This is a genomic window from Arthrobacter koreensis (genome assembly GCF_035792275.1).
Classification (GTDB): domain Bacteria; phylum Actinomycetota; class Actinomycetes; order Actinomycetales; family Micrococcaceae; genus Arthrobacter_B; species Arthrobacter_B koreensis_A.
This window is the reverse complement of sequence record NZ_JAMWKK010000010.1, coordinates 110,796-152,719: the sequence shown is the minus strand read 5'-3', so window position 1 is coordinate 152,719 and position 41,924 is coordinate 110,796. Positions and strand designations below refer to the sequence as shown.

The following is a 41,924-nucleotide window of genomic DNA, read 5'->3' as shown; positions in this document are numbered from 1 at the left end:
GTGGCCCAGAAGCTCAACGGACGCCCACGTAAAACGCTCGACTGGGACAGCCCAGCCGAGCGTTTACGTGATCTACTTCTAAGCACCTAACAACCCAAGGTGTTGCAACCACCCCCAGAATCCGCCCTCTCTAACCAGCCCTAACTGTCATCTCGATGCGTCCTCGTAGTCCTCGTAGGTGTCCTCATCGTCGTCCTCGTCGTGTTCCGCGGCCGGGATCTCGGTGAGGACCATGGTGCCGCCCCGGTAGGCAACCCGCCATTCAAACCGCTGCTTCCAGCTCCCGCGGGAGACGAGCCGTTCCCGTCCGGCACCGCTGTACGGTGCGTACCATTCCAGCTGCCAGCCCGCCCGCACCCTGGACAGGGCAGCTTCCACATCCCCAAACGCCTCGTGCTGGGCAGCCTCCCGCCGCCGGCGCAAGTATGACTCCGGGATCCACAGCAGGAATCCGAGCAGCAGGCAGCCCACCAGGAGCCAGGCCACGGCGTCGCCCGCCCGCGGGGGAAGCATCTCCGCGAAGGGCAGCAGGAGCAGCAGCGGCAGCAGCAGGCCCCAGCTGGCAAGCATGAGCCACTGCACGGCTGCACAGCGCCGCCGCACCCGGGCCACCTTCGCGACCGCCGGGGTGGATACCTCGACGGATCGAAGGGTACCGTCAGCCACGGTTGCCGCCGAGTGTGGTCTCGCGCAGGATCAGGCGCGTGGACAGCGGCTGGTGCTCGGCCGGTTTCCCGGACATCACCTGTGCGGTCAGCTGTTCCACGGCCTGCGCGGCGATGAGCTCCGGGTCCAGGTCGATGGCGGTGATGGCCGGCACGGCCGACCTGGACTGTTCGGAGTCCGCGCCCGCGACCAGCTGGACATCCTGCGGAACCCGGATGCCCCGGGCGGTCAGCTCATCCAGCATTCCGCGCGCGTGGCGTCCGGTGAGGCAGTAGATCGCATCCGGCAGCTCCCCGTCCTGCAGCAGTTCCGCGACGGCGTCGCGCCCGCCTTCGGTCCCATCCGCTTCCGGCCGGGAAACAACCCTGGCCGGCATTCCGTACCCTTCGGCCCACCTGCGGTAAGCAGCCATGGAGTCCAGGTTCCACGCGTTGCGGTCGCAGCCGGTCACGAGCGCTATCCGTGCCGCACCCTTGCTCCGCAGCAGGCGCAGGACCATTTCGGTCTCGTCCTCATCCCGGGACCCCACCCAGTCGTTGAACGCGGGACGGTCCGGAACCCGGCCAATGGTCACAAACGGCAGCGATGCCTGCTGCAGCAGGTCCACCACCGGATCACCGTCGAGCGGGTCCGCAATGATGTAGCCGTCCAGCGCCAGGGCAAGCGGCTGCCGCGGCAGTTTGGAGAGGTCCCGCAGCAGCATCAGGCTGAGGTTCCGTTCCAGGCACTCCACCGCCACCGCACCGATCAGCCGGGTGAAGTAGTCGACGCCGGTGGGCCGGTAGGTGCCCAGCGCATCCAGCGGCCGCAGCATCAGCCCCACCACCCCGAGCGGGCTGCTGCGCAGTCCGCGGGCGAGCGGGTCGGGCTGGTACCCCAGGCGGTCCGCAGTCTCCATAATCCGCTGGCGGGTGGCGGCTGAGAGCGTGCCCTTGCCGTTCAAGGCATGGGAGACAGCCGTGATGGACACCCCGGCGGCCTTGGCTACATCACGGATCGTGGTTTTTGACTGCAATATTTCTCCGTTCGTTCAGCTCCCGGTAACGGTTACGTAACGGTAGAGCCTGATCGGCATATAAAACGTTTTATACACCTATATCTGGAAAGGAGCGGGCATGAATCGCCCGGCTAGGTCCTCTTTTTGGAAGGGTGCGTATGAAAAAGGCTGTACTCCCCACAGCACTGGCAGTGTCAGCGCTGCTGGCCATTACCTCCTGCAGCAGCGGTTCGGCCGGCGGTGATTCCGCAGCAGACGGCCAGGACCGCCTGGCGGAACTTGCCGTGACCACCGACGCAGCAACCGGCGAGCTTGAATCGGCAAGCTGGAACCTCCCGTTCGGTGAACCGGCGTCCCTGGATCCCATCCTGGCGTTCAACTACCCGGAGAACACGGTGGTCGCGAACATCTGCGAAGGCCTCATGATGATCCAGCCGGACTTCACCGTGACCCCCAACCTGGCCGAGTCCTTTGAGACCGAAGACGGCCAGACCTACGTGTACAAGCTGCGCGAGGGCGTGACCTTCTGGGACGGCAGCCCCATGACCGCACAGGACGTGGCATACAGCCTGAACCGCCACCTGGATCCGGAAGAGGGCAGCTACTGGGCCTCCGACGCCGTCAGCGGCAACGTTGAATCCATCGAGGCAACCTCAGAGTCCGAGGTCACCGTCACGCTCAAGAACCCGGACTGGACCTACAACTCCTACATGGCCACCCCGATGGGCGTCGTGGTGAGCGAAGAGCACCGCAAGGCTGCCGGGGAAGCCTACGGCACACCGCAGGGCGGCGTACTGTGCACCGGCCCGTTCTCCGTCGAGGAATGGCAGAGCGGCCAGAGCATCACGCTGGCCAAGAACGAGAACTACTGGAACACCGAGCGCACCCCCAAGGTGGACAGCCTGGAAATCCAGTTCATCGTGGACCCCGCAGCCATCACCAACGCCCTGGTCTCCGGTGCAATCGACGGTTCCTACGACGTTCCGCTGAGCGCCGTGTCCCAGCTTGAAGCAGCCGGCAACGGCGAACTGATCCTGGGCAAGTCCCTGCAGATGCTCGCCATCATCGCCACCGGCGACGGCCCGCTGGCCGATCCGGCCGTCCGCAAGGCCCTCTGGACCGCCACCGACCAGGAAGCCCTGGCCGCCACCGTCTACGAAGGCACCGCACGCCCGTCTGTCTCCGTGGTTCCCGACGGCGGCTGGTCCTTCGCCGATGACGTCTTCTCAGCAGCCCGCGCCGAGCTGCCCGGCGCTGAGGCAGATGTGGAGAAGGCCAAGGAAATCCTGGCCGACGCCACCGCTGACCTGTCCGAGCCGATCACCATCGTCTACCCCACTGAGCGTTCGTTCTACGCGGACATGATCTCCGAGCTCAGCCGGGCCGGCCAGGAAATCGGCCTGGACGTGCAGCCCGAAGGCGTCCCGAGCGCCCAGTTCGGTGCTTTCTTCTCCGACCCGGAGGCGCGTGCCGGCCACGGCGCGTTCGTGACCACCAATTACATGGACGTCCCGGACCCGCTGGTGTTCATGCGCACCATCGTCCAGGAGGGCGGTTCGCAGAACTTCTCCGGCTACTCCAACCCGGAAATCGAAGAGCTGATCACCAAGGCCGAAGCCACTTCCTCGGAGACCGAGCGCGCCGAACTGACCGCGGAAATCGAGGCCCTGGCGATGGCTGACATGCCGTGGCTGCCGGTCCTGGACCCGTCCGTGCGGCTGTTCATGAGCGACCGCGTCACCGGTGTTCCGGCGTCGTTCGCCTACCTCTACTACCCGTGGGCCGCTGACCTCGGCGCGGCAGGCTAAGCGGGCACCATGAAATACATCGCCAAACGGCTTCTTGCCTTGGCCGGCATCCTGCTGGCTTCGAGCTTCGCAGTCTTTGGCGGCCTGTACCTTGCACCAGGAAGCCCCGAACAGTTCCTGGTGCAGGGACGGACCGTCAGTGCCGAAGTGCTTGCGTCCATCCGCGAGCAGTACAACCTCGACGATCCGTTCCTAACCCGGTACGTGTCCTGGGTGGGTAACGCCCTGCAGGGTGACTTCGGACAGTCGCTGGCCAACCGGCAGGAAGTTGCCGACCTGCTGGCCAGCCGGCTGCCCACCACCCTCTTGCTTACCGGCCTGGCCGCGGTCCTGATCATCGTCCTGGGCGTCGGCCTGGGCACGGTGGCCGGGCTGCGGCCGGGCGCCCTGGACAACATCATCCTGTTCGCCTCCAACCTCGGCTTCGCCGTCCCCACCTTCTTTGCCGGCCTGCTGCTGATGAGCCTGTTCAGCGTCCAGCTGGGCTGGTTCCCGGTCTTCGGGTCCGGCAGCGGGGAGGGCATAGCCTCACGGCTCACGCACCTCACGCTCCCGGCCCTGGCCCTGGCCCTGCCGTCGATTGCCGTCGTTGCCCGGATCACCCGGACCGCGGTGCGTGAGGAGCGCCAGTCGGAGCACGCGCAGACTGCCCGCTCCCGCGGCGTCCCCGAACGCGTCCTCATTGCCCGCCACGTCATCCGCAACGCCCTGCTGCCCGTCACGACCGTTTCCGGCGTTCACATCGCAGGCCTGCTGGCCGGTGCGTTCGTCGTTGAATCCGTCTTCACGCTCGACGGCATCGGCGCCCTGCTGGTGACTTCCATCCAACAGAAGGACTTTGCCGTGGTTCAGGCTGTGGCCCTCATCATGGTGGTGGCGTTCGGCGTCATCAACCTGCTGGTCGACCTGCTCTACGCCGTCATCGATCCCCGCGTCCGCGTAGGCGGTGCGGCATGAGCGCTCCCGCACTGAAACCTGCACGACGGCGGCGCACCGGCGGCACATTCAGCGGTCCGCTGGCGAAAATCTGCCTCGGCTGGCTGGCCTTCGTGCTGCTGCTCGCCGTCGTCGGCCCGCTGGTCAGCCCGTTCGATCCTGCCCAGGGCAACATCGTTGACCGCTACCTCTCCCCCGGCGCCGAGCACTGGCTCGGAACCGACCAGGCCGGACGGGACCTCTTCACCCGCCTCGCCGTGGGCGCCCGGTCCACCATCCTGGCAGCGCTGGCCGTAGCCGGGCTGACGGTGCTGATCGGCGGCACCCTGGCCCTGGTGGCTGTCTGGTTCGGCGGCCGGGTGGACGGTGTGATCACCCGGTTCCTGGATTTCCTTTTTGCCTTCCCGAACCTGCTGCTCGCCGTGCTGGCAGTGGCCGTGTTCGGGGCGGGGGTGGAAACCGCCATCGTGGCCCTCGCCATCGGGTTCTCCCCGTATACCGCCCGCGTGATCCGGTCGGTGGCACTGCGCGAACGGAACCTGCCCTACGTGAAATCCGCCGAACTGCAGGGCATCTCCGGGCTGGTCATCACCTTCCGCCACCTGCTGCCTAACGTGAAGCAGCAGATCCTCACCGGCGCCAGCATCAACTTCGGCTACGCGATGATCGACCTCGCAGCCCTGTCCTACCTCGGTTTCGGTGTGCAGCCTCCGGACGCCGACTGGGGCCTGATGATCTCCTCCGGCCAGGCGTCGCTGCTCGCGGGCTATCCGCAGGAAAGCATCTACGCCGGCGTTTGTATTGTCCTGACCGTCGCCGCCCTGGGCTACCTGGGCGAGCAGCTCGGCGGCCGCCGCGCCGCAGGGAGGGCATGATGCTCACACTCGAAAACGTCGGCCTGGCCATCGGCTCCGGCCCGGACGCCAAGACCCTGCTCGATGACATCAACCTGCAGGTGGGCCCGGGTGAATCCCTGGGCCTGGTAGGCGAATCAGGGTCCGGCAAGTCCATGACCCTGCGCAGCATCCTGCGCACCCTGCCCGAGGGCAGCACCTCCACCGGAACCGTCCGCTACCGGGACAAGGACATCGCAGCGCTCTCCCGCGAGGACCTGCGCCGCTTCCGGGCGGCGGAGGTCTCGATGATTTCGCAGAACCCGATGGCTGCGCTGAACCCCGTCCTGCGGGTCGAGCGTTTCCTCATCGAGGGCATCCAGGCGGCCAGGCCGCGGACCTCCACGGCAGAAGCGCGGAAAACCGCGCTCTCCCTGCTTGCCGACGTCGGCATCCACGATCCGGAACGCTGCCTGCGTTCGTATCCGCACCAGCTCTCCGGCGGCATGCTCCAGCGCGTAGTCATTGCCGGGTCCGTGGCCCGGGGCAGTTCGCTGCTGCTCGCCGATGAACCGACGACGGCGCTGGATGTCACCACCCAGTCCGACGTCGTCGCGATCCTGAACGAGGCCCGCACCGACGCCGGAATGGCGATGATCTTCGTGACCCATGACCTCGACCTCGCGGCCGCTGCCTGCCAGCGGATCGCGGTGATGAAGAAAGGACGCATTGTGGAAGCCGGTCCGGCCCAGACGGTGCTGGGTTCGCCGCAGCACGAGTACACGCAGATGCTGGTCGCCTCCAAGCCCAGCCTCACGCACCGCGCCTCCGCGACCGCGCCCGTCTCCGGGTCCGCGTCCGTCTCCGGGTCCGCGTCCGGGGAGGAAACCGAATGAGCACCATGGTTACTGCCGAGAACCTGAACCGGACCTTCACCAGCGGTTCCGGACGCTCAAAGCGCTCCGTCCAGGCCGTGAAGGACGTCAGCTTCAGCATTGAACAAGGAACCTGCCTCGCGGTAGTGGGCGAATCCGGCTCGGGAAAGACCACCGTTGCACGCATGCTGGTGGGCCTGGAGTCCGCGGACAGCGGTTCCATCGCGGTGGACGGACGTGAAGTCACCGCAGGCTCGGGCAGACGGATCCGGCGGCAGCGGTCCAAGGACATCCAGATGGTGTTCCAGGACCCGCAGGGCAGCCTGAACCGCCGGCTGCCTGTCTTGACCGCGGTGACGGAGATCCTGCAGGCCCACACCACGCTCGACGCGGCCGGCCGGCGGAAGCGCTGCCTGGAACTCTTTGCCGAGGTGGGGCTGGAAGCCGGGCACGCGTCGTCGTACCCTGACCAGCTCTCCGGCGGGCAGAAGCAGCGCGTGGCGATTGCCCGTGCGCTTGCCGCTGAACCATCCGTCATTGTTTTGGACGAGGCCGTCTCCGCACTGGATGTCACCGTCCAGGCCCAGATCCTCGCCCTGCTGGAACGGCTGCGCGTCGAGAAGCAGCTGACCTACCTCTTCATCACCCATGACCTGGCAGTGGCCCGTCAGGTCGCAGACACTGTCATGGTGATGCAGCTGGGTTCGGTCGTCGAACACGGAACCGCCCGTGAAGTGCTCGATGCGCCCCAGCACCCGTACACCCGCCAGCTAATGGAAAGCGCGCCCCGTCCCGGGTGGGTGCCGCGCCGCCGCGACACAACCGGAGCTGTTTCATGAGCGGTTTTCCGCACCCTTCCCCCGCACTGATCACGATTGCCGCAGAGAGCGCCCGCGAACGCGGGGTCCAGCGCGGGCAGGCCTCACGGGTTGCCCTTGGCTCCGCCTGGCAGGTGTATGCGGACCTCTTTGCTGCCGGCGGCATCGGCGCCGAGCGGGTGGAACGCGAGGCTCTCGCTTCCCTGGAGGCGGTCCGCGGCTGGCTGCCGGACCTCGCGGCCGAAATCCAGGGCACTGCTGACGGTGCGGGTCTGCCCGTCTGGCAGGTTGCCGCCCTCAACGCCCGTACGGAGATCCTCTCGCTGGCCGCCGGACGGCTGCCGGGCGAGTGTTCAACCGTTATCAGCACGCTTCCCGGCCGGGTGTTCTCCGCCCAGACCTGGGACTGGCATGAGGAGCTTGCCGGCGCCTGGCACCTGCAGACGGTTACCCACTCCGGCGGCCGGTTCACCGGGATGACCGAATACGGAATCCTGGGAAAGATCGGCGTCAACAGTTTTGGCGTGGGAGTGCACCTGAACGTCCTGGGCCACCGCGAGGACGCGCCGGGTGCCGTTCCGGTGCATGTCGCCGCGGCCGCTGTGCTGTATCTGGCCAGGACCCTGGAGGAAGCGGTCGACCTGCTCACCGCAGCTCCCGTGACGACGTCCAGCTGCATTTCCGTGGTGACTCCCCGGGGTGCGCGGATGGTGGAGCTCAGCCCTGCCGGCGCCCAGGTGATCGGCGGCTCCGGCGACTACCTGCTGCACACCAACCACTTCCTCGCGCCCGTGCCTGCCGCCGGGGAGAAGTCGGAGCTCTACCAGCCGGATTCAGGGCAGCGGATGGAGCTGCTGCAGCGGCGGAGCGGGGCGCAGTTTGACCCAGTTTCCTCCGCTGATCTGGTTCCCTACCTGTGTTCGCGCCCCGGAGACGGCGCGGAGCTGTGCTGTGTCCCGGCATCCGGTGCACGGTTCGGCGACCGGTGGCGCACGCTCGCCACGGCACTGATCAACCCGGACGCGGCGCAATTGGAGGTTTCGCCGGGGGCGCCCACCGAAACGGCGCCGGCCACCTGGCAGGTGCTCTCGGCCCGGCTCTAGCCGGCGGACCCCCGGTATTTAGCCGGGAGCCGAACCGGAGGGATGGGTGCCCCGCATTGTCGGTGCGGTGGTGAACAATGGGTGCATGACGTCGGCAGGCTCGGTGCTCCAGAAGTTCACCCCCGCCACCCGGGACTGGTTCACGGGGGCATTCACGGAACCGACTGCTGCCCAGGTTGGTGCCTGGGATGCCATTTCCGAGGGGTCCAACGCCCTGGTTATCGCACCCACGGGGTCCGGCAAGACGCTGGCTGCCTTCCTCTGGTCGCTGGACCGGTTTATTGCCGACGCCGCTGCCTCCCCCGCGCCGGATCCTGAACCCGCGCAGGCGTCGGGGCGAGGGCGGTCGCGCGTGCCCAAGCGCAAGACGAAAGTCCTCTACATCTCGCCGCTAAAGGCACTGGGCGTGGATGTGGAGCGGAACCTGCGGGCTCCGCTGATCGGCATCACGCAGACGGCCAAGCGGCTGGGCCTTCCCGCGCCGTCGATCACCGTGGGCGTGCGCTCCGGAGACACTCCGCAGAATGAACGCCGGGCTCTGCTGACCCGGCCGCCGGACATCCTGATCACCACGCCGGAATCGCTGTTCCTGATGCTTACGTCCCAGGCACGGGAAACGCTGTCCGAGGTGGATACCGTCATTGTGGACGAGGTCCATGCCGTGGCCGGCACCAAGCGCGGCGCCCATCTGGCCGTTTCCCTCGCCCGGCTGGACGCCATGCTGGACAAACCGGTGCAGCGCATCGGGCTCTCCGCAACCGTGGAGCCGCAGGAGACAGTGGCCCGGTTCCTCGGCGGCAACGCTCCGGTGCGGATCGTCTCTCCCAAGTCCCGGAAGAACTGGAACCTGACCGTCACCGTCCCTGTGGAGGACATGACAGACCTCGGGCAGGCTCCCGCAGAGGACACGGTGGAGGGAGGGTTCGCTCCGCAGGCCAGCATCTGGCCGCATGTGGAGGAGAAGATCGCGGACCTGATCGAGGCCAACCGCTCCACGATTGTCTTTGCCAATTCCCGTCGCCTGGCCGAACGGCTCACTGCCCGACTGAATGAGATCCACGCCTACCGGCTCGAAGCGGCCCAGGCTGCGGAGGCTGCCACCGGAACGGACGGCGGCCCCTTGCCTGCCGTTCCTGCCGGCCGCGCCCCGGCACAGCTGATGGCGCAGGCGGGAGTGTCCATCCCTGCCCGGCAGGAGGACACCGCCGACGACGACGCCCCGGTCCTGGCCCGCGCCCACCACGGTTCAGTGTCCAAGGACCAGCGGGCCATGATCGAAGATGACCTGAAGTCCGGGCGGCTGCGGTGTGTAGTGGCGACGAGCTCGCTGGAACTGGGCATCGATATGGGTGCCGTGGACCTGGTGGTGCAGGTCGAATCGCCGCCGTCCGTGGCCAGCGGTCTGCAGCGGGTTGGCCGCGCGGGGCACCAGGTCGGGGAGATCTCCCAGGGCGTGATGTTCCCCAAGCACCGCGGCGACCTGCTGAACTCCGCCGTCACGGTGGAACGGATGCTTGCCGGGCAGATCGAACCGCTGTTTATCCCGGCGAATCCGCTGGACATCCTGGCGCAGCAGACCGTCGCGGCTGCAGCGCTGGGGAGCATCGATGTGGAGGAATGGTTCGACGTCGTGCGCAGTTCCGCGCCGTTCGCCGGGCTCCCGCGGTCCGCTTTTGATGCCACTCTTGACCTGCTTTCCGGCCGCTACCCCTCCGACGAGTTTGCCGAGCTGCGGCCGCGCATCATCTGGGACCGGAACGAGAACACGATTACGGGGCGCCCCGGTGCGCAGCGCCTGGCCGTGACCTCCGGCGGCACTATTCCGGACCGGGGCCTGTTCGGGGTGTACCTCGTGGGCGATTCGGAGGGCAAGAACAGCCGCCGGGTCGGTGAACTCGACGAGGAGATGGTCTACGAGTCCCGGGTGGGGGACATTTTCGCCCTCGGCGCCACCAGCTGGCGGATCGAGGACATCACCCACGACCGGGTCCTGGTCTCCCCCGCCTTCGGTCAGCCGGGAAAGCTCCCCTTCTGGCGCGGTGATTCCCAGGGCCGGCCGGTTGAACTGGGCCGGGCGCTCGGCAAATTCGTCCGCGAAATGGCCGGCACGGGCGAGACGGAAGCGCAGGAGCGGCTCGCCGCCGCCGGGCTGGACGAGTGGGCCTCCGGGAACCTGATGGCGTACCTGCGTGAGCAGCAGCAGGCCACCGAGGTGGTGCCGAGCGACAAAACCCTGGTGATCGAGCGGTTCCATGACGAGCTGGGCGACTGGCGAGTGGTCCTCCACAGCCCGTTCGGCATGCCGGTCCACGCTCCGTGGGCGCTGGCGGTGGGGGCCCGGCTGCAGCAGCGCTACGGTCTGGACGGTTCCGCGATGGCGTCCGACGACGGGATTGTGCTGCGGGTGCCGCTCATGGAGGACGAGCCGCCCGGAGCTGAACTGTTCCTGTTCGAACCGGACGAGCTCGAATCGATCGTCACCGCAGAGGTTGGCGGTTCGGCGTTGTTCGCTTCGCGTTTCCGCGAGTGTGCCGCCCGCGCACTGCTGCTGCCGCGGCAGAACCCCGCCAAGCGCACCCCGCTCTGGCAGCAGCGCCAGCGTTCGGCCCAGCTCCTGGACGTGGCCCGCAAGTTCCCCACCTTCCCCATCGTGCTGGAAACCGTTCGTGAATGCCTGCAGGACGTCTACGACCTTCCGGCGCTGAAGGACCTCGCCGCCGCCGTCGAGCGCCGCGAAATACGGCTGGTGGAAACCACCACGCCGCAGCCCTCGCCGTTCGCCCGGTCCCTTCTTTTTGGCTACGTGGGTGCGTTCCTCTACGAGGGCGACTCCCCGCTCGCCGAGCGCCGTGCCGCCGCGTTGTCCCTGGATCCGACCCTGCTCAATGAGCTGCTGGGCCGGGCCGAACTGCGCGAACTGCTGGACGCGCGGATCATCGCGCAGACCGAGGCTGAGCTGCAGCGCCTGGCTCCGGACCGTCGGGCCCGCGGACTGGAAGGCGTCGCTGATTTGCTGCGCCTGCTCGGGCCGCTCACTGCCGCCGAGGTTGCTGCCCGACTGGAGCCGGTTGCGCCTGCGGACGGCACCGAGCCGGATGCTGATGCTGCTGCTGCTGCGGACCACGCAACGGAAGCCGACGCGGAGCAGCTGCTGCGCGAACTGGTCCGGGCGAACCGAGCCCTGCAGGCCGGAATTGCCGGTACGCAGCGCTACGCCGCGATCGAGGATGCTGCCCGGCTGCGCGATGCCCTTGGCGTTCCGCTGCCCATGGGTGTTCCCCTGGCCTTCATTGAGCCGGTTCCGGATCCGCTTGGCGACCTGGTGGGACGCTATGCCCGCACCCACGGTCCCTTCACGGCAGCGGAGGCGGCCGCCCGGCTGGGACTCGGCGTCGCCGTCGTCACCACCACGCTCCAGCGGCTCGCCGGTGAGGGACGGGTTGCCGAGGGCGAGTTCCGGCCCACCGAGGCGCAGGTTCTGGATGCGGCGTCGGGTGTGGATCAGTTCCCTCCGGCCGTGATCACGATGCCCGGAGTGCCGGCCGGCTCAGAATGGTGCGACGCCGAGGTGCTCAGGCGGCTGCGCCGCCGGTCCCTGGCTGCGCTGCGTTCCGACGTCGAACCTGTGGATCCGCCCACCTACGGACGGTTCCTGCCGGCCTGGCAGAACGTGGGGTCCTCGCTGCGGGGGCTCGACGGCGTCGCAACGGTGATCGACCAGCTTTCCGGAGTGCCGATTCCGGCGTCCGCGTGGGAGCCGCTGATCCTGGGATCACGGGTGCGCGATTATGCTCCCGCCATGCTCGACGAACTGACCGCAACCGGTGAGGTGATCTGGTCAGGAACCGGGTCGCTGCCGGGAAATGACGGGTGGATCTCGCTGCATCTGGCGGAGAACGCTGCGCTGACTCTCAACCCCGATCCGGACTTTGCGCCCTCGGAGCTGCAGACCCGGCTGCTGGACCTGCTCTCCGGTTCCGGTGCGTATTTCTTCCGGCAGCTTGCCGAGGCGGTGAACAGTGCGCCGCTGCAGGACGGCGGTGCGCTGCTTCCCGATTCGGAGATTATTACGGCGCTGTGGGAGCTGGTCTGGGCCGGCAGGATTTCGAATGACACGTTCACTCCGGTGCGGTCGCTGCTGTCCGGCGGAAAGACGGCTCATAAGCAGCGTGCTTCGACGCCCCGGGCCCGTACTGCCCGGCTGGGGCGGATGGGCCGGGGTTCACTGAGCAGTTCGTCGCTGCGTCTTGCCGGTGCGGCGGGCGACGTGCCGGTACGCGGTCCGCAGCCGCTGGTCGCGGGGCGCTGGAGCCTGCTGCCCGCGGTGGAAACGGATACGACTGTTCATGCCCATGCCACGGCCGAGCTGCTGATGGACCGCTACGGCGTGGTGACGCGGGGTTCCGTAGCCAGCGAGGGCGTTCCCGGCGGGTTCGGCCTGCTCTACAAGGTGCTGGCCCGGCTCGAGGAGATGGGACGCTGCCGGCGCGGTTACTTCATCGAGCAGCTGGGGGCCGCGCAGTTCGCGGTTCCCGCGACCGTCGACCGGCTGCGTTCCTTCTCCAGGGAGAACCAGCTGGCGGTTCCCGAACCTGAGGCGGTGGCGCTGGCAGCAACGGATCCGGCGAACCCGTACGGTGCCGCCCTACCTTGGCCTTCGTCCGACGGCGGGCACCGGCCCGGACGGAAGGCGGGTGCTTTGGTGGTGATGGTCGACGGCGAGCTGGTGCTCTACGTGGAACGCGGCGGCAAGACGCTGCTGACGTACACGGACGACGCCGAGATCCTTCTGCTGGCCGGTGCCGCACTGGTGGGGATTATCCGCCGAGGCGCAGCGGAGAAGATGGCCGTGGAGAAGGCCAACGGCGTGGATGTGCTGGACACCCCTGTGGCGACGGCGTTGCTGGCTGCAGGGTTCTATTCGACGCCGAAGGGACTTCGGTACCGTGTCTGAGGTTTGTGGTTTGGCGGGGGTTTTGGTTGGGGCTGGGGGCCGTGCTGGGGCGGCGGGCCGCGCCGGGGCGGAGGGTTCCGCAGGGGCGGCGGGCCGCGCCGGGGCAGAGTTGCGCGCTGCGGCGGCGGGATGCGCTGGGGCAGAGTTGCGCACTGGGCCGGCGGGCCGCGCCGGGGCGGAGTTGCGCACTGCGGCGGCGGGCCGCGCTGCATCCGAGGGCTTGGAGGTGTGCGGTGCCTGAGGGCGATACCGTCTGGCGTGCCGCGCGTGGACTTCATACTGCGCTGGCCGGTGCCGAACTGATCCGGACCGATTTCCGCGTGCCGCGGTTCGCCACGACCGACCTCAGCGGACGCACCGTAGAAGGGGTAGTTTCCCGCGGCAAGCACCTACTGATCCGGGTTGCTCCCGGCCCAGGCGAGTCCGAGGGCTGGAGCATTCATTCACACTTGAAGATGGAAGGCCTGTGGCATATCTACGGCCGCGGCGAGCGCTGGCGCCGTCCGGCGTTCAAGGCTCGGGTCGTGCTGGAAACCGCGGAAAAGCAGGCGGTGGGGTTCGAGCTGGGGATCCTGCGCGTATTCCCACGCAGCGGCGAAGAAGAAGCTGTCGGATATCTGGGTCCTGACCTGCTGGGCCCGGACTGGGATGCCGCGGAGGCCTTGCGCCGGCTTGCCTCGGTTCCGGAACGCCCGGTGGGGCTGGCATTGCTCGATCAGCGGAATCTGGCCGGCATCGGCAACGTCTACCGCTGTGAACTGTGTTTCCTCGTCGGTGTCCATCCGCTCACTCCGGTGCAGGACATTCCCAATCTGGAACGACTCGTCGATTTGTCGAAGCGGCTGCTGGAAGCCAACAAAACCCGGTCCAGGCGCATCACCACAGGTCTGGCCGGACGGGATCCGCTGTGGGTCTATAACCGTGAGAAACGCGGCTGCCTGCGCTGCGGAACCAAGGTGGTTCACGAGCTCGTTGGGGACACCGAGTTGGAACTGCGGGACCTGTATTACTGTCCGCATTGCCAGCCGCCTGTGGGCTGAACCGGCACTGATCCGTTTCCTATCGATCCTCCACCAGGTCCTGCCCGCGCTGTCGCCCCCCTGACGCGGCGCTGGTCCCTTCCCTCCGTTCCCGACCACATCCTGGCCGTGCCCTCGTCCCCCCGTGAGGCGGGGCTTGCCCCTTCTCTCTGTTCCCGACCTCATCCTGCCCGTATGCCCTCGCCTCCGTGAGGCGGGGCTTGCCCTTGCCTCTGTTCCCGACCACATCCTGCCCGTGCTGCCCGTCCTGCCCGTCCTGCCCGCCATCTTCCCTTCGCACTGTTCCTCCCCATGATTCGAAAGCCCACCAGCCAATGGCGTTTCTCCACAATGAGAAGGTCTTCGCTTAGGTTCCGTTCCTTCGGGCGGAATGCTTGTCACATGAGACCAGCCAGCAGCAGGGAACGGGAGACAGCCCCCGGTGTCTCCCCTGCCCACGACTCCCTGGCATTTCTGGACACCTACACCGTCGCCGAGCGGGCAGACGATGCGAACGATGGCCCATGGGCGGCCAGTGTCCGGCGCGATGCCCATGCTTCTGAATCAATCCTTGGCCCCGGCTTCAGAGGACGTCTTGAGCTCGCCCAGACGGATTCGATTTCCGCAGAAGATGCAGTGCCGGTCCTCAAGCAACTGGCCGCTCTTGTGTCCTGGGCTCAGGCGCAGCAGGCCCTGATCATCCACCGGATAGAAACCGAACTACGGCGTGACATTGAGCAGAGCCTTGGACCCGTGGAAGGTTCAGTTGCTCTGTCCGCCGCTGCCGCAGAAGTTGGGGCCGCACTCAACCTCCCGCACATGAGTGCTTTGGCGCTGGTCAGCGAGGCGAGCACCCTGTGCACGGTGAACCGGTCCACGCATGTCCAACTCTCCCGGGGATCCATTACTTACCGCCACGCCCAGCGGATCATGGAAGAGGTTCAGTCCGTGCCGTCTGACCAAGCTCCCCGCTTCGAACTCGAACTCATCGAGCTGGCCCAAGGACGCACCTGCGCACAGTTCACAGCTAAGGCACGCAGGCTTCGGGAATCCCGCTGGCCCGAGACCATTTCTCTCCGGCACAAACACGCGCTTGATCTTCGGCGTGTCAGCCTGGATCCCAGACCTGACGGCATGGCGGAGCTTTCAGCTTTGGTGGCTGCGGAGAAAGGGCAGGCAATTTACAACTCCTTGACGGCCTCCGCACGTGCTGCGCGTTCTGCCGGTGACAGTCGGACGCTCGACCAGCTCCGAACCGATGGGCTCACATCTCTGCTTCTGAGGGTTCCGTTGTCCGCCGGCTCATCTACAGGCAGTTCATTACCCACTTTCGGTGACCTGACCGCCGCTGCCCCCGTCCTGCCACCAGCCGAAGATCCCTGTGGAATCCGGACGGAAATCATGGTTCTCATAGATGCAGACACCCTCCTGGGAGTGAACGACGACGCGGCGGAGCTGAATGGCTACGGGCCGATTAGTGCAGACGCTGCCCGAAGGCTGGCACGCCAGGCAATGCATTGGACAGGACTCGTGAGAGACAGCTCGTCCGGCGAGATCCTGGCAGTAGGCCGGCGGCGGAAGGTTCCTGCCGGGTTGAAACGCTGGTTGCAGGCCAGGGACGGTACATGCAGGTTTCCGGGCTGCCGGGTTAGTACCTTCCGAACGGAAATCGACCACACGATCCCCTGGAGCCGTGGCGGAACCACGGAGCACGGCAATCTCGGAAACCTCTGCCCCAAGCACCACCGCCTGAAGTCACTCGGGTTGTGGAAAGCCCGCCAGCCCCGCCCGGGAAAGTTGGAGTGGGTGTCTCCGCTGCGGGCGCGGTACAGCACTGAGGCCCAGCTGGACTATGCCGCCCACCCCCGGGACGCATCATCACGGTCCTCTTCGGAAGACCCCGAGCCGCCGCCGTTTTAGCCGAGCGGCCTTCCGTCGGTCCTGCCGCCGAAGACCCGAAGGTCCGTAGGCCCGGAGGCCTCTAGCCGGCCAGAGGACTCACTGGTTCAGCGTGAGGACCACCTCCGCCTCGTGCGGCCCTCCACAACGGGCAGTTCCACCAACGCGTTTCCAATCGAGTTCAGCCTCCTGATCTGCCAGGACCTCGCCAGTCTCCGAGGAAGCCCGGAGCTGAACAGCTTCGGGAATCTGCATGGATGTCGTGACCTTCCAACCAGTCTCAGACTTCACAACCGACACCTCGTTCACCAGCGGGGTCTCTGGTCCCGGAGTATCAGCGCCGCCGCCGGAATAACAGGAACCGTCATAGCAGACTTCCAGCCGGTCGACCGATTCGGAACCGGGGCCTGTTATCTCAATCTTGAGCTCATCAAACCAGCCAATGGCAGTACAAGCGTTCGCGCACCCTGTCAGCGCAGATACCAGCGCAAACAGGCCTGCGATAAAGACCAGGGGGAGGCGGTACCGGCCTCCCGTCCAACGTGCCGGCGGTTCGCAGTACCCCCGCTCCCCGCAGCGCGGCGATAGATAACTCGTTTCTCTCGGTCGTGGACCTGCACTTCGACAACGGCCTCGTCAGCCATGGCCCGTGAAACCGCCTATCCGCCTAGTCATGAGCCAAAGATAGGCCATCGGCCCAACCACACCCGGGAAACCGTGATTCCACGCCCCCGGTACCCTTGGAGGGTGATGCAATCCCCTCTGCCGGTCCGCAACGGTGTGAACGCTACCCGTCTGCGGCTGCCCGCCGAGGGCCCCTGGGCTACGGCCTTCGAGTACGTCCTTGAACGCTTCGGCCACGTGAACCCCGAAGGCATAGCCAACCGGTTTGACCGCGGCGAAGTCGTAGGCATCGGGGGTGTGCCCCTGGACCGCACAACTCCGCTCACTGAGCACACGTTCATTTGGTATTACCGGGAACTTCCTCCGGAAGAGCGCCTTCCCGTGGAAATCAACATCCTGCACCAGGACGAAAACCTGCTGGTCGTGGACAAGCCGCACTTCCTACCGACCACACCCGGCGGAATGTACGTTGCCGAATCGGCCCTGGTGCGCCTTCGGGTCGCTCTCGGCATCCCGGACCTCATCCCCATGCATCGGCTGGACCGGATGACCGCAGGCGTTCTGCTCTTCTCAACCAACCCGGAGACCCGGGGAAAATACCAGGTCCTCTTCGAGAAGCGGCGCATAGAGAAGGAGTATGAGGCGGTGGCTCCGGTCCGCCCGGATCTTGAGCTTCCTGCCGTCATCCGCAGCCGGATGGTTAAGTCCCGGACCTACCTGCTCGCGCAGGAGGTACCTGGAGAACCCAACGCAGAAACACGGGTGGAACTGGTGGAAGAGAGCGGCGGGCTCGGACGCTACCGTCTCCTTCCTCATACCGGGAAGACGCACCAGCTTCGCGTCCATATGGCGTCGCTGGGGATCGGCATCCTGAACGACCCCTTCTACCCGGTCCTGTTGGAACAGGCTCCGGACGACTTCAGCAGGCCGCTGCAGCTCCTGGCACGGTCAATCCAGTTCACGGACCCGCTGACCAAGCAGCCAGTGCAATACCGGAGTGAACTGACCCTGGATGCGTTTCCTGCCCAGGCAACCCCTCGCTGACCTGCAAAATCCCGCTTCCTCAGCCGCGCTCCTGCCGCTACGCTTTGGTGGATCCGCATCCGGGTTAGGCACCCGAAGGAACCGCTGAGGCAAAGGAAACAGGCATGCTCCCCCATCCCGCACGCCCCGTTGAGCCGGCTGACGGCGCGCAACCGGCCGGAGCCAGGCACGGCAACAGCGGGCTAGGCAACAACCCGGGCACCGGCACCGGCTCCGGCAACGGGCCTGGCGACATTCCGGGCTCGGGCGGCACCGGCAGCGGGACCGGCGACAATCCGGGCTCAGGCGGCACCGGCAGCGGGACCGGCGACAATCCGGGCTCAGGCGGCACCGGCAGCGGGCTAGGCAACAACCCGGGCACCGGCAGCGGGCTAGGCAACAACCCAAGCTCAGGCACCGGCAGCGGGCTAGGCAACAACCCGGGCACCGGCACCGGGACCGGCAAAGCCACAAGCACAGCCAAGCAGAGCAAGGGCACCCGTGGAAAGGCCGGCAACGACACTCCTGCATTTGTCCCTCCGCTGGCACCGTCACCGCCTCCCGGCATCCCACCGACAGTGCACACCCGCATGGCAGCAGATCGAAACGGCCTCTCGCAGCACGGCCCTGCCGTCCCGGCGGAACAGGACTTCACAGAGGTTCAACCGGGTTCCTTTGGCAGTATTCTGCTCGGTACGCCCGGCGGCATTCAGCTCGGTGAAGCCGGCAGCGATTCCTCCGGACGGGCCTACCACCTTCGGGGCTCCTCCAACCCGGTGCAGGCCATTGCCAGGCTGGTTACCAGCCAAACAGCTCAGAACGATCCCCGGATCGAAGATGAGCAGCACAGAACTGAGCTCTTGGAAGATGGGCCGAGGGAGGACAGGGGGAACGGGGAGCTGGAGACCGCTGGCCGTCCCGCAGAGGACCGAGTCCTGCTGGACGACCTGCGCCAGCACGACGACGAGTACGAGGCAGTCGGTCACCACGAGGAAGGCCCCGAGTCAGCCTCCCCCGAGGAAAGCCGTCACCGCGAGACACCCGGTCACGAGCCAGCCGGCCCCGAGGAAACCTGGCACACCAAGCAAAGCCACCACCCGCAGGGCGACCAGCACGGACACCCACACCCGCACGAGCCGGACCGCAACAGGGAGCCCTCACAAGTAGACAGGATCCGGCGGATCGCAGTCACCGTCTGCACGGCAGCTGCCCTCGGCGCAGCCTACGGCCTAACCCGCACCGCCGGAGGCTGGCCTCAAATCACCCACTCCCCCGGAAGCGTCCTTGATCCGGCAGGTTCCCTGCTTGCGGCATACGCCTGGGTCTGGCTGGCATGGGTTCCGGTCCTGGCAGGTGCAGCCCTGTATGCAGCCTGGCAGTGGCTTCCAGCCCAGCGGACCAGCCCCCGGCAGACTTGGACCGGGCCGATCAGCGCCGGATCCGCAGTCGTGGCTGCCCTCTGGATCTGGGCCGTGGAAGCGGGAAACCCTGCTGCTGCTTTCTGGCTCGCTGCCCTCGGCGTCGGCGTCGGGCTCACCGCCATTCATCTGTCGAATACCTGGGCAGCTGAATCACGCTGGGAGACGGCGGCAGCGGATGTCCCCGCCTCCATGCTCCTCGGAGCAGCAGCCCTGGCGCTCCTTGCCGGACTGGGCAGCTGGCTCTCCGGGACGGGAGCCAACGTTGCCGGCTGGGGTCCGGAGGCCTGGGCACTGATCGCCCTCGTGGCAACAGTCATCGGTGTTACCACCGTGTCCATGACCGACCGGGGTCACCTGGCGGCAGCACTCACCGTCGTAGCCGGACTGACGGGAATCGGATTCGCCCGGCTGCTCACCGACGAAATATCAGTGCCAGCTGCTGCAGGGGCCTTCGTGGGTGCCTTCCTCATCCTGGTCTCGGCGGGTTCCAGGCGCCACCAGGTGGATCACGCCCAGCGCAGGAGGCAGCGGGAGTGGCTTAAAGCGGAAGCCAGCGTCCACGCTGCCGGCGAAGCACACGCAGCTGTTCGCACCTAGCCACCTGTTCCACCGCGTGCCGCATATTCATGGCAGCACGCCGCGCCTGGGAGTTCTCCACTCCGTATTCATTGGCGGGAACCATAAACCGCAGGGTGATGCGGGGAACGCCGGAGACGATGTCCAGCTGGTTGGCCTCTACGTGGTGACTGGCCTCCAGCGCCTCGACGGCGGCATCCATCACTGCTTCGGGCGGGTTCCCGGGACGCAGGCCAAGAATGCTGAGCTGGACACGAAAAGAAGGCATCCTTCCACCGTAGTGCCAGCGGAAGGATGCCTTCTGTCGAACCGGCGCCTAGAGCGGCTCGTCGTCCGGGTTGAAGGCTGAGAGCGGGTCGCCGCCTGCATGGGCGGGGTCATCGCTGCCGTCCTCAAGCGGGTCCACAGACGAGTCACCAAAATCAACGTCGCGGGCTGCTTCACCGATGGTCGGTTCTTCGGGCGGAATCTGCGAATCGCCCTCTTCGTAGCGTTCTTCGGCGGTTTCGTCCCGAAGGGTCTGGTCAGACTCCGCACTGGGCTGGCCGGCCAGAGGTTCCTCATTGATCAGCGGATCGTCCTGCCAGTTTTCCGGGTTGTCCTCGGCTGCGCCCGGATAGGAAAGGTCCTCCGCATCCGTGAGCTCATCCTCATCCAGGAGCTCCTCCCCGGAGACGATGGTCAGCTCGTCGGGTGTTACCACCTCGGACAGGTCATCGGCCAGTGCAGGGTTGTCGCTGTGGTCCGGGTTCTGTTCAGTCATCTGCAGCTCACTTTCCGATCTCAACGGTCCTTTCCATCGATACTAAGCCTACTGACATCTGATTGCACAAGCTGCCGCCGGTCCTGCGCGCGCACCCATCGCGCGTCATTTTGCACCCACAGCAAGACTTTATCCCCATCGCAGCGAATTAAGACACAAAAGTTTGACGTAATGCCCCAAGTAAGGACAGGCTAACCTGCGTTACCGTCTTGAGACCTTCCAGGGAGAACGCAGTGAGCATTTTGCAGAAGCCGAAGCATTACTCCGCAGACAACCGGCGGGCCGGCGAACACCCGGCGGCCACACTGCTGACCGGCACTACCACCGGGCAGTACCTCTCAGAGAACCTGCTGGGCATGTCGGCCGTGAGCCGTTCCATCGGCTCGGCTAGCCGGCCGTTCACGGGGATGCATCCCCGCAACCTGACACCCGCGATCGACGCCGTGGACCTGGATCACCCGCTCGGCACCACCAGCGCCGCGCTGGAAGAACTCCACCCGCTCTACCTGCGGGACGCGGTGTACTTCCACCATCCCGCCTACGCCGCGCACCTGAACTGCCCGGTGGCAATTCCCGCCCTGGTTGGCGAAACCATCCTCAGTGCCGTGAACTCCTCCATGGACACCTGGGACCAGAGCGCCGGAGCCACGTTGATCGAACGGCGCCTGCTGCACTGGACAGCCGGACGCCTTGGGCTGGGCCCGCAGGCGAGCGGCGTGTTCACCAGCGGAGGCACCACCTCAAACCTCCAGGCACTGCTCATTGCCCGCAACCGGGCGGTGGCTGCGCTCCGACGGGACGCCGAGGCAAACGAGGGCGGCAGCGACCGGCTCCCCGATCTCCTGGGCCGGCTGCGCATCTTTGCCTCGGAAGCCAGCCACTTCAGCATCCGGAAATCCGCAGCGCTGCTGGGCCTGGGTGAGGACGCGGTCCATCTGATCGAGTGCGACGCCGACCGCCGGCTCAAGCCCGACGCGCTGCGGAACGCCCTGGCTGAGTCCCGCAGCCGCGGCGAAGTTCCCATGGCCATCGTTGCCACCGCGGGCACCACGGATTTCGGCAGCATTGACCCGCTGATCGAATGCGCAACCCTCAGCTCCGAGTTCGGCTCCTGGCTCCACGTCGATGCGGCGTACGGCGGCGGACTGCTCACCTCCCTCAAGTACCGGAACCGGCTGTCGGGAATCGGTGCGGCCGATTCCGTCACTGTGGACTATCACAAGACGTTCTTCCAGCCGGTGTCCTCGAGTGCCGTCCTGGTCCGCGACGCCGGCGAGCTGCGCCACATCCTGCACTACTCCGACTACCTCAACCCGGAGAATGCAGCTGACCCGGAAGTTCCAAACCAGGTGGACCACAGCATCCAGACCACCCGCCGCTTTGACGCACTGAAGCTTTGGCTCACCCTGCGCGTTACGGGTGCCGACGGAGTCGGTGAGATGCTCGATGCAGCGATTGACCTGGCCCAGGAAACCGGCCGACTGCTTCAAACGGATCCGGATTTCGAGGTGGCCGCCCGCGTACAGCTGAGCACCGTAGTGTTCCGTTTCCGCCCGCGGCACCTGGACGAGGACACCTGCGACACACTGAACCGCTGGATCCGCTCAGCACTCTCGGCCTCGGGTGACGCCGTCATCGCCGCCACTACCGTGGACGGGCGGGCTTACCTGAAGTTCACCCTCCTGAACCCCACGGCAACCCTGGCGGACATTGAACGGATCCTGGAACTGATCCGCTCCCACGCCGCCCGGTGGCTAGCCGGACAGGCAGGACGGAAGACGGCCGCAGCAAGCGCCGAGAGCCCGGCAGGAGCAGCAGCGTGAGCCGCCGGCAGCCGAGGCCCGGACACGCTGCAGGCAATGCTGGACCAGACGCCCGCGTGGCCGTCCACGACGTCATTGGCATCGGCGCCGGACCCTTCAACCTGGGCCTTGCGGCACTCGCTGAGCCCATCGCTGAGCTGGACGCCGTGTTCTTCGACTCGCGCCCCGGCTTCGACTGGCATCCGGGAATGATGCTGGACACCGCCCACCTGCAGGTTCCGTTCATGGCGGACCTGGTGTCGCTGGCGGACCCCACCTCCCGGTACTCGTTCCTGAATTTCCTCAAGGCCACGGGCAGGCTTTACCGCTTCTACATCCGCGAGGACTTCTACCCGCTGCGTGCGGAATTCAACGCCTACTGCCAGTGGGTGGCGGGGCAGCTGCCCAGCGTCCGGTTCGGCCACGAGGTCACGGACATCCGCTATGACCAGACCGCGCCCGACGGCGGCAGGTACCTGGTGCGCACAAGGCACGACGGCGGCACCCGGGTCCACGCCGCCCACCGGCTGGTACTGGGAACGGGCACCCGGCCCGAGATCCCGCCGTCGTGCGCCGGGCTCCTGTCCAGCGGCGGGACCGCCGTCCACAACAGCGACTACCTGCAGTCCAAGGCGGACATCCGGGAGCAGCGAAGCATCACTGTGGTGGGAAGCGGGCAGAGCGCTGCCGAAGTCTTCCTGGACCTGCTTTCGGACTGCGGACCGGACAGCTACGAGCTGAACTGGGTAACGCGTTCGGGCCGGTTCTTCCCGCTGGAGTATACGAAGCTGACCCTTGAAATGACGTCCCCGGACTACGTGGACTATTTCCACGCACTTCCCGCCACCACCCGGGACCGGCTCATCGGGTCGCAGAAGAACCTGTACAAGGGCATCGACGCTGCGCTGATCAACGACATCTACGACGCCCTGTATGCGCGCAGCCTGTCCGGGCCGCTGCCGGTCCGGCTGCTCACCGGAGTCGAAGTCACCGGCAGCAGTTACGACGCCTGCACCGGGCAGTACCGGCTGAACCTGGACCACCGGGAACAGGGAACCAGCGGTGAGCTGACGACCGGCGCCGTGGTCCTGGCCACCGGGTATTCCTACCGCGAACCAGCCTTCCTGCAGGGCATCGGCAGCCGCATCCGGCGGGACAGCCGGGGGCGGTTCGACGTGGACCGGAGCTACGGGATCAGCGTGGAACCCGGGGAAATCTTTGTGCAGAATGCCGAGCTGCACACGCACGGTTTCACCTCTCCCGATCTGGGCATGGCTGCTTACCGGAACTCGACCATCCTGCGCGAAATCCTCGGCTGGGAGTACTACCCGGTGGAAGCCGGCATCGCGTTCCAGGAGTTTGGGCTCACCGGCCTGGGCCAGCCGCCACATCCGCCCGCCAACACACGGACGGGATCAGCGGCAAAGACGGAAGGAGCAGTGGCTTGAGAGTCGATTTCCGACCGGTTGACCCCGCCGCCGACGCGCCCCTCCTGCACAGCTGGATGAGCCGTGACTACGCACGCTTCTGGGGCATGGGAACCGCGGCGGTGGACGAGGTCCGCAGCGAGTACTCGGGAATCGACGCGGACCCGCACCACGAGGCGTGGCTCGGCCTGCTGGGGAACACCCCCGCATTCCTCATGGAAAGCTACGCTCCTGAGCACTCCCCGCTGGCCGGCCTGTACCCGGTCCAGCCCGGTGACCGCGGCATGCACCTGCTGATGGGCCCGCCGGACGTCCCGCAGCACGGCTTCACCGCGGCAGCTTTCCGGGCAGTGATGGTGTTCCTCTTCTCCAGTCCGCAGACGCAGCGGGTGGTGGTGGAACCGGACGTCCGCAATACCAAGATCCACGTCCTCAACGAACGCATGGGGTTCCGGCCCCACGGCCGCATCGACCTGCCGGACAAAACCGCCCTGCTCTCTTTCTGCACCCGGCAGCAGTTCAATGCCGCAGCCGGCAGCACCCCCACGACTTTCCAAGGAGCAACACCATGAGCACCGCCGTCGAACCCGGAACACCGAACCGGGACCTGGCACCGAACCTGAACGCCGGGTCGAAGCTGAACCCCGGGCACCTCACCCCCGAACTCTGGGCTGCGGCCAATCGGCACGTCGTCTGCAAGGCACTCGCCGAGTTCTCGCACGAACAGATTCTCCAGCCCCGGCCCGCGGGCCCTGGCAGGTTCCGTCTCACATCCGACGACGGCGCGGCGACCTACACCTTCGAGGCGGAACTCCTGGCGCTGGAACACTGGAGCATTCCGCCGCAGAGCATCCGGCGGTCGGCCGGCGGGAGCAGCACGGCCCTGGACGCGCTGGTCTTCATCACCGAATTCGCGCGCACTCTGGGGATCAGCGAGGACATGCTGGCGGTGTATCTGGAGGAAGTTTCCAGCACCCTGGCATCCCACGCCTACAAGCACGGCGGTTCTTTCCACAGCTCGGAAATCCTGGCCGCGGGCATAACCGGCGGCGCTGATCCGGCCGCGGACTTCCAGGCCGTCGAAGCGTCCATGACCGAAGGCCACCCCTGTTTCGTGGCGAACAACGGGAGGCTGGGATTCGGCCTGCAGGACTACCTTTCCTACGCGCCCGAAACCGGTTCCGGCGTCCGGCTGCACTGGATTGCCGTCCGGAAGGACCGTGCCCGCTTCACCGCGGTTTCCGGTCTGGACTATTCCGCCTTCCTGGCAACAGAACTCGATCCCGGCGTGCAGTCGGGATTCGATGCCGCGCTCCAGTTACGCAGCCTGGACCCGGGTGACTACCTGCTCATGCCGGTCCATCCCTGGCAGTGGGAGAACAAGCTCAACGTCACCTTCGCCGCAGAGGTCGCCCGGCAGCACATTGTCCATCTTGGACCCTCCGAAGACGTGTACCAGGCGCAGCAGTCCATTCGGACGTTCTTCAACCGCAGCACGCCCGGCCGCTGCTACGTCAAGACGGCGCTTTCAGTGGTGAACATGGGCTTTATGCGCGGCCTTTCCGCCGAATACATGGTGTCCACGCCGGCCATCAACGAATGGCTGGACGGGCTGGTCCGGGCCGATTCCGTACTGACGGCCACCGGGTTCCAGATCCTGCGGGAAACGGCGGCCATGGGATACACCAACCCGTATTACGACGCCGCTGCCCCCAAGGGTTCTCCGTACCGGAAAATGCTGGCAGCTCTGTGGCGGGAAAGCCCAATGGACCGCCTGGAACAAGGAGAGCAGCTTGCCACGATGGCATCGCTGCTGCACCGGGACCAGGCCGGCAGCCCGTTCGTTTCGGCGCTCATCCGGCGTTCCGGCCTGCCGGCGCGCCGCTGGCTCCGGGAGTATCTCCGCGCCTACCTGGTGCCCGTCCTGCACTGCTTCTACGCGTACCGGCTGGCCTTCATGCCGCACGGAGAGAACCTGATCCTGGTCCTTCGGGACGGGGTTCCGGTCCGGGCGCTGATGAAGGACATCGGCGAGGAGATCATCGTGATGGCAGACAAGGTGGAGCTTCCCCGGGACGTGGCACGCATCCGCGTGGACGTGCCGGCGGAGGAACAGGTCCTCTCGATTTTCACCGACGTGATCGACTGCTTCTTCCGCTTCCTCGCTGCCGTCCTCCACGAGGACGGACAGCTCACGGAGGAGGAGTTCTGGGACACGGCCGCGGAGGTAATCCACGCATACCAGGCTGAGCATCCGGAACTGGCCGAAGACTTCGCCGCGCATGATCTCTTCGCGGCGGACTTTGCCCGTTCCTGCCTGAACCGCCTGCAGCTGCGCAACAACCAGCAGATGCTGGATATCAGCGATCCGTCAGGTGGCCTGCAGTTCTCCGGCCGGCTGGCCAATCCGCTGGCGGGCCGTCGGTAGGAGGCGGCAGGGACCGGGACCCGGGGTCCGGCGCCGCGCTCAGCGCAGCGCCGAGACCCCGGTGATCTCCCGCCCGGCAATCAGGGAGTTGATCTCGTACGTCCCCTCGTAGGTGTAGATCGCCTCAGCGTCGGCGAAAATCTTGGCCATCCGGTAGTCGGTGACGATGCCGTTGCCTCCCAGCAGGCCGCGTCCCAGCGACACTGTTTCGCGCATCAGGGCACTGGCGTAGGACTTGGCGAGTGCCGCACGCGCCATGTCGCCGCGGGCCGCGCCGTCGTCGGCCACCGCCCCGTACCCGCCCTGCTCCAGGTCGCTGACCCGGGCGAGCATGCCGGTGGAAGCCACAGCGTTGCCCTGCATGCGCACCAGCTGCTGCTGCACCAGCTGGAAGGAGGCCAGCGGCCGTCCGAACTGCAGGCGTTCGACGGCGTAGGCGCGGGCGACGTCGAACGCCGCCAGCTGCTGCCCCACAGCCTGCCAGCCCACCATGATCCGCGACCCGCGCAGCAGGTGCTTGGTGTCCTCGAAACTCTCGATCCCGGAGAGCCGGTCGGCTTCGGAAACCCGCACGCCGGTGAGTTCAATGTCGGCGTTCTGCACCGTGCGCAGGGCGGTTTTGTTTTCGATCCGGGTCCGCTTGATCCCGGGCAGCGAGGCGTCCAGCAGGAATCCCCGGACTTTGCCGGTCTCCGGTTCCCGCGCCCAGAACAGCATCCAGTCGCAGAAGGTGCCGTTGCCAATCCACCGCTTGGTTCCGTTCAGGACCCATTCGTCGCCGTCGCGCACGGCTGTGGTTGCCATGCCGCCGGCGACGTCCGAGCCGTGGTCCGGTTCGGTGAGCGCGAACGCCCCGGTGATCTTCAGTGACTGGGCGTCCTCGAGCAGCCGGGCCTTCTGTTCCTCGGACCCGAAGGCGTGCAGGCCTTCAACAAAGAGATCGTGATGGACCATAAAGAACGTGGCGATCGAGGTGTCTGCCCTGGTCATCTCCGCGATGACCAGGCCTGCAAAGAGGGGACTGTAGCCGCGCTGCACCGGCGTTGAGAGGCCCAGGGAAGCCAGTCCCGGAAGCAGTTCCACCGGGAAACGGGCTTCGTCCCACCAGCGGGTGGCGTGCGGAAGGACCTCAGCGGCCAGGAACGAACGCAGTTCGGCCAGCTTCGCTGTCTCCTCCGCGCTCAGCAGGTGTTCGAAAGAAAAAAAGTCGGCGTCGGGGAGCATCGGCACGCCTTATTTCGGTCCCATCCGAATCGCTCCGTCAAGCCGGATCGTTTCCCCGTTCAGCATGGGGTTGCCGATGATGTGCCCAACCAGGGACGCATATTCTTCCGGGCGTCCCAGCCGGGAGGGATGCGGGATCTGCGCGGCCAGCGAGTCCTGGGCCTCCTGCGGAAGCCCGGCCACCATGGGCGTTTCGAAGATGCCGGGAGCAATCGTGACGACGCGGATCAGGTGCCGCGCCAGCTCACGGGCCAGCGGGAGCGTCATTGCCGCCACGCCGCCCTTCGACGCCGAATACGCCGGCTGCCCGATCTGCCCGTCGAAGGCCGCAACCGAGGCGGTGTTGATGATGACGCCGCGTTCGGAGGTTCCGGCGTCGTCCGCCGCCGGATCCGTTTCCGCCATCGCAGCGGCTGCCAGCCGGGTCACGTTGAAGGTGCCAACCAGGTTCACCTGGATGACGCGGTTGAAGTCCTCCAGCGGCAGGACGCCGCTGCGGCCCAGGACCTTGCCTGGCGTGCCGATCCCGGCGCAGTTCACCGCCACCCGCAGCGGGGCTGCCGCCATGGCGGCTTCCACGGCGGCCTGCATCTGCCCGGGATCCGTCACGTCCCCCGGAACAAAGTGGGCGTTGTCTCCCAGTTCACCGGCGTAGGCCAGCCCGCCGGAGGACGGAAGGTCCACCAGCACTACCTCCGCTCCGGCATCGATGAGCCGGCGGGCCGTAGCCCGTCCCAGCCCCGAAGCTGCTCCCGTGACGATGGCCGAAGCACCGGATAACTGCATGTGTTCCTCCTGGATCAGGACTCTTTGGGTGCGCCGAGGCGCGTGCGGTCCCACGAGCCTACTGTGACCGGCGGCACACCGCATCCTTGGAGGGCCTGTTCCGCGGAGCGGAGACGGTGACGCTTCGCGGCGGCCGGGGCTATGGTGGGTCGCATGCCCGACGCACAGACCGTCCGCCACGCCGAACTGCGTGCCGACACCGCCGCGCATTCGGTGACCACCGCTTTTGGCGGCACTCTCCTGGGCCTGCCGGGCACACATCTGGGCGCGGTCCGCGCACCGCAGCCGCTGCCGCGCGGCGTCGGGCCGTGGCACTACTGGTGGCAGGCGCACTACGTGGATGTCCTGGTGGATACCGGGCTGCGCAGCCGGGCACCGGTCTCCGGGGCAGACCCGATCACGCTGGCCGAGCAGGTGGTCCGGACCATACGGATCCGCAACGGCGGCCGGTTCACGAACTCCTATTTCGACGACATGGCATGGCTGGCGCTGGCAGCCCTGCGGCTGGACACCCTGCCTGGGCCGCCGCGCGGCAACAAGCCCCGTCACCAGGGCCTGCGGGAGTCGCTGGGCCGGGCACTGCGTTCCGGCCACACAGCCGATCTGGGCGGCGGCGTCTGGTGGAACCGGGCCCGGAACTTCAAGAACACCCCGGCCACGGCTCCCGCAGCCCTGTTCTTCGCCCGCACCGGCGAGCGCGAACGGGCCCAGGACCTGGTGGACTGGCTGAACGCTTCGCTGCTCGATCCGGGCACCGGCCTGTATTACGACGGCGTGCGGCAGAAAGCGGGAGGCCCGGTACTTGAACGGGCACACTTCACCTACAACCAGGGACCGGTGCTGGGAGCACTGCTGGAGCTGGGCGGCGCTGCCAACCTGGAGCGGGCAGCTGACCTGGTCCAGGCAACGTCCCGGCATCTGGTGGCCGACGGCGGCACCGGGCCGCTGCTCCGCACCCACGGCAGCGGGGACGGCGGACTGTTCACCGGCATCCTGTGCCGCTACCTCGCCGAAGCTACTGCTGCGCCAACGCTGGACACCGGTGCACGCCGCACGGCCGGGTCACTGGTCAACGAGCTGGCGGACAGGCTCTGGAAAGGCCGGGCGGTGCGCAACAACCTGGCGGTGTTCCCGTCCGACCCGCGCAGCACCGCCGATGAGAACTATCCCCCCGGTACCGGCGTCGAGCTTTCCACCCAGCTCCAGGCCTGGATGGTCCTGGAGGCCGCGCTGCGCGTCGTGCGCCTGGAAACGGACCTCCGGGACGCCTGAGCTGCGGGCTCCTAGGTCCCGGCGGCCTTGAGCGGGTGCTGGGACGCCGCGGCATGCGGATCGAGGTCCGCCAGGGTAAGCAGGTGCTGCGGGTGCTGGGGCAGCGGGAAGGTCCGCTCCGTGTTCAGGTTCCGGTCCACCCGGAGGATCTCGCCGGAGTCCATCATCCGCCAGTTCGGGTTCTCATCCATCCGCTCAGTGGCGATGAGCACGGCAGGAGTCCGGTTCTGTTCCATCTCATCGCTCTTCACGCTGATCCTGGCGGTGTGCTTGCCGCGGTGCGGGTCGTCGGCGCTTTCCTGCAGGACGTAGAGCGGGTGCGTGTCCGGGTAGCGCACGGCCCAGAGCTCCGAGTCCGTGGTGATCACGAGGTTCACCGCGTAGAGCCGCAGGTTCTCCGCCACCCAGGTGACCGCCTGCGTGATGGCATCCCCAAGGTCGCCGCCGTTCTGCCGGGCGATGCCGGTAATCAGGGCAAAGACCCGTTCACTGTCAGTCTCGCCCTGAACGAGGTCCATCACTTCCAGGGACCGCAGCCGGTCATCAAGCACGTCCAGGTCTTCCACCACGCCGTTGTGGGCCAGCAAGCGGTCATCCTGGAGGAAGGGATGGGTGTTCACCATTGTGTTCCCGCCGGTACTGGCATAGCGGACATGGGCCACGAACGTGCTGCCTTCCAGCGTCCGGGCCGCCGACGCGTAGGCACGGTCCTCATAGGCGGGCATGGGCGCCTTGTCCACCACGGGCTTGCCGGCGGAGCCGAAGACGCCGATCCCGAACCCGTCAGCCATCCTGCGGCTCTGCTCGGCCAGGCTGTCCGGAGCGGTGAGCAGCCAGAAGGTGGCGCGGACGGGCCTGGGACCTGCATGCATTCCGAAAAGCCGGCACATGGTGGACTCCTAGTTGGGGAACCGCTTCTGCGGATAGAAGGTCTCACGGCGGCTGAGCATGTCCACGAAGCGGGCAATGTTCCGCTCCCTGGCTGCTTCCGTCTTGAGCTGGCCCAGCCGGTAGGCCAGGGCGAAGCGGTTCTGTGAACTGAGCACCTCGAACATCGCCTGGGCGCTCTCGTTGGCCGCGATGGCATCCAGCAGGTCCTGCGGCACCTCGGCCGTGGCCGGGCCGGCGTAGGCCGCATCCCACCGGCCGTCGGCCTTGGCTGACTCCACGGCATCGCGTCCGGACGCGTGCAGCCGGCCGGCCGCTTCCAGCCGGGCAATGTGTCCCACGTTGCGCAGCGACCAGGCGCTCCTGGGACCGCGCCTGGTGTAGCGCTGAAGGTAGGTTTCCTCGTCCCGCCGTGCCGCCTGGCCGTCGATCCAGCCGAAGCAGAGCGCCTCGTCCAGCGCAGCCTGCCGGGTCAGCGCCGTCGTGCTTCCGCCCTGCTTGCCGATCACGAGCCAGACTCCTGCGGAGCGCAGATGATGCTCCTCCAACCAGTCCCGCCATGCCGCCGCATCCGGGAGCAGCAGCTCCGACAGCTCGGTCTTCATGCGCTCAATCGTAGGCTTCGGGGAGAGGCGCTGGAAGGTCCCGGGCCAGTTCAGCCCTTGGCCGAAGCGGAGCGCGCCGTATGACTCGGCGTCCGCCTTTGGGGTAGAACACTGCTATGAACGTACGTACTCCTGACCCGTATCCCGGCTGGCTTTCGGAGGAGGACCTGCACGAAGCACGGCAGCGCCTTCCCATGGTCTACGTCGAAGCCGTTCCGGTGCGCTGCGATCCGCTGGGGTACGTCACTGAGGTGGGTCTGCTGCTGCAGGCAACCCCCGAGGGCAAGATGGTCCGGACGTTCGTTTCCGGCCGCGTGATGTACCGGGAGACCATCCGGGCGGCCCTGCTGCGCCATCTCGAAAAGGACCTCGGACCCATGGCGCTGCCCCAGCTGCCGCCCAGCCTGGCGCCGTTCGCCGTGGCCGAGTACTTCCCGTCACCGTCGCAGACCGGACTCACTGACGAGCGCCAGCACGCCGTCGCACTGGCGTACCTGATTCCCGTGACCGGCGAATGCGATCCGCGCCAGGATGCGCTGGAGCTTTCCTGGCTCACCCCTGAGGAAGCACTGAGCCCTGCCATCTATTCGGAGTTCTCCGGCGGCCGCGGTGACCTGCTGCGCCAGGCGCTGGCCTCGGCGGGCTGGGGCCGCTAGGCGTTACCCTACGTTTATATACTGGGGCCGAGCTTCGAGCGCTAAGGAAAAGCCATGTCGATGAGTGTGCCGGATAAGTATGCCTTCCGGGTCAATGCCGAGCTGCTTGTGCCGGGCCAGAAACTGGTCCTGGATGAGCTGACCCTGGCACCGCTGGCAGCCGTCCGCATCGAGGACGACGACCTGGGGAATCCCGCCCTGGTCATCGCTGATCTGGAGGACGGGGAAACCCTGCGGATTGCCTACGGGTCGGCCGTGCGGGTGGCGGCACCGGCGCCGGACAAGACGGCCGCGGAAGCAGTCCGCAGCATTCCCACCGAGGAAGAGACCTACGCCGCCGTCCTGGCCGCTGCCGAAGCCGCCCACCCGGACGACCGCGCGGTCAAGGAACTGGTAACCCGGCTCAGCCGCGGCCTGAACGTCAAGGCAGGAAGCAACCTGCAGGATGTGCGCGACCTCGCCCACACGCTCTACGTTGACCTGGGGGACGCCGAAAACGCCCTCTCCGTCTGCTCGCTGATCACGGGGCTGGGCTTCGACGGCAACTACGGCCGCTGGAACTGGATCCAGGGAGCGCTGGCACTGGCCGCCCACATCACCCATGAATTGGGTGACCTGGAGGCATCAGCGGCGTTCGCCCAGGCTGTCCGCGCCGGAGACAACGCCGAATCCGATCCACTCAAGGCCAAGCTTTCCGCCGAGCTGCTGCAGCGCCAGCTCAATGAGCCGAATCTCTACGACCGTGAAGTCCAGCGGGCAGCCGAGGCCGGCGACGAGCACAGCGAACGGGACTGGCGGATCCTGCGCCTGAACACCCTGTTGTACCTGCGCGCCCACGGCGGGTCCCAGAGCTATACCGACGCCGAACTCCAGCGGCGCATCCGCACTGAACTCAGCGCTGTGCGCGGCCTGAACCTGGACCTCTAGGCGGAGGCTCCGGACACCCTCCGCGCCCTCGCCCGGCTGGCCCGAAGCTGCAGGAGCAGTACCAGGGCCATGCCCACCAGAGCCCCGATGACGGTTTCAACCGCACGGTCCTGGATCAGCGTGGCCGGGTTGCTGGCGTGCGAGAGTTCCGTGCTGAGTAGTGCCAGCGGCGTAATGACCACCTGTGCCAGCGCATAATTCCGGGCGATGAACAGCTCCGCACCGCACTGCAGCAGCGCAATCACCAGGACCAGCTGCCAGGGCGCCAGCCCCGCGAAGAGGATCACGGCGGTGACTGCCAGGCCGCCGAACGTGCCGAGCATGCGATTGATGCCGCGGTGGATGCGGTGGCGGAACGTCGCCCCGACCAGCGGAACGGTGGCGGCGACCATAGCCCAGTAGTTGTGGCCGATTCCCAGCAGGGTGGCGATGCTGCCGGCTGTAACGGCGGCAGCCGCGTAGAGCGCGCCGTCGGCCCAGATGGCTTTCTGCTGTGCGGCGGTGAACCGCGGCCGCAGCGGCTTGTCCCACGGCGTGCGGTATTTTGCCGGCAGCATGCCGGAAAGCCCGAGCAGGATGGCGAACGTGATGGTTGCTCCGGAGGCGAGCATGCCCTGCCACAGCGGAGGATGCGCCGGGACCGACGCAATGGCTGCGTACGCGAAGATGTGGAACAGGGATCCCGCCGGCCGCAGCCTCCAGTAGCCGGTGGCCACGGTTCCCAGTCCGGCAACGAGGGTAGTGCCCAGGACAATCCCCCAGGTGTCCAGGCCCAGCCGCGAAGACAGCGCTCCGGCCAGGATCACAATGAACATCAGCGCGCCGGCGCGCCCCTGATGCCCCAGGCGCTGGCGGTGCGGTTCATTGCGCCCGTAGATGCTGGTGAAGGCTCCGAAGGCCACGAAGATCGCCAGGTCGATCCGGCCGATGGCCAGCAGGACGGCGAGCGGTACACCTATGCCAATGCCGCAGCGGATGCCAACGCGGTGGTCGTTATGGGCAGGGGCAAGGGTGAACATTTCGCGCAGGTGGTTCAAGGGGACTTCGGGGGCCTTTCATGCATTCAAGGGGCGGCAGCGCTTCACGGGGCCGGAGAGCCCGCCTTCTTCACCATACGCTCGGCGGGTACGGCGGCCTCAGTTATGTGGGCTGGCTCTCCCGCCGGCGGGCCCGGCTGCGGCTGCGGCGGGTGGCGGCGGCGGGCAGTCACCGGATGTAGGGCAAAATGGAATGGTGTCCAGCTCCGGTTTTTCCTTTGCCCTCGGTAAGCGCCTGCGTGAAACCGCCCCCGACTCTGCCTCCCGCGCCAAGGAGAACGGCGGTGAGTTCCAGGGCCGCACCGGTGTAATCAGCACCCCGCACGGTGAGATCCGGACTCCGGCGTTTATCGCCGTCGGCACCAAGGCCACCGTGAAGGCCGTGCTGCCGGAATCCGTGGCGCAGCTTGGCGCCCAGGCGGTGCTGGCCAATGCCTACCACCTGTACCTGCAGCCCGGCGCGGACATCCTCGACGAGGCAGGCGGGCTGGGCAAGTTCATGAACTGGCCCGGCCCCACCTTCACCGATTCAGGCGGATTCCAGGTCATGAGCCTGGGCGCCGGTTTCAAGAAGGTCATCAACATGAACGCCGACGGCACCACCCACGCCACCGGAGCGGACGACGACGTCGCGCCCGGCAAGGAGCGCCTGGCCCACATCGATGACGACGGCGTCTGGTTCAAGTCCCACCTCAACGGGGACAAGCACCGCTTCACCCCGGAAATCTCCATGCAGGTGCAGCACCAGCTCGGCGCTGACATCATGTTCGCCTTTGATGAGCTCACCACCCTGCTCAACTCCCGCGGCTACCAGGAACGCTCCCTGGAACGCACCCGGCTTTGGGCCGAACGCTGCCTTGTGGAGCACCGCCGGCTTACCGAGGAGCGCTCACACCGCCCCTACCAGGCGCTCTTCGGCGTCCTCCAGGGGGCCCAGTATGAGGACCTGCGCCGCAAGGCGTCCCGCGACCTCGGGGCCATGGGCTTCGACGGCTTCGGCATCGGCGGCGCGCTGGAGAAGGAAAACCTCGGCACGATTGTGCGCTGGTGCACCGAGGAACTTCCCGAGGACAAGCCGCGGCACCTGCTGGGCATCTCCGAGCCGGATGACATCTTCACTGCGATCGAAAACGGCGCGGATACCTTCGACTGCGTCTCCCCCACCCGGGTTGCCCGGAACTCTGCGTTCTACACCCCGTACGGCCGGAAGAACCTTTCCAACGCCAAGTTCAAGCGCGACTTCGGCCCGCTGGTGGACGGCTGCGACTGCTACGCCTGCGCCAACTACTCACGTGCCTACATCCAGCACCTGTTTAAGGCCAATGAGATGGTCAGCCACACGCTGATTTCCATCCACAACGAGCGCTTCACCGTAAAGCTGGTCGACGACGCCCGCCTGGCCATCGAGGACGGCACGTTCTTCGAGTTCAAGGACGAGGTCCTGGGCAAGTACTACAGCTAGGCGGACGTACGCCAGCCCGCCCGCCGCGGCCGGGCAGGCACGGCGGCGGGCCGCCGCGGCCTAAGCCTCTTCGGGGACCGCCCGGCCGTAGGTCGGTTCGCGCTTCTTGATCGCCTTGATCACCGCTGAGGTCACCGGAACAAAGAGGAACTCGACGGCGGTCTTGTAGACGAAGCCGAAGATCACGTAGTTCACGAACTGCCCGGCATCGGTGATTCCGATGACCGGCGCGGCAATCGCACAGAAGATCAGGGTGTCCGCAAACTCCCCAACACCCGTGGAAGCCATCAGGCGGCCCACCAGTGCGCGTTCGCTGAACCGCGCCTTCATCCGCGTGAGCACCATGGCGTTGAGCAGCTGTCCGGCCAGGAAACCAAACAGCGACGCCGCGACGATCTGCCACACCGGACCGAGCGCTGATTCCAGGGCGGACTGCTTCTCCAGGCCGTAGGCGTCATCGAATCCCGGGAGAGCGATGATCACCGCAAAGGACAGCACCGCGAACGCCGCCATGGCAAAGCCCATGTAGATGGCACGCCGGGCCGCCTTGAAGCCGTACACCTCGCTGATCACGTCGCCCAGGATGTAGGCCAGCGGAAAGAGGAAGAATCCTCCGTCGGTGATGATGCTGAAGTCGCCGAAGACCGGACCGAGCACCACGCCCTTGGACGCCCCGATGTTGGAAATGATGATCACCACGCACATCAGGGTGAGGATCAGGTCGTAATGCGAGCTGCCCCGGGAAGCGTAGCTGGGGGTCTGGCGTGCCTGTCGGGCAGCGGCCGGGGTTGGTGAAGACATGGATATCCCGTTTCGGTTTAGTGGTTCGCCTGGGCTTCCGCCCGGCTGTATTAGCACTTGCCCGCTGTCCCGGGCGGCCCCTGAAGGACCAGCGTCAATTCTGCCACGTTTTTTGGGCCGTCACATTTTTGAACACGTTCAAAAATGTGCTCTAATGTCCCCGGTAGACACGTTAAGACAGGGGACCGATGGCCGCGGGGTCGAAGAGTGAAGCCACCCGGCGGCGGCTGGTGGAAGCAGCAACTGAACAGTTCCGCACCCAGGGCTTCGAACGGACCACCATGCGGGGGATCGCCGCCGAGGCCGGCGTCTCCGTAGGCAACGCCTACTACTACTTCTCCTCCAAGGACGCGATCGTGGCCGAGCTGTACCGCTCGCTCCAGAACCAGCACCGCTCCGCCGCGCTCCCCCGGCTGCGAGAGGGCCACAACCTCGGCGAGCACCTGCGGGTCATCCTGCAGGCGAACCTGGATGTACTGGCCCCCTACCACTCTCTGGGTCACCAGTTCCTGAAGACGGCAGCCCTTCCCGTGCCGCCGGGAACCCGCAATTCGTCCGCACCTGCGGACGCCGAACAGGTGGGGCGGGGCAAGTCCATCGCCGTCTACCGCCAGGCCGTGCAGGCCGCCCGCCCGCAGCCCCCGCTCGCTGTCCGCGACGACCTGCCCGAACTGCTCTGGCTGGTCCAGATGGGCGTCACCCTGTTCTGGGTCTACGACTCCTCACCGGACCAGATCCGCTCCCGCCGCCTGGTCACCAATACCGCTCCCCTGGTTGCCAAGCTGGTGATCCTCTCCCGCCTACCCGTCGTGCGAAATATCGTGGAAGATGTGGTGAAGCTGCTGCGAGGAGCACGATCGCATGACTGAAAACGCGGACGACGACGGCGTCTCCCCGGCGGGTGCCGACCGTTCCTCCTCCGGCGCGGGCACGCCCTTCCTGCTCGCGCCGCGCGTAACGTTCGGTCCCACGGCGTTCGTCACCGGCTACGCGATCGCGTGTCTGCTGGTTGCCCTGATCGCCACGGTGGCGATTGGCTGGGGCACCTCACGCGATTTCTGGGGTTACCTCTGGATCATCGTGATCGCCGCTTTCTACGCCGCCGGCATTGGCCTGGTAACCGCGGCTCCCGTGGGCCTGGCCCTGGGCCTGCTGCTGCGGGACGTCCCCAACCAGTGGCTTCACGTGCTGGCCTTTTTCCTGGTGCCCATGCTGCTTGCCTGGGCGGTCATCGGCCTCATTGCCGGATCCGTCGGAGTGCCCCTTCTGATGGCCCTGGCGATCGGGATCTCCGCGGCCCTCGGACGGCTCGCGGTCTGGCGCCTGATGGACGTGCGTTACTAGCCCGGCAGCCCGCAGCGGGACCGGGTGGCGGGGCATGCCGGATTGGGTAGAAGATGTATCCATGTCTTCAACAACACATCCTCCCGTCACGCTCACGATCGCCGGCTCCGAAGCCACCGGCGGGGCTGGCGCCCAGGCAGACCTCAAGACTTTCCAGGAACTGGGGACCTACGGCATCACCGCCCTGACCTGCATTGTCTCCTTCGATCCGAAGGACAACTGGAACCACCGCTTTGTTCCGGTTGACCCGCAGGTAATCGCAGACCAGCTGGAGGCCATCCAGACGGCCTATGACCTGGGCACCGTGAAGATCGGCATGCTGGGCACCCCGGCGACCATTGACACCGTAGCCAAAGCGCTGCAGAGCCAGGACTGGACCAACATCGTCCTGGACCCGGTACTGATCTGCAAAGGCCAGGAACCCGGCGCAGCCCTCGATACCGACCAGGCGCTGAAGGCACAGATCCTCCCGCTGGCCACTTTCGTCACGCCCAACCACTTCGAATCCATGTCCCTGGCCGGAATGGACGCAATCGAATCCGTGGAAGACCTCAAGGAAGCGGCCCGGCGCATCCACGAAGCCTCGGGAGCCGTTGTGCTCGCCAAGGGCGGCGTGCGGCTGGAAGGCGAAGACGCCGTCGACGTTTTCTACGACGGGGAGACCATGGAGGTGCTCCGCGCACCCAAGGTCGGTGACGTTGCCGTCAGCGGTGCGGGGTGCACCCTGGCCGCCGCCATCACCGCCGAACTCGCCAAGGGCGCTGCTCCGCTCGAAGCAGCCCGCACTGCCAAGGCCTTCGTGACCGAAGGCATCCGCAACCGGGTTTCTTCCCACACGCCTTTCGATGCCCTGTGGCAGGGCGGCGCGGCCAGCGGCCCGGCCCTGTAACTAACTGCAGCCCAGGCATTCCCGGGACCCAAAAGGCGGTCCCTTCCATGGACATCCCGTGGAAGGGACCGCCTTTTCATGTCCAGCGGCAGCCGGTATTCACAGTTAACTTCTGCAACTTCACAAACCTGGTTTGGCGGGCCTGTCAATACTTAATGACCGTAATTCAACCGGTTTCGGTAAACCTTTGAGCTGGGCGTTTACTCCCTTAGGGTGTGCCTACGGCTGCAGGCATTTTTGGGGGCCGAAGGTGCATGCTGACACCCCAAACGGGGGTTGGGGGCACAAAAGGAAAGCTGTCACGTGTGTCAGCAGCCGGTTGGTTTTGTTTGCGGGTTCCTAGTCTCTAGGTCTTCGACGGCATTCTTCCGGTAACGCGCGGCGGAATGTTCAAGGAGCAAAATGAGACGGTCCATTCATCACAGGCCAGGGGCTGTGGCTACTGCCGCAGTTGCCGGCCTCGCACTCACGGCAGGCCTGGGCCTACCGGCCCAGGCAACCGAACCCGCCGGCACCGACAACGCTGCCCAGGGATTCGCGGTTCAGAAGTTTGCGGAGCAGAAGGTATCCCCGAGCCTCCGCGGCGTCGACGGCGAGGTCTCCGTCTACGTCCAGTTCACCGGTGAGGGCGCCTTCGAGCAGACCCAGCCGGACGCCGTCAAGGAAGGCAAGCGGGAACCGGTAGTTGACGCGCCGCGCGTGCAGCAGATCCGTTCAGCCATCGAATCCCAGGCTGAGTCGGTAGCTGCGGAAGCGGACGCCAGCACCCTCTACACCACCACCAACAGCCTTCCGGGCGTGGGCATCGTCGGAGATGCCGACGCCATCAAGGCACTGGCAGAGCGCGACGACGTCGCGAAGATTACCCGGATCGTCCCCAAGACAATCGACAACAAGGGTGCGGACATCGACACCCGCGCACTGAACACCTGGGTGGAGCGCCAGCAGACCGGCGACGGCATCACCATCGCCGTCCTGGACACCGGCATCGATTACACGCACAGTGATTTCGGCGGTCCCGGAACCATCGAAGCGTATGAGGCAGCCCAGGCTTCTCCCGTCATTCCCGCCGCGGACAGCGGCCTGATCGACACGGACAAGTTCATCGGCGGCTACGACCTGGTGGGCGATGACTACAACGCCGACCCGTCAGCCGCGAACTACCAGCCCATCCCCAAGCCGGACCTCAACCCGATGGACTGCCAGGGACACGGCTCCCACGTGGCAGGCACAGCAGCCGGCTACGGCACGCTTGCCGACGGCAGCACCTTCAAGGGCGATTACGCGTCGCTGACGGCCGAGGCCGTCAATGACATGCGCATCGGCCCGGGTTCGGCACCGGAAGCACAGCTGGTCAGCATCCGCGTCTTTGGCTGCACCGGTTCCTCCGAGGTTGTAGGCCAGGCGCTTGACTACGTTCTGGACCCCAACGGCGACGGCGATTTCTCCGACCGCGCGCAGGTCGTGAACATGTCCCTCGGCTCCGACTACGCTCCCGTGGACGATCCCGAGAATGACATCGTGGACAAGCTGACCGAACAGGGCATCCTTTCAGTGGTCGCTTCCGGCAACGCCGGCGACGTGTACAACGTTGGCGGTTCCCCGGGCAACGCGAAGTCCTCGCTGACCGTGGCCAGCACCATCGGCTCCCAGATTTCGCTGGACCGCGCAGATGTCCTGGCTCCGGAAGGGCTGGAAGGCTCAGCTGCCGGCCAGTATTCGGTGAACTTCAACTACTCCGATCCGGCGGTGTCCTCTGAACGGCTCACCGGCGACGTCGTGGCCGCTCCGGCCTCCAACGCTTTCGGCTGCAGTGCCTTCCCGGCCGGTTCGCTGACGGACAAATGGGTCTGGATCCAGTGGGAAGACGAAACCGGTGCGTTCCCGTGTGGTTCGGGCGCCCGCTTCAACAACGCCCAGGCCGCCGGTGCAACCGGCGTCGTCCTGGATTCCCCGCGGGATGTGTTCGACGCCGGAATCGGCGGCAACACCACGCTCCCCGGCATCCAGCTAAACCGCGAGTCCTCCGACCGGCTGCGTCCGGCCGCAGTGGATGGAACCCTGACCCTGCAGCTCGACCCGAACTACATGGGTGCCGCAGCCGGGCCGTCGAACGCCCTGGACACGGTCAGCTCCTTCTCCTCCCGCGGGCTGCACGGCTCCAACGGTGTGGTGAAGCCCGACGTCGCTGCTCCCGGTTCGTCGATCGGTTCAGCCAGCGTTGGTTCAGGAAACGGCGCCTCCGTGAAGAGCGGTACCTCCATGGCCACGCCTCATGTTGCCGGCCTGGCAGCACTGCTCTACGCCGCTACGGATTACAGCCCGTATGAGGTCAAGAACACCATCATGAACACGGCCACCCATGACATCCTGGCCGCCAACGGCGCCGTGCACGGTCCCAACCGTGTCGGTTCCGGACGCGTGGACGTCCTGGACGCGATGGATTCCAAGGTCATGGCCTACGACTCCGAGGACCAGACGCTGACCAGCGTCAACTTCGGTGTCCTTGAGGTCGGCGCGGACGCGCTGTCCATCACCCGCAAGGTGACGGTCCAGAACAAGTCGGACCGCCCGCGCACCTTCGACGTCAGCTACCTGCCGGCGACGACCATGCCCGGCGTGGAAATCACCACGGCGCCGAGCGTGAGTGTTGGGGCGAATGCCAAGGCGACGGTTGACGTGACGCTGAGCATCGCGGACCCCACGGCCCTGGCCAAGACGCTTGATCCCGCGGCTGATGTTGAGCAGCTCGGCCTGCAGCGCCAGTACCTGTCCGACGTCTCCGGCCGCGTCCAGCTGGCCAGTGCAGGCATTCCCACCCTGCGTGTACCCGTCTACTCGGCTCCCAAGCCGACGTCGGACATGACCGCCGGCACGGAGATCAGCTTTGCTGATTCCGAGGCGACGGCAGCGGAGGTGACCCTCACGGGCCGCGACCTGCTGCAGGGAAGCGACGCATCCACCTACCTCTCTCTGGTATCGCCGCTGGTTCTTGGCGCCCAGAGCGACAAGCGTGATGACCTGGCCCTTGAATCCATGAAATCGATGGATCTTTCGGCAGTCGGCGCTTCGACCACTGTTCCGTCAGTGAAGGCTGCCGGCGGCGACCCGCTGGACGGTGTCCTCAACTTTGGCCTGAGCACGTGGGACAACTGGCCCATCCTGGGCGGACACAATGAGGTCAACGTCGAGATCGACACCAACCTTGACGGCAAAGCCGACTACCTCGTAGCCACAGGCCGCGCCGATGACCTGGACCTGGTACTGGTGAACACCTTCCGCCTGAACCCGGACGGTACCCGGACCCTCGTGGACCAGACCGGCGCCAACGGCCAGCAGGGCAGCATGGACACCAACACCTTTGACAGCAACGCGGTGACCCTGCCGGTCAGCGTCGCTGCCCTGGGACTGGATCCGGCTGCTGCTTCCCTGCCGCTGCAGTACAAGGTAGTCACGTGGAGCCTGTACAACGTCGACAACACCGGACGCACCGTACCGGTGGATTCAACGGACTACATCAAGTTCGACGCCGCCAACCCGGCCCTGTGGTTCTCCGGTGCCTCACCGGACGCCCTGTTCGCCGACGTCGACGGCGGAAAGCTCACCGTCAACCGCAGCCAGGACACCACCGAAGCCTCGGCGCTGTTCCTGCACCTGCACAACGCCACCGGTGACCTCTCCGGTACCGCGGGCCTCGGCGAACGTGCCGAGATCCTGCCGGTCGTCGTTCCCGAGAAGGTGGTGAACCCGGTCAGCGCTGCAGCCAAGTGCAACGCTTTCAAGGCCGAAATCACCGTCACCCTCACGAACAACGGTGACCGCCGCGCGGATATCGACCTGAAGTCCCCGCAGGGCAATGCCAAGGTCATGAAGCTCGAGCCGGGAGAAACGACGACGGCGGTCATCAAGACCCGCCAGCTGTCCGTCGCGGCCGGCGAAGTGACCGCCCATTACAAGTTCCTCGGTAAGGGCAAGGCTGAGAAGGTCGACTACACGGCGTCCTACGGCGCAGTGAAGTGCAGCCGCTAGAACCAGCCAGACACTAAAAGAGCGGGTCCGGG

33 protein-coding genes are annotated in these 41,924 nt (G+C 66.4%); 23 read left to right on the top strand and 10 right to left on the bottom strand.

Annotated features, from left to right (window positions below):
- Positions 1-147 precede the first annotated feature (147 nt).
- The gene (locus tag NGB94_RS11530) at positions 148-666 is read right to left on the bottom strand and encodes a hypothetical protein (protein ID WP_325790780.1); all 519 of its coding nucleotides are present in this window, start codon (positions 664-666) and stop codon (positions 148-150) included.
- Positions 659-1,681, bottom strand: a complete 1,023-nt coding sequence (locus NGB94_RS11525) for a LacI family DNA-binding transcriptional regulator (RefSeq protein ID WP_325790779.1) — start codon at positions 1,679-1,681, stop codon at positions 659-661. The genes NGB94_RS11530 and NGB94_RS11525 overlap by 8 nt, the downstream gene beginning before the upstream one ends.
- Positions 1,682-1,821: 140 nt before the next feature.
- On the opposite strand from NGB94_RS11525, the gene NGB94_RS11520 reads away from it, so the two are divergent.
- The 11 genes from NGB94_RS11520 to NGB94_RS11475 all read left to right on the top strand — a co-directional run bounded on the left by NGB94_RS11520 (position 1,822) and on the right by NGB94_RS11475 (position 19,573).
- A complete protein-coding gene (locus NGB94_RS11520) occupies positions 1,822-3,471 on the top strand; it encodes an ABC transporter substrate-binding protein (protein ID WP_325790778.1) in 1,650 nt (549 codons plus the stop codon).
- A 9-nt stretch (positions 3,472-3,480) separates the two neighbouring features.
- Positions 3,481-4,428 carry an ABC transporter permease gene (locus NGB94_RS11515; protein WP_325790777.1) on the top strand — a complete coding sequence of 316 codons (948 nt, stop codon included), beginning with the start codon at positions 3,481-3,483 and terminating at the stop codon, positions 4,426-4,428.
- The gene (locus NGB94_RS11510) at positions 4,425-5,282 is read left to right on the top strand and encodes an ABC transporter permease (RefSeq protein WP_325790776.1); all 858 of its coding nucleotides are present in this window, start codon (positions 4,425-4,427) and stop codon (positions 5,280-5,282) included. Before NGB94_RS11515 ends, NGB94_RS11510 begins: the two co-directional genes overlap by 4 nt.
- Positions 5,279-6,136 carry an ABC transporter ATP-binding protein gene (locus NGB94_RS11505; protein WP_325790774.1) on the top strand — a complete coding sequence of 286 codons (858 nt, stop codon included), beginning with the start codon at positions 5,279-5,281 and terminating at the stop codon, positions 6,134-6,136. Before NGB94_RS11510 ends, NGB94_RS11505 begins: the two co-directional genes overlap by 4 nt.
- Positions 6,133-6,954 carry an ABC transporter ATP-binding protein gene (locus tag NGB94_RS11500; RefSeq protein WP_325790773.1) on the top strand — a complete coding sequence of 274 codons (822 nt, stop codon included), beginning with the start codon at positions 6,133-6,135 and terminating at the stop codon, positions 6,952-6,954. The genes NGB94_RS11505 and NGB94_RS11500 overlap by 4 nt, the downstream gene beginning before the upstream one ends.
- On the top strand, positions 6,951-8,036 hold the full coding sequence (locus tag NGB94_RS11495; RefSeq protein ID WP_325790771.1) for a C45 family peptidase: 1,086 nt from the start codon (positions 6,951-6,953) through the stop codon (positions 8,034-8,036). Before NGB94_RS11500 ends, NGB94_RS11495 begins: the two co-directional genes overlap by 4 nt.
- An 85-nt stretch (positions 8,037-8,121) precedes the next feature.
- Positions 8,122-12,990, top strand: a complete 4,869-nt coding sequence (locus NGB94_RS11490) for an ATP-dependent helicase (RefSeq protein ID WP_325790770.1) — start codon at positions 8,122-8,124, stop codon at positions 12,988-12,990.
- A 5-nt stretch (positions 12,991-12,995) separates the two neighbouring features.
- Positions 12,996-14,030: a DNA-formamidopyrimidine glycosylase family protein gene (locus NGB94_RS11485; protein WP_325790769.1), complete on the top strand. Its 1,035-nt coding sequence runs from the start codon at positions 12,996-12,998 to the stop codon at positions 14,028-14,030.
- Positions 14,031-14,321: 291 nt separating this feature from the next.
- The gene (locus NGB94_RS16805; protein ID WP_418910645.1) at positions 14,322-15,929 is read left to right on the top strand and encodes a DUF222 domain-containing protein; all 1,608 of its coding nucleotides are present in this window, start codon (positions 14,322-14,324) and stop codon (positions 15,927-15,929) included.
- Positions 15,930-16,658: 729 nt separating this feature from the next.
- A complete protein-coding gene (locus tag NGB94_RS11480; protein WP_325790787.1) occupies positions 16,659-17,576 on the top strand; it encodes an RluA family pseudouridine synthase in 918 nt (305 codons plus the stop codon).
- Positions 17,577-17,680: 104 nt separating this feature from the next.
- Positions 17,681-19,573 carry a hypothetical protein gene (locus NGB94_RS11475; protein ID WP_325790768.1) on the top strand — a complete coding sequence of 631 codons (1,893 nt, stop codon included), beginning with the start codon at positions 17,681-17,683 and terminating at the stop codon, positions 19,571-19,573.
- Here NGB94_RS11475 and NGB94_RS11470 read toward each other — a convergent pair.
- The gene (locus NGB94_RS11470) at positions 19,515-19,820 is read right to left on the bottom strand and encodes a hypothetical protein (protein ID WP_091608302.1); all 306 of its coding nucleotides are present in this window, start codon (positions 19,818-19,820) and stop codon (positions 19,515-19,517) included. The genes NGB94_RS11475 and NGB94_RS11470 overlap by 59 nt on opposite strands.
- 48 nt (positions 19,821-19,868) lie before the next feature.
- Positions 19,869-20,315, bottom strand: a complete 447-nt coding sequence (locus NGB94_RS11465; protein ID WP_325790767.1) for a hypothetical protein — start codon at positions 20,313-20,315, stop codon at positions 19,869-19,871.
- 305 nt (positions 20,316-20,620) lie between these two features.
- Between NGB94_RS11465 and NGB94_RS11460 the strand changes: the two genes are divergently transcribed.
- Genes NGB94_RS11460 through NGB94_RS11445 form a run of 4 tightly spaced genes read left to right on the top strand, consistent with a single transcriptional unit; the run spans position 20,621 to position 25,972 of the window.
- The gene (locus NGB94_RS11460; RefSeq protein ID WP_325790786.1) at positions 20,621-22,138 is read left to right on the top strand and encodes an aspartate aminotransferase family protein; all 1,518 of its coding nucleotides are present in this window, start codon (positions 20,621-20,623) and stop codon (positions 22,136-22,138) included.
- A 56-nt stretch (positions 22,139-22,194) separates the two neighbouring features.
- Entirely contained in the window at positions 22,195-23,565 is a 1,371-nt protein-coding gene (locus NGB94_RS11455) for a lysine N(6)-hydroxylase/L-ornithine N(5)-oxygenase family protein (RefSeq protein ID WP_325790785.1), read from the top strand.
- Entirely contained in the window at positions 23,562-24,116 is a 555-nt protein-coding gene (locus NGB94_RS11450) for a GNAT family N-acetyltransferase (RefSeq protein ID WP_325790766.1), read from the top strand. Before NGB94_RS11455 ends, NGB94_RS11450 begins: the two co-directional genes overlap by 4 nt.
- Positions 24,113-25,972, top strand: a complete 1,860-nt coding sequence (locus NGB94_RS11445) for an IucA/IucC family siderophore biosynthesis protein (protein WP_325790765.1) — start codon at positions 24,113-24,115, stop codon at positions 25,970-25,972. The genes NGB94_RS11450 and NGB94_RS11445 overlap by 4 nt, the downstream gene beginning before the upstream one ends.
- 39 nt (positions 25,973-26,011) lie before the next feature.
- On the opposite strand, the gene NGB94_RS11440 is transcribed toward NGB94_RS11445, so the two are convergent.
- Entirely contained in the window at positions 26,012-27,196 is a 1,185-nt protein-coding gene (locus tag NGB94_RS11440; protein ID WP_325790784.1) for an acyl-CoA dehydrogenase family protein, read from the bottom strand.
- Positions 27,197-27,205: 9 nt separating this feature from the next.
- Positions 27,206-27,982, bottom strand: a complete 777-nt coding sequence (locus NGB94_RS11435; protein WP_325790764.1) for an SDR family NAD(P)-dependent oxidoreductase — start codon at positions 27,980-27,982, stop codon at positions 27,206-27,208.
- Between the two features lie 153 nt (positions 27,983-28,135).
- On the opposite strand from NGB94_RS11435, the gene NGB94_RS11430 reads away from it, so the two are divergent.
- Positions 28,136-29,254 carry a glycoside hydrolase family 76 protein gene (locus tag NGB94_RS11430; protein WP_325790763.1) on the top strand — a complete coding sequence of 373 codons (1,119 nt, stop codon included), beginning with the start codon at positions 28,136-28,138 and terminating at the stop codon, positions 29,252-29,254.
- An 11-nt stretch (positions 29,255-29,265) separates the two neighbouring features.
- Here the strand turns inward: NGB94_RS11430 and NGB94_RS11425 are convergent, their stop codons facing one another.
- Positions 29,266-30,144 (bottom strand): class II glutamine amidotransferase, encoded by an 879-nt coding sequence (locus NGB94_RS11425; protein WP_325790762.1) that lies wholly within the window; start codon positions 30,142-30,144, stop codon positions 29,266-29,268.
- 9 nt (positions 30,145-30,153) lie between these two features.
- Complete coding sequence (locus tag NGB94_RS11420; RefSeq protein WP_325790761.1) at positions 30,154-30,747, bottom strand: YdeI/OmpD-associated family protein; 594 nt, start codon at positions 30,745-30,747, stop codon at positions 30,154-30,156.
- A gap of 116 nt (positions 30,748-30,863) precedes the next feature.
- Between NGB94_RS11420 and NGB94_RS11415 the strand changes: the two genes are divergently transcribed.
- Both NGB94_RS11415 and NGB94_RS11410 read left to right on the top strand, forming a co-directional pair.
- Positions 30,864-31,403: an NUDIX hydrolase family protein gene (locus NGB94_RS11415; protein ID WP_055239793.1), complete on the top strand. Its 540-nt coding sequence runs from the start codon at positions 30,864-30,866 to the stop codon at positions 31,401-31,403.
- Positions 31,404-31,457: 54 nt separating this feature from the next.
- Entirely contained in the window at positions 31,458-32,330 is an 873-nt protein-coding gene (locus NGB94_RS11410) for a DUF6707 family protein (RefSeq protein WP_325790760.1), read from the top strand.
- Here the strand turns inward: NGB94_RS11410 and NGB94_RS11405 are convergent.
- The gene (locus tag NGB94_RS11405) at positions 32,327-33,349 is read right to left on the bottom strand and encodes an FUSC family protein (protein ID WP_325790759.1); all 1,023 of its coding nucleotides are present in this window, start codon (positions 33,347-33,349) and stop codon (positions 32,327-32,329) included. The genes NGB94_RS11410 and NGB94_RS11405 overlap by 4 nt on opposite strands.
- A 211-nt stretch (positions 33,350-33,560) precedes the next feature.
- Here NGB94_RS11405 and tgt point away from each other — a divergent pair, with 211 nt between their 5' ends.
- Complete coding sequence (gene tgt / locus NGB94_RS11400; protein ID WP_325790758.1) at positions 33,561-34,829, top strand: tRNA guanosine(34) transglycosylase Tgt; 1,269 nt, start codon at positions 33,561-33,563, stop codon at positions 34,827-34,829.
- Positions 34,830-34,889: 60 nt separating this feature from the next.
- On the opposite strand, the gene NGB94_RS11395 is transcribed toward tgt, so the two are convergent.
- Positions 34,890-35,630, bottom strand: coding sequence for a queuosine precursor transporter (locus NGB94_RS11395; RefSeq protein ID WP_325790757.1), 741 nt, complete (start codon positions 35,628-35,630; stop codon positions 34,890-34,892).
- A 188-nt stretch (positions 35,631-35,818) separates the two neighbouring features.
- Here NGB94_RS11395 and NGB94_RS11390 point away from each other — a divergent pair, with 188 nt between their 5' ends.
- From NGB94_RS11390 to NGB94_RS11375, 4 genes are all read left to right on the top strand, one after another.
- Positions 35,819-36,499 carry a TetR/AcrR family transcriptional regulator gene (locus NGB94_RS11390; protein ID WP_325790756.1) on the top strand — a complete coding sequence of 227 codons (681 nt, stop codon included), beginning with the start codon at positions 35,819-35,821 and terminating at the stop codon, positions 36,497-36,499.
- Positions 36,492-36,974, top strand: a complete 483-nt coding sequence (locus tag NGB94_RS11385) for a hypothetical protein (protein WP_325790755.1) — start codon at positions 36,492-36,494, stop codon at positions 36,972-36,974. The genes NGB94_RS11390 and NGB94_RS11385 overlap by 8 nt, the downstream gene beginning before the upstream one ends.
- A 61-nt stretch (positions 36,975-37,035) precedes the next feature.
- Positions 37,036-37,863 (top strand): bifunctional hydroxymethylpyrimidine kinase/phosphomethylpyrimidine kinase, encoded by an 828-nt coding sequence (thiD, locus tag NGB94_RS11380; RefSeq protein ID WP_325790754.1) that lies wholly within the window; start codon positions 37,036-37,038, stop codon positions 37,861-37,863.
- Between the two features lie 435 nt (positions 37,864-38,298).
- Positions 38,299-41,892 (top strand): S8 family peptidase, encoded by a 3,594-nt coding sequence (locus NGB94_RS11375; RefSeq protein WP_325790753.1) that lies wholly within the window; start codon positions 38,299-38,301, stop codon positions 41,890-41,892.
- Positions 41,893-41,924: the final 32 nt, after the last annotated feature.

Excerpts from the sequence above, each read along its gene's own strand:
- NGB94_RS11520 (WP_325790778.1), top strand. The coding sequence starts at position 1,822 with ATGAAAAAGGCTGTACTCCCCACAGCACTGGCAGTGTCAGCGCTGCTG.
- NGB94_RS11515 (WP_325790777.1), top strand. The coding sequence starts at position 3,481 with ATGAAATACATCGCCAAACGGCTTCTTGCCTTGGCCGGCATCCTGCTG.
- NGB94_RS11510 (WP_325790776.1), top strand. The coding sequence starts at position 4,425 with ATGAGCGCTCCCGCACTGAAACCTGCACGACGGCGGCGCACCGGCGGC.
- NGB94_RS11505 (WP_325790774.1), top strand. The coding sequence starts at position 5,279 with ATGATGCTCACACTCGAAAACGTCGGCCTGGCCATCGGCTCCGGCCCG.
- NGB94_RS11500 (WP_325790773.1), top strand. The coding sequence starts at position 6,133 with ATGAGCACCATGGTTACTGCCGAGAACCTGAACCGGACCTTCACCAGC.
- NGB94_RS11495 (WP_325790771.1), top strand. The coding sequence starts at position 6,951 with ATGAGCGGTTTTCCGCACCCTTCCCCCGCACTGATCACGATTGCCGCA.
- NGB94_RS11490 (WP_325790770.1), top strand. The coding sequence starts at position 8,122 with ATGACGTCGGCAGGCTCGGTGCTCCAGAAGTTCACCCCCGCCACCCGG.
- NGB94_RS16805 (WP_418910645.1), top strand. The coding sequence starts at position 14,322 with ATGATTCGAAAGCCCACCAGCCAATGGCGTTTCTCCACAATGAGAAGG.
- NGB94_RS11480 (WP_325790787.1), top strand. The coding sequence starts at position 16,659 with ATGCAATCCCCTCTGCCGGTCCGCAACGGTGTGAACGCTACCCGTCTG.
- NGB94_RS11475 (WP_325790768.1), top strand. The coding sequence starts at position 17,681 with ATGCTCCCCCATCCCGCACGCCCCGTTGAGCCGGCTGACGGCGCGCAA.
- NGB94_RS11470 (WP_091608302.1), bottom strand. The coding sequence starts at position 19,820 with ATGCCTTCTTTTCGTGTCCAGCTCAGCATTCTTGGCCTGCGTCCCGGG.
- NGB94_RS11465 (WP_325790767.1), bottom strand. The coding sequence starts at position 20,315 with ATGACTGAACAGAACCCGGACCACAGCGACAACCCTGCACTGGCCGAT.
- NGB94_RS11445 (WP_325790765.1), top strand. The coding sequence starts at position 24,113 with ATGAGCACCGCCGTCGAACCCGGAACACCGAACCGGGACCTGGCACCG.
- NGB94_RS11440 (WP_325790784.1), bottom strand. The coding sequence starts at position 27,196 with ATGCTCCCCGACGCCGACTTTTTTTCTTTCGAACACCTGCTGAGCGCG.
- NGB94_RS11435 (WP_325790764.1), bottom strand. The coding sequence starts at position 27,982 with ATGCAGTTATCCGGTGCTTCGGCCATCGTCACGGGAGCAGCTTCGGGG.
- NGB94_RS11430 (WP_325790763.1), top strand. The coding sequence starts at position 28,136 with ATGCCCGACGCACAGACCGTCCGCCACGCCGAACTGCGTGCCGACACC.
- NGB94_RS11425 (WP_325790762.1), bottom strand. The coding sequence starts at position 30,144 with ATGTGCCGGCTTTTCGGAATGCATGCAGGTCCCAGGCCCGTCCGCGCC.
- NGB94_RS11420 (WP_325790761.1), bottom strand. The coding sequence starts at position 30,747 with ATGAAGACCGAGCTGTCGGAGCTGCTGCTCCCGGATGCGGCGGCATGG.
- NGB94_RS11415 (WP_055239793.1), top strand. The coding sequence starts at position 30,864 with ATGAACGTACGTACTCCTGACCCGTATCCCGGCTGGCTTTCGGAGGAG.
- NGB94_RS11410 (WP_325790760.1), top strand. The coding sequence starts at position 31,458 with ATGTCGATGAGTGTGCCGGATAAGTATGCCTTCCGGGTCAATGCCGAG.
- NGB94_RS11405 (WP_325790759.1), bottom strand. The coding sequence starts at position 33,349 with ATGTTCACCCTTGCCCCTGCCCATAACGACCACCGCGTTGGCATCCGC.
- tgt (WP_325790758.1), top strand. The coding sequence starts at position 33,561 with ATGGTGTCCAGCTCCGGTTTTTCCTTTGCCCTCGGTAAGCGCCTGCGT.
- NGB94_RS11395 (WP_325790757.1), bottom strand. The coding sequence starts at position 35,630 with ATGTCTTCACCAACCCCGGCCGCTGCCCGACAGGCACGCCAGACCCCC.
- NGB94_RS11390 (WP_325790756.1), top strand. The coding sequence starts at position 35,819 with ATGGCCGCGGGGTCGAAGAGTGAAGCCACCCGGCGGCGGCTGGTGGAA.
- NGB94_RS11385 (WP_325790755.1), top strand. The coding sequence starts at position 36,492 with ATGACTGAAAACGCGGACGACGACGGCGTCTCCCCGGCGGGTGCCGAC.
- thiD (WP_325790754.1), top strand. The coding sequence starts at position 37,036 with ATGTCTTCAACAACACATCCTCCCGTCACGCTCACGATCGCCGGCTCC.